The sequence below is a fragment of the Acinetobacter sp. V116_7 genome (genome assembly GCF_056735735.1).
In genome coordinates, this window is the sequence record NZ_JBWZIF010000028.1 from 692,060 (window position 1) to 749,730 (window position 57,671).

Below are 57,671 nucleotides of genomic sequence, written 5' to 3' on the forward strand. Positions count from 1 at the left end.
CCAAAACAGACCGAAGAAGCAGCATACCACATTGGGCACCATGCGGCTAACCGCGCTGCTTTGTTGCTACTCCCGTTAAATTTAGAAAACTCAGATAAGTATGACATTGCCACAGGCAAATCAATACCAACACTAATTCCCATAATAAATCGGGCTAAAATCAAAACCCAGACATTCGGTGCAAAGCCTGCGACAATTGCCGCAATGACAAACAGCACCATGTCCGCCATAAAGACTCGATAACGGCCGATTTTATCTGTCAGCCAACCCCCAATCAGGTTACCCACAATGGTTCCGCAGACAATTGCTGAAGCCACCACACCAGTCATCACAGGGCTTAAAGAAAACTCTGAGATGACTTGCTCAATACCAAAGGACAGCGTTGTTAAATCATAGGCATCAATAAACACCCCAATTAGTGCCAACCAAATAACTTTATTAGACTTACCCTTCCCTGCAAACTTGGAAATTAATTGTGAAACATCATCGGGAGATTTAATTTCATAACGATGGTTATGATCGAGTTCTTGTGTGCTCACTTAATAATTCCTGAATTTTAATAACAGAAACAAAATAATGATTATTCACATAATACAAAAACAAATTAATCTGATGTTTTAATCTAAATTATAGAATTATCTTTTCATTATTAACTCAGCAATAAAACCGATATAAAAATACAAAATAAAAGCTGGTATTTAACCAGCTATTTATTTAAAGGTTTTCCAAAATATTAACTCGCCTCAGCAAGTTTTAACTCTTTTAGATTACGATATTTTGCACCGCGGTGATTTTCAGGCAAATATGGCCCAGCACCAAATAATTTTTCTCTTAATGTTCCTTGTGCATAAGAGGTTTGATATACCCCACGTTTTTGCAACTCTGGCACAATAAACTCAACTACATCGGCAAAGGTTTGATGAGCCAAAATATAGGCAAGGTTAAAGCCATCGACATCGGTATCTTCAACCCATTGCTGTAAAGCATCCGAAACTGTTTCTGCCGAACCCACTAACACAGGTCCATTACCACCTAAACTGTTCCAATTTGCAATTTCTTCAATGGTCCAAACACGTTCTGGGTCTGCATTTACATAAGAATCTAATAAAGATTGAATCGCGTTGGTTTGAATATATTCAACTTTATCGGTCGGTTGATATTGTGAAAAATCGACACCAGACCAGCCAGACAGTAATGTTAATGCCCCATCGTAGCTTCCATAGCTTTGATATTCTTTAAACTTAGCTTGTGCTTTTGCATCGGTTTCATCAGTGACAATCGACAAAAGTGCATAAATTTTGACAGAGTACGGGTCGCGACCTTCTTGAGCCAATTTTTGACGAATGCCCTGTACCACTTTTTTAGTGGCAATTTTAGACGGCGCTGCTATGAATACGCACTCGGCATTTTGACTTGCAAACTTCTGCCCGCGTGAAGATGCGCCTGCTTGGTAAAGTACTGGTGTTCGCTGCGGTGATGGTTCACAAATATGGATACCCGGTACAGTAAAGTATTTACCCTCGTGCTGAATTGGATGCACTTTTTTATGGTCAGCAAAGATACCACTTTTACGATCACGAAGTACCGAACCTTCTTCCCAAGAACCTTCCCAAAGTTTGTAAAGGACTTCTAAATATTCATCAGCAATATCATAACGATTATCATGATTAACCTGAGTTTTTAATCCTAAGTTTTTCGAACCACTTTCCAAATAAGATGTCACGATATTCCATCCAACTCGTCCTTTGGTTAAATGGTCTAGCGTACTAATACGTCTAGCAAAAGGATAAGGATGTTCAAAGGAAATAGAAGTCGTGACACCAAAACCCAAGTGCTTTGTGACTGCTGCCATCGCAGGCACGATCTGTAGCGGATCATTGACTGGAACTTGTACTGCACCTGTTAAGGCATGTTCAGCACTTTGATGATAAACGTCATAAATACCAAGCACATCTGCAATAAAAATACCGTCAAAAAAACCACGCTCAAGAATTTGTGCTAAATCTGTCCAATATTCTAAATCTTTATATTCAACAGATCGATCTTGAGGATGTCGCCATAATCCAGGAGATTGATGGGCAATACAATTCATTTCAAAAGCATTAAAACTAATTTTCTTAGTCATAAAATATCAACCAGCATTTTATTTAATTTTTATACTAAAGCAATTTTTAGGGTTTCTTTATAATATAAACCCCAAACAAAATATAATTTTATTCTAATAGTTTTTTATAATTTATTTCTAAAAAAAATAAATAATATTAAGCCACTAAAAATAGCAGCTTAATATCTAAAACTATAATTTATTGTTTATCAACATTCCCTATACGCCATTGATACGGAGGTAATGTGCCGTTTACACTAAAATCACCGATAATTCGATTTTTAAATACTCTCGGATTATGTGAAGATAAAGTTCTTACATTACGCCAGTATCGATCTAGACCTAAATCTTTGTCTGTTGCAGAAGCACCTAAAGCATCAAATAAAATCGTAGAAGCATTTAAAATCAGATCGGTAATGACCGTTTGAGACTGCGCACTTTCAAGTTCGGCAAGCGCATTTTGCTCTTCTTCAAGCTGCTCATTATTTTGAAATGCAGCCAAATAAGCACGTTGTAAGCTTTGTGCGACTTTTTCAACAATCGCCCCTGCACTGTAAGCCGCGCCACGGATTTGGCCTACTACTTGTAAAATTTGCGGATCCTGTTTTACAAATTGAGCATTTGCATGCGTGTAGTTTCGGGTCCGTTTAGCAACAGCTTGAGAAACATCATAGGTTGCAGCACGCCCTAGACCTGTAATGATTGCCAGTTGAACAAGTTGATAGTAAGCCGCTGAATATTTAAAACGGTCATCGTCAGGTAAAATTTCAGCTTCATCGACCAATACGTCATGGAAATATGCTGTACCGCTTGCGGTGAGTTGCTGACCAAAGCCATTCCAATCATCAACAATTTCAACACCTTCATCTTCTCGGCGGACAACGACTGAACCAGATTCACCTTTTAAATCTGTTACACCAACGTCAACCCAGTCTGCATATAGGCTACCTGTGGTGTAATATTTTTTACCTTTAACGCGAATTTTACCGTCAGCATCTCGATATAAATGTGTTTCGAACTGATCAATTGACTCTTTCCCACCTTCAGACCATGCACTACCGACTGTTTCCCCATTTGCAATTCGGCTAAGCCAACGCTGTTGAAACGCTTTGTCTTTACTTACTAAGACATCTTCAGTGAAACCAAAATGCACACGCAAAGCTTGCGGTAAGTTTGAATCGGCTTCTGCAAGTTCAACGAGCAATGCAAATAGTTCAGGAATAGTTGCATCAAAGCCACCATGATCTTTTGGAAGTCTTAAGCGCGTAAAACCAACATCTTTGAGCCATTGAAGTTGTTCATAGGGCAAAATATGCTGCTGCTCACGAATTAAAGCCCCTTCTTTAATACGGGCAAAAGTTGGTCTGAAATTTTTTGCCAATTCATCATAACGTTCTGAAGGCCCTTCACCCCACACCCGAGAAATAATTGAGGCCTGACTAAGTGCTGCATGCGTTAGTGAACCGAGATGATGCTCAAAATTTAAATTTGTCATGTAAGTAAAACCAATATTGCTTTGCTTTTACCATAAAATATTTATTTCACATGAAAACGATTATTTTTTTATAACTGTATTCATTCTTTATATAAGAACCTAAACACAAAGATAAAAAGCTCATCTATCAAGTCCTAGGATAGCTCTTTTTGTCTAATGCTCTGCTGGCTTTGCAGAAGTGTTTGTATATATTCTGAATAGACAGATAATTTTTCGAAAATATGCTCTGAATAGAACATATCATCAATTAAATGTGTCATTTGCCCAGCAGTAAAGGTGTCGCATAAACCAACCAGCGCTGCGTTCATTTGAGCAAACTTCGCGCATAATTTTACATAAGTTTCATCTTTATTTTTGAATAATAATTTCCGCATTTCTAAGCCATTGAGGTTTTTTAAGTCATCATCTTTTGTGGTTTTAATCCAATAAATTTTGACCTTTAAAAATTGCTCCAGTGCTTTTAAATGCTCGACATCTACGTTTAAACTCGTAATTAAAAAAACTGTTGAGAGATCACTTCGGCACAGTGCCTTGATTAAGCTTAAATAAATAAACTCAACTTCATTAAGCTCTGCAAGTTCCAAATCTATATAAATTTTTAGACTTTCTAAAACGTCATCTACTTTAAAGAGTACTTTCTTTTCAGCTTGGTAATATTTATTAAGAATAGAAAGCACAGGCGCAGTTGCAGGCGTTGTATAAATAGCGGCCTTGTTTAAGTTAGCAAAAATAAATGGTGAAAATAGATAGGCAACATTACTTTGCTGTGCCTCAATATGAGATTGAATTAAATATACAGTTTCAGATTTAGAAAAGTCTCTGAGTACTTTCGCTCTTAATAAAGTAGCTTCAAAATTAACGTAGGTTTGCTCTAACTGAGCCAATATAGATACAGGAATAGGCTGATTTTTAATAATTTTATGCAGGACATTGAGTTGAGAAGTAATAAACATTTTTTAACATCCAAGCTATTTTAGAAGAGCTACACTTAATCAGGTCTTTAATAACCTACGTAACAACCAGACCTCACGCAAAACAACAAAGGAATAAAAGAGAAGAAACTATTCTGCGCTTATTACCCAAAGTCGCATTTACTCTGTTTTGGAAAGTGATTTTGGCCATTCGTAAATCTTGTTCATTTATTTTGGACTTTTGAAGAATGGATACATAGCTACAGATATTTGAAAAAAAACTATAGCACACCTCATGAGTGCTTCAGACTGTTATAGTTTTATAAAAAATTTCTGTATCTACATATACAAAAATAGTAAGTGCATGATTAAGGAAACTTCTTAAGGTAGGTAGTTTTCATGAGACGATCTATTGCATATTGCCAGATATTTCATCAATGTTTCAATGCAACATGCATTTTTACAAATGCAACATCAAGCATAAACTTTGTTAACAGACTGAGAACAATCAATCAGTCTATTCTCTTGAAATATCAAGCAATTATATTGCTTAACCCTGTTGGCATTTTACTTGCTAAGAACATTTATCACAGAAGTAAGTTTAATCGCCAAAATACTTTGTTGCCTGAAAATAAGTATTTAACTCATTTAACCATCATCAGCTAGTTCACAGGGGGAAAGTTTATGAGCCTCGGTCTAACCGCTCTAGAATTAGCGCGAATACAATTTGCTTTTACAGTATCCTTCCATATTATTTTTCCGGCCACTTCCATCGGTCTTGCCTGCTTTTTAGCAGTGTTAGAGTGGAAATGGTTAAGAACCCAAAACCCGATTTATAAAGATCTATTTAAGTACTGGATTAAGATCTTTGCCGTTGCCTTTGGTATGGGTGTAGTCTCGGGCGTGGTCATGAGTTACCAGTTCGGTACGAACTGGAGTGAATTTTCACGCGTTGCCGGAAGTATTACTGGTCCTTTACTTACCTATGAAGTCTTGAGTGCCTTCTTCTTAGAAGCAGGTTTCTTAGGCATTATGTTATTTGGTTGGGGACGTGTCGGTCCTCGAGCCCATTTCTTCGCAACACTTATGGTGGCCATCGGAACATGTATTTCCATGTTCTGGATTTTATCTTCGAATAGCTGGATGCAGACACCTCAAGGCTTTGCCATCGAAAATGGCATTATTGTGCCAAAAGACTGGTTTGCAATTGTCTTTAATCCATCCTTCCCTTACCGCTTTGCCCACATGGGTGCTGCCGCCTTCTTAGTTTCATCATTATTGGTCGTCGGAACATCTGCATGGCATTTAGTAAAAGGCCGTCGTGATGAATTGGTGAAAAAATCGTTCTCGATGGGTCTCTGGATGGTGCTTGTGACTTCATGTTTGCAAGTGGTGATTGGCGATAACCATGGTTTAAACACCCGTGAACATCAACCAGCCAAACTTGCCGCAATGGAAGGTCACTGGGAAACCAATCACAATGAGTCGATGCCATTATTGCTATTTGCAATTCCAGATATGAAAGAAGAACGTAATCACTTCGAAGTGGGTGTTCCTTATTTGGGTAGCTTAATTTTAACGCATAGCTTAGATGGCCAAGTGACAGGCTTAAAAGATTTCGCACCTGAAGATCGTCCAAATTCAACGATTGTTTTCTGGAGCTTCCGTGTGATGGTGGGTCTTGGTGTACTCATGGTCACTTTGTCACTCATTGCACTTTGGTTACGTAAGCGTGAAAAACTCTATGAAACTTCGTGGTTCCATAAATTTGCATTGGTGATGGGACCATCTGGTTATGTCGCTATGCTTGCAGGTTGGGTAACTACTGAGGTTGGCCGTCAGCCGTGGGTTGTATACGGCATTATGCGAACTAAAGATGGACTTTCACATACGGTTTCCGCAGATCAGGTCGGACTGAGCCTGTTTATTTTTGTGGTGGTCTATACCATCGTTTTTGGTAGCGGTATTTACTACACCTTAAAACTGATTAATAAAGGTCCATCATTCATTGATTCACCAAATGTTGAAACTGGTGGCGTAGGACACTTTAAAACACCAATGCGTCCACTTAGTGCAGTCGATGAAAATATTGACAGCAAACAAAACTCTGGGGAGAACCGTCATGATTGATCTTTCTTTAATATGGGTCGGTATTATCGGTTTAGGTGTCATGATTTATGTGGTCATGGATGGCTTCGACTTAGGAATCGGGATTATGTTCCCCTTCATTAAGAACAGCCAAGAACGTGACGTGATGATGAATACTGTGGCCCCTGTCTGGGATGGTAATGAAACGTGGATGGTGCTCGGCGGCGCTGGTCTATATGCTGCATTCCCACTGGTTTATTCAACAGTTTTATCAGCACTCTATTTACCGATCATTTTCATGGTGATTGCCCTGATTTTCCGTGGCGTGGCGTTTGAATTCCGCTTTAAAGCTCATCGCACCAAACACCTTTGGGATTTAGCCTTTATTTGGGGTTCAGTTTTAACCAGCTTTCTCCAAGGGATTATTCTGGGTGCCTATATCCAAGGGATTAAAACTGAAAATGGTATTTATGCTGGTGGTCCATTTGACTGGTTATCACCATTTACGATCTTTACAGGTATTGGCGTAGTTGCGATGTATGCAACTTTGGGTTGTGGCTGGCTGATTTTAAAAACTGAAAAAGGCTTACAGCAACGTATGTATGAGCTTATGCCAAAGCTGATTATTGCATTGCTTATTATTTTTGGTGGCGTAAGTTTATATACACCTCTGACTCATCCTGAAATTGCAGATCGCTGGTTCTCTTTACCAAATCTGTTCTATTTTAGCCCTGTGCCTATTTTGGTCTTATTGTTTGTTGGTCTGATTTTATCAGCGTGTAAAAAGCAGGATCATGACCTTAAGCCATTTGCATATACATTGGCCCTCGTTTTCCTTGCATTTACTGGTTTTGTAATTAGTTTATGGCCTTATATTATTCCGCCATCAGTCACCATCTGGCAGGCCGCAGCACCACATTCAAGCCAAATGTTTGCTTTGGTCGGTGCACTTATTTTGATTCCAATCATTATTGCTTACACCATTGTGTCTTACTGGGTATTTAGAGACAAAGTCCGTGTAGGTGATGAAGGCTATCATTAAGTATGGAGGGTTTTATGAAAAAGTCATCTGTTAAACTCAATCAAACCCAATGGTTTATTCTGCTATGGCTCGGTGGTTTTTTAGCCTTAGCTGTGATTGCTGGATTGTTTAAAGTTATCTTGATTTATGCAGCCCCTTACTTAAAGTAATTCCAATTTTCTAAACAAATGCCGTTTGTAGATTCTGCAAACGGCATTTATTATTGATTCAGTGCATCTTTTTTTATTTCGTGCAGCTCATACATGTATAAATCAGAACAACTCGCTCATAGCATTCGCCAACTCATTGAAAGTGGCACTTTAAGTGCGCATGAAAAATTACCTTCATTAAGAGATCAGGTACAACGCTCTGGCTTTAGTTTAATGACCGTAATGAATGCTTATCAGGAGCTTGAGTCACAAGGTCTGATCTATTCAAAAGTAAAATCTGGGTACTTTGTTGCCGAGCAAATTGCACTAAAGCCACTCGAGCAATATTCAGTTGTTTCACTGAACTCTAAAATTGAAATTAATTCATTAGTTTTTAAATATCTTAAATCAATCCAACACGAGTCCGTCGTACCTTTTGGTTCAGCTTTTCCAGACAGTCAGCTTTTAACAGCCCCCAAACTCATTCAAATTATGGGGCAACTTGCGCGCCAAAGACAAAGTTATGACCAGACCACGAGCCTACCGCCAGGGAATTTAGCCTTAAGAAAACTGATTGCTCAGCGCTACTGTATGCAAGGCATACAGACTGATCCAGATGACATTGTCATTACATCTGGAGGTTTAGATGCATTGAACCTTTCTCTACAAGCTGTTGCTCAACCTGGCGATTATATTTTATTACAGCAAACTGTGTTTTATGGGGCTTGGCAAGCCGCCGAGCGTTTAGGGCTTAAAGTGATTACCATTCCTGAACATCCTCAGCATGGTTTTGACTTAGAAGCTTTTGAACAGGTCATTCAAACATATCCAATCAAGGTGTGCTGGCTGATGTTGAATGCCCACAACCCGATTGGTTTTACAGTCAGTGATGACATTAAATATAAAATTGCTAAGTTGCTTCACGAACATCAAATCTATTTAATTGAAGATGATGTGTATGAAGAGCTTTTTTATGGTGGCCAAAAACCACTTTCAATGAAGTATTTTGACCAACAAAATCTGGTGCTTCACTGCTCTTCTTTTTCTAAAACATTAGGTGCAGGTTTTCGGGTTGGTTGGGTCTATGCGGGTAAATTTTCAGACCATATTCAACACTTACAACTCATGAGCACCATTTCAGTAAATGCTCTCATTCAAAATGCGCTAGTTGAATTTCTGTCTCATCATCATTATGAAAAACACTTACGTACGCTTAGGCTTTCACTTGAGCGTTATAAAAAGCAGTTTTATCATTATTTAAAACAACATTTACCTAACTCTTGTGAAGTGTATTACTACCCAAGTGGTTATTTTCTATGGGTCAAACTTCCTAGTACGCTGGACAGTATGCAAGTTTATGAAGAGTTGATTCATCAAGACATTGGTGTTGCGCCAAGCCCACTGTTTAGTGTTTTACCCGCACAGCAGCATTATTTGCGAATCAATTGCTCTTTTGAATGGAACACTAAAATTCAAAGCGCATTAGATCAAGTGATTAAAACCATTCAACAAAGAGTTGAAGCAAGTCTCTAAAGAAATGCTTCGACCTAAGCACAATTTTATAGACTTTATTTTGTGGTAACTTTATAGCTCAAATCTATTGGTTTTAGGGAAGCAGGTTCAAAGGATTAATATGGAAATTGATGAAGAACTCACCCTTAAAAAAATACAGATTTTTTTGGCTTTCATGCGCTGTGGAAATTTGTCTAAAACAGCCACAGAAATGCAACTGAGTAATGTCAGTGTTCATAAAGCCTTACACTCTTTAGAAAGCGCTTTACGTTGCCCTCTTTTTAAAAATGAAGGCCGTAACCTCATTCCTTTAAAAAGTGCTTATGTCTTTGAGGAACGGGCACAAAAAATCGTACAAGACATTTTTATCACCGTAAATAAAACCAGAGAAGCCGCTGGCTTTGCAGCCAAGGTTTTACATTTAGGGTCTCTTTATTCTTTGACGGTAAACACCATTCCAAATGTGATTAGCGGCCTTAAACTCAGACGTAGTGAGCTTGATATTCAACTGTTGCTGAGTTCAAATCAGGATTTGGTGAAAAAGCTTAAAGCAACTGAGCTTGATGCCATTATCGTGGCTTTAAATGAAACCACTCAAGATGATGACTTTGAAATTTTGCCGATGTTTTCAGACGACATTTTTTTGGCCGTCAATAAAGATTCAAAATATGCCGATTTTAAAGATATTGATTTAAGCCTTTTAAAAGAAGAAACTTTTTTAACTTTAACCAAGGGTTTTGCAACTCATAACGACAGCGACATTATTTTTAAAAAAGCAGGTTTTTCACCTAAAGTTGCTTTACAGGTCAATGATATTTTTACCTTAATTAGTATGGTCAGCTCAGGTGTCGGTTTTGCTCTATTACCCGGCCGTATTTCTGCAGTTTATGAAAGTTCAGTAAAACTTATTCCACTAAAACAGCAATATCACATGCAACAAGAAATCGGTCTCGTCTTTCTAAAGAGTAAAGAGCGCGACCCTAACTTACTTGCCCTGATTGCTGAATGTCGTATGTTTGCCTCTAATTTCAAAAATAAAAAAGACCGTTGTTAATAGCAACGGTCTTTTTGACTGAATATTAAATATTGATTAACCGACTAAAGCTTTAACAGCAAAGAACAAAACAGTCGGCCCCATTAAGCAGCCAAGACCTGTATGGAACGTTGCCGTGAGCGCACCGTAAGGCACTAAACGGCGATCTGTCGCTGCTAAACCAGCTGACACACCACTTACAGTTCCTGCTAAGCCACCAAAAATCATGGCAGAACGTGGATTGTCTAATCCCATAAATTTTGCGGTCAGCGGTGTTGAAACCATTACACAAATTGCTTTCACCAGCCCCGTTGCAATTGACAGCGCCATGACCTCAGAACTCGCACCAATGGCCGCACCTGTCACTGGCCCCACAATGTAGGTCACTGCACCTGCGCCAATTGTGGTAATACTTACTGCATCACGATAGCCAAAAATCCATGCAAACATACAACCGACAATAAATGGCAAAATGGTTCCGAGAAATAAAGAGAATGCGCCAATAAATCCGGCTTTTTTCGCCTCAGTCGCCTGGACCTCAAATGCAGTTGCGACAATGGTAAAGTCACGAAGCATTGCGCCGCCCATAAGCCCTACACCAGTGAAGAGTGCAAGATCGGTAATCCCTTTTTCACCACCTGTCATTTTTCCGCCAAACCATGCCAAGATTAAACCAATCACAATCGCAATTGCTGAAGCATGCACTCGTCCCTTGGTTAAATATTTAGATAGCTTGGTCGACAACCACATAATTAAAGCAATTAAGGCGAAAGCAGTAATTAAACCTAAATGGGTTAAGTCCTTTAATAATAATTCAACCATGAACTTTGCCTCCAATGCGGTTTAATGTGGTGTCTTCTTCCTTCGGTAAAGGGCTTGCCTTGTTGTAGCGGCTTAAGCCCGCAATGGTCAGTGTACAAACGATAACTGAAACTACCGCTGCAAAGAGTGCCATATGTCCACTTGATAATGCTGTAACCACATTTTGTTGTGCTGCCATGGCAACAACAACAGGAATATACATGGTGCCCCAGAATGAAACGCCTTTTTCGGTTTCAACTGTCATAACACCACGTTTTTCCATCCATAACCGTATACAAATGAGTAAAATCATGGCGATACCCACGCCACCAACATTGGACTTTACACCCAATAAAACACCCAACAAATCGCCGACAATAACACCCACCAAGGTGCAAAGTGCGAGTAAACCAACTCCATATATAATCATGACAATCCCTCATATCCTTGGATCATTTATGCTTTTGTAAAATCTGACTCAAAAAGAAAAACTATTTGCCTGTTCTTTTTGCATTGCCATCTGAATAGTGTCTATGCGTGTCCCTTGAAATGACAACACGGTTCCTTCTTTAAATGTTCGGCGTGCAAGTGTAGTAAGCACCGTTCCCGGCAAAGCTTCGATCTGCAATCTCACACCTCGCTCCCATGCAGCTTGGATGGTACTTTCCCAATCTACAGTTCGACTCATATTAAAAACCAAGTCATCACTAATCAGTTCTGGCCTGCTAAGCGTACGAGCCGTTGTACCACTTAAATAACGTATTTTAGGCTGCTTTAAAGTCACTCCCTCCATAGACGCTGCAAGTTGCGTTGCTTGCTGACTTAATAATTCACAGTGCGATGGCACCGATACATCTAATTTTTTTGCCACCACGCCTTGTTGCCTTGCCAAAACAGCAACTTGGTTCATGGCTTCAAAGCTTCCTGAAATAACGATCTGGTTATGTGCATTAATATTTGCGACAAACACCTCTGGCGTTATTTCATAAATCTGTTTGACCCATGTTTCAACAGCTGCACGGTCTGTACCAATCAGGGCTGTCATACCATAGCCCGTTGGATAGGCGTTTTGCATGAGTTCACCTCGATAGGCAACCAAACGAACAGCATCCTCAAAGGCTAAAACTTCTGCTACAACCGCAGCCGACCATGCACCAATTGATAGACCAGCCACATAATCAGGTGTTAAGTTTTCCTCAGTTAATAGTGCAGAACTCACCACACCTGAAATAAGTAAACAAAGCTGTACTGCACGTGTCGACTGCAATGCAGCCGGACTATCTAGCATTAAGACATTTTCTTTGAGTGCATCCGATGCACGCTCAAGGTATTCTTTAGCTAGAGCGGTTTGAGCTAAGTCGTGCAACATATTGCTTCGTTGCACACCTTGCCCCGGATATACCCAAATTGAAGCCATGATATCTATTCCCTAATTCCATGGGTTTCCTACTAAAACAGCACCATCAGGACGTTTCAATAGAACTTTTCCACTGTTCCCAGCCCATTCTTTTAACGCCAACCCACCTTGTGAAAGTTGTAGCTGTATATCCACATTCAGCCCTGCTTGCTGAAAATTTTCGAGTAGCTCAACTGCCTCCTTTTTGGCAAAAGGTTGTTCAGCTCGAATCAACAAATCAATGTCACTTTGCTCAGTTACTGTTTCAATGCCCGTTGCCAACTCAAACCCGAAACTTCCTGTATATCCCCAACATCCTGAAAAGTTTTTCATAATGCTGGAAATGGTCTGTAAACGTTCTGCCAAGTGCTCAAACTGTTGCGTATCTACGCGAGTCAGTGCTTCTGGCTTAAGCTGTTTGCTGATTGCTGATCGTGGCATTTGAGCTGCATATCGTTGATGACGAAATTGCCCTCTTACCCCCACAGCCACCTGATCTACAGGAGTAATTGCCCGTCGAACTACAACTGGATCACCTCGTAGTAGTACCTCTTTTACCCAATGCGGAGCATCATCGGCCAAGCAATCGACCGTCATACCCCACAGTAAATCATGGGCTTCGAGCTTAAGTTTCATGACCATTGCTCGCGCAATAATTCACGGACCTTTTTAGACATTTGACGGTTTTTGCCGTGAAGCCTTTGTTCCAATCCTCTAGATTGATCAGCATTAATTTCTTTAAATGCTTGAGCGATCACCTGTTTCGCTAACAAAAGATCATCGGTTGTCGGTTGTTCAGGGTTTTCAACAGATAACAGTTCAGATAACAAACCTAGAGTTGCATAACTTTCAATGTCATAAGCCATTGGAGGAATGCTTGATGCCAATTGCTCTAACTCATCAACCGATCGCAAGGTAACGCGTGCAGCAGATTCCTTACCCATCGCATGCACCATAACACCTGAATCTTTTAAGGCAATAATACGATTGGCTTGGTATCCATGCGCCAAGAAAGCTCCCGACATCGACTTACCTACCAATAAACTCACAATAGGATGGCCTGCCAATCTGGCTCTAGCATAGCTATCTACTGCACCTGCTAAAGCTTGATGAATACCTAATAATTCTTCACGGCGCCCATAGGCCTGACTCGGGACATCAACCAAACATAAAATGCCGCGTTTATTTTCAGTCTGAGCATCGGCTTGAATCACGTCATCAACTGCTTTTGCTAAATTCCAGCCTTCCAGCAGTCCAACTTCACCTTGTCTCGCGCGTGGGAACAGATTATTGCTGTCTTGGACAACTGTAATCACACGTACTGCTTGCTGATCGATCAGACCATCAGCCACCCAAACAGAAGCTGGAAAACCTTCAACTGTCTTAAAGTCCTGTGTAAATGCTTTAAACCAATGTGCACCACGAGTAGATGCTTTTAATGTATCAACGGCGATATTCATGCTTGCTCTCCTTGATACAAAGCTTGAACCTGTGCTGGGGTAATCTGCTCAGCAGTATCGACTTGTTGTAACTTCGCTAAATAGAATGAGTAGTTTGAACTACGATGCTGCTGAGGCACACCTTGAGTTAAATAATCGATGACTTGCTCACGAATTTTCTGGCGATCATCGTCAACATAAGCATCTGCCAAACCACTAGCGAAACGCTGATTACCACCCGTAATACTCCATATAAATGGACGATCTTTGGCGTTGTATTCTTGTACCCCAGCTTCCTGTTCAATTACTTGCGGGCCATTTAAGCCTAAACGTCCTTCTTGTGTCATTACAATATAGCTACATAGACCAGCCGCAATTGACATGCCACCAAAGCACCCTACACTGCCTGCGACCACAGCAATCACGGGTTGATACTGCCGTAAGTTCACAATTGCAGCCTGAATTTCAGCAATGGCTGCCAAACCCAGATTTGCTTCTTGTAAGCGAACACCGCCCGTTTCTAGTAGTAAAATTGCCGCTGTTGGAATCCCTTTCATATTGTCTTCAACTGCAAGTTCTAAGGTACCTGCAATTTTGGCACCACCCACCTCGCCTAAACTTCCACCTTGAAATAAACCTTCAATTGAAATTAAAACCACTGGGCATTTTTGAATAGATCCTTTTGCAATCACCACACCATCATCAGCTTGCGGGACAATATTTTGCTGAGCCAACCAAGGCGACATAACACGTGCAAATGGGTCGAGCAACTCTCGAAAAGTCCCTTCATCTAATAGCGCTTTGGCACGCTCTCTTGCGCTGAGTTCAATAAAATCTTTTTTATTTAACAAACTCTGAATATCAGTCATGAGTTATCTCCTCCAATGCTTGTTCCAGACGTAAGCGAACGACACCGGGAGTTGCACCAAAGTCATGAATATCAATATTGACCGCTGGCGGTATTTGCGCAGTAAAAATCCGTTCAAAAAGATTGTGCCAACGTGCTGCACTGCCATCTACCGAAGTCACTACCTGAATAGAGGTTTTTCCTTTTTCACCGGGTTCCATCAAAATTTCTAAATCACCCGAGCCGACACATCCTACCAACGCTTTTTTTACAGGTGGCTCTGTGGCCACAAATTCAAAATGAAGTGTTTCCATAATCAAAATCCCTTTTTATTTTTCACAGATGACTGCTCAACACGATCTATAAACAATGTTGCTGCCAACAAATCTGCTGCACCACCAGCAGAAGCCTTCATCCGAAGCAGGTCAATCTCTAAAAGATGCAAAGCACGTCGACCTTCCAAGCTTGAGCTGCCACCCAAATCAAGTACTTGCTGAGCACCTTGTTGCATATGCTTTAAGCCCGATGTTCCCGAGCGATAAAGCACACAGGTATCGGTCAAATCAGTCATCATGGCAAGTAAGGCATCTAAACGCGCGAACTCTTCTTTCATTGGTTTACTACGACTTTGGTAAAGCTGTTTTAAGCCAAAATTCACAATAGTTGGAAAACCTTGTTGAGCCTGTTCTTTAGCACCTAAGATGCCTAATTTCTTTTGTACTTGTTGACCATGACTTAAAGCCTGCTTTGGAATAAAACGATCTTCAAGCTGAGCAATCTGGCCTGCTAACTGGCATAGTTCAACAGCCGATAAGTACTGTTGATTGGTACGTGCTAATGCTGCTGCCGTAACCATTAAACCCAAGGCCCAAATTGCACCGCGGTGTGTGTTAACACCATCTGTTGCCAACATCATGGTCTTTTCACCTTGGCGGCCAATTTCTCCAATGTCTTCACGTAAAGCCAAACAGACTTTTCCATGATGCTTTGCAGCTTGAGCCATCGCTTCAAACATGGGTCCTAAACTTTTTGCAGAGCGCTCCATTAATTCCAAAGTCAGGTCATTATGTGCACCACTGCCACGGCGATCTACCAAGGCTGGTTTAGGCGTCAGATTAACTTCATCAATTAACGCTTCGACTGCTAAACTTGCCAAAATCTGACTATCGCTAAGTGTTTGATATTGAACTTGTGCCATCATTACCAACTCCTGAATTTTGCAGGTGGTTGGTATAAACCATCTGACCATGTCACCAAGTCGGCAATATTTTTTGCAGCTAAAAGCTCACGTGTTGCATCGGTGCGGCGAATACCTAAATCTTCAGGGAATACCACCAAGCCTTCGCTTCTTAAACGTGCTGTTGTTTTAGGGTCTTGAGTTAAACCAATATTGGTCACACCTGCCACCGCAGCAATCATGGCTTGACGTTCTTCTTGGCTGCTTGCTTTATATAGATAAGCAATGCCTTCTTCGGTGAGTAAATGGGTCACATCATCACCATAAATCATGATCGGGGCTAAAGGTAAACCAGCCGTTTTAGCAACATCAATCGCATCAAGACGCTCTACAAAAGTCGGCTTACCGCCCTCTTGGAAAGTTTCCACCATTTGCACAACGAGTTTTTTACCACGTGCCAAATAGGTTTCAGTTTCATTGGCGCCTTGCAAACGCATATCTAGCCATGCTGGCGTATCGTGACGACGGCCACGCGGATCATGCCCCATATTTGGTGCACCACCGAAACCAGCCAAACGTCCTTTGGTGACAGTCGAAGAATGGCCCATGCCATCAACTTGCAAAGTTGCGCCAATAAATAGATCAACGGCGTACTGACCCGCGAGCTGACACATCATGCGGTTAGAACGTAGCGCACCATCACGACCCGTAAAGAACACATCAGGACGAGCTGCAACATATTTTTCCATACCGAGTTCGGTACCAAAGCAATGCACGCTTTCAACCCAGCCTGTTTCAATCGCTGGAATTAAGGTTGGGTGCGGATTCAGTGTCCAGTTTCGGCAAATTTTTCCTTTTAAACCTAAAGATTCACCATAGGTCGGTAAAATCAATTCAATTGCTGCCGTATTAAAACCAATACCATGGTTTAACGATTGCACATTATGCTTTTCATAAATTCCGCGAATTGCCATCATCGCCATAAGCACATGAACAGGTTTGATGTGTTTTGGGTCGCGGGTAAATAACGGTTCAATATAAAAAGGCTGGTCTGCCACAACCACATAATCAACCCAAGAAGCAGGAATATCGACACGTGGTAAATCAGTTACGTCATCGACCAATTCATTAACCTGAACAATCACAATACCATCACTAAAAGCCGCAGGTTCAATAAGTGCAGGAGAATCTTCAGTACTTGGACCTGTATAGATATTCCCTTGGCGGTCTGCCATAAAACCGGCCGAAAGCACCACATTTGGAATAAGATCGATTACAAGGCGTGAATATAGTTCGATATAAGTATGGATAGCACCAATTTCTAATAATCCATCTTCAATTAACTGACTAATACGCAAACTTTGTGGGCCAGCAAAAGAGAAATCGAGTTTACGTGCAATACGTTTTTCAAATAGATCAAGATGTTCCGAACGTCCAACGCTAGGCATAATCATATGTAAATCATGCAAAACATCTGGATTGGTTTGTGCCAAAGATCTAGATAAGAAATCTGCTTGCTTTTGGTTATTCCCTTCGAGTACGACTCTGTCACCTGGTGTAATCAGCGTTTCTAAGACTTTAATAATATCTTGAGTTGGAATGACTACACCATCGGTATATTGGTTTGCCATCTCCAGTTTTAGCTGTTTAGCATGACGACGCTTTGTCCATAATCGTTCTTTATTCTGAACTGATCCTTCCATGTGCTTACCTATAGATCTCAGTTTTGTTCTGAGTCTATAAAAACGTTTTATGGAATTTTGATCAATCAACCTACATCAGTGGTTATTAACCTCAGGTTAATGATTTATTTTAAGGTGTCTGAAAAAGAATTTGAGAGAATAGACATATTAAATGTCTTAAATAAATAGACTTATTTAGAAAAATTGGGGCTTCAATTGTTTTGTATCAAACTATCAGATGATAGAATATTAAGTCTGATTATTAAGCTGCAATTACTTGATAAAAAATAGTTTATGCCAAAGAAATATTGTTATAACTACCACCAAGAACACCTCAACATTTTCAAGCTGAGCTGTTGATACTTTCTTCTTATATAAAAACTCAGCACCCAAACTCATCGATTAACACATATAATTAAAGGCTCTCATGCTTCAAAATACGATGCATCGCCAAGTTCTTATTTTGGCAAGTTCTCAGTCACTTTACCAAACCGTATCGATCATGGTCATGACGATTGGTGGTTTGGCTGGGGCAAATATTTCTAATACACTGATACTTGCAACTTTACCAATCGCATCTATGTTTTTGGGTACAGCCTTAATGATGTTCCCTGCATCAATGTTGATGGCACATGTGGGACGGCGTAAGGGTTTTCTTTTCGGCGCTTTTTTAGGTGTAATTGGCGGTATTATTGCCGCCATTGGTATCTTTTATAGTTCACTTATTCTCTTAGCGTTAGGCACGTTATGTGTCGGAGCCTACCAATCCTTTGCTCAGTTTTATCGTTTTGCTGCCAGTGAAGTAGCAGATGATGCATTGCGTTCACGTGCCATTTCTTGGGTTATGGCAGGTGGAGTTGTTGCAGCACTGATTGGCCCGACTTTGGCGCGCTTTGGTGGACCTTTATTTCAACATTTAGAATATATCGGTTCATTTTTAATTATTAGCATCATTTCACTTTTGGCAATGGGCATTTTATCTAGCCTACATATTGCCAATACAGTTGAGCAAAAGTCTGACTTTTCTGCTGGTCGCCCATGGCAAAAGATTGTTTTTCAGCCTACCTATTTAGTTGCTTTGTTTGGTGCCGTAACAGGCTACGGCATCATGATTTTAGGTATGACTGCAACACCCATAGCCATGCGACATTCACATCATGAACTTGGAACGATTACAACCGTCATTCAGCTTCATGTGCTTGGTATGTTCCTACCTTCATTCTTTACTGGACATTTAATCGCCCGATTTGGTGTGCTTAAAATCATGTTTGCCGGCCTTATATTATTTGCTAGTTATATTGGTTTTTCCCTCTCGGGTATTCAGTTCGCATCGTTTGCAATCTCACTCATTTTATTAGGTGTCGGATGGAACTTTTTATTTATTGGTAGCACGTCTTTGCTTACCGGAACGTATACAGCGGCTGAAAAAGCCAAAGCCCAAGCCATTAACGACATGACGGTTTTTGTTGTCGGCTTAATTTGTTCTTTTAGCGCAGGTGCTTTACTCGATTTATTTGGCTGGAAAGCAATGAATATCGCTTTAGTACCGTGGTTGGTTATTGCAGGGGTTTCTCTTTTCTGGTTAAGCCAAAAAAGAGAAAAGCAGCTTATTTAAATCATTCCTAACGCGGTTTATTCAACATCCATTCCAGATTTTGGTGAACCGCAGGCCATTCATGTTTTAAAATGCTGTAAACATGAGTATCCCGCAAAATATCACCTTTCACAATTTGATGGCTTCTCAGCACACCATCGAGCTTTGCTCCTAAACGTACAATTGCGGCTTGGCTTTGCACATTTAAAGAAGATGTTCGTAACTCAACCGCAATACAGTTTAAAGTCTCAAATGCGTGGGCCAGCAATAGCTTTTTACACTCGGTATTTACAGGCGAACGCTGTGCAGATTTTCTGTACCACGTCGAACCAATTTCTACACGGCGATGAGCTTCTTCAATATGCATGAGAGTTGTCATACCCAGCGCTCGCCCCGTTTTTCGGTCTTCAATATAAAAGGGCAACATAGAGCCGGCTTTTTGCAAATCAAGACGTCTTTCAATTTCAGCAGCCATTTGTTCAGGTCTTGGCACACGGGTATACCAAAGATTATAGAGTTCCCCATCACAAACAGCCTCTGCCAGTGATTCAGCTTGAGTTAAGTCTAAGGGCTTTAAAATAACGTGCTCACCTACCAACTCAACAGATTTAGTAAAAGACATCTTTGTCTCCTCAATTGATATTAAAGTTTTATATTTTCAAAATTATTTATTTAACTCAGCCACACTATACATAGCGTCTGCTATGGTTTGATGACCAGATTTCGATAGGCCATCTGCCGCGCCCAAAATGTCTCGACGTTCTTTGTTTTGCCCAAGTTTTGATTTGCCTCGTAGCTTGGTAATTTCAATCTCAATACCTACAATGGCTTTTAACATCGGTTCAAGATAGTCCTTTGGCGCATCGGACATTTTCCATGGTTCAGGTTGAGATGCTTCGTGGGTACGGGTTAAACGAGCTACAACACCACGGACATAACGTTCATCATCTCGAATGGTTACTTTGCCATAAGCATGCACAACCCTATAGTTCCATGTCGGTACTTGTCTGTGCTGTTCATGTTTGGATGGGTACCAGTTTGGTGAAATATAAGCATCGCCTGCTTGAAACACGACCAACACCTCATCTCCATTTTTAATATCCTGCCAGACTGGATTAACTCTAGACACATGCGCACGTAGTACACCCAATTCCCCTTCATTTGCCTGTAATTCGAATGGAAGATGGTTTGCATCTAAGCCATTACTTCCATGAGTAAAAAGCACACCAAATGGATATTCGGTAATAAGAGAATGCAATACATCCAAACGGTTTTCTGCATAATCATCGGGGATATACATGGCTAAAACCTCACTGTAAATATCAGGGTTATTTATATTTTGTGTTGTAAATTTTCTGGTTTTTGTGGTTTATTAAAAAGAACCACTTTGTATTTTTTTAAGTAGACCAGAATTATGGCAAGAATGGCAAAAGTTGTTGAACTTCCGTCGATTGCAAAGATTAATAAAAGCCAAGGAAAGATAAGTGCTCAACTGACCCAAGCTTTGCGTGAAGCTGTACAAAGTGGTGATTTACAGCCTGGCGATCCGTTGCCTTCTTCACGAGAACTGGCTCAAACACTTGGAGTCGCTCGCGGAACGATTATCGAAGCTTATGATCAGCTTTTAGCTGAAGGTGTGTTTGACTCTCAAGCAAGAACTGGCACCTATGTGTCTCATGCTTTAACTAAAAAAACTACGCCGCAACATTCTCAAAAAGAAACCACACCCAGCTCAATACCGTTGACCAAATCGGCACGTTCTTATGCCCAAGTGCTTAAGGAGTTTAAACCACTTCCTCATGCCCCTTTTGCAGTGTCTGTCCCAATTGCCCGCACCCAACCAAGCGACATCTGGCGCAAGTTTGGCAATAAATTTAGATCACGAGGTGCAGGTGCTCCTTCGGGTTATGGTGAACCTCAAGGGGTGCTATCACTAAGAATTGCTATAGCAGACTATGTGCGCCGATCACGCTCTGTCCACTGCGAACCTGACCAAATTGTGATTACTCCCGGTATTCAGCAATCACTTTATATTTGCAGCCAGATTTTATTTGAAGTAAAGGATGAAGTTTGGATTGAAGATCCAGCTTATCGTGGCACCACAGCCATTTTTGAACATGCTGTACAAAACATTCGGATGGTGCGTGTTCCTGTCGATGAAGAAGGTATTCAGGTTGAAACCGGAATTAGACTTTCGAAAAATGCACGTGCTGCCTTCGTGACACCGTCTCACCAATATCCACTTGGCATGCCGATGAGCCTAGCAAGACGTACTGCTTTATTGGCTTGGGCAAAACAGCAAAATGCATGGATCATTGAAGATGACTACGACAGCGAACTCCGTTATAACGGTCAACCCTTCCCATCTTTACAAGGTATGGCGCCCGACCAAGTCATTTATCTTGGGACTTTCAGCAAAGTCCTATTTCCATCACTTAGACTTGGCTATGCAGTATTGCCTAAAGAATTAGTGGCACCTTTTTGTGGACTCAGAGTCTTAATTGATCGGCACCCACCTGCTGCCGACCAGTATGTTTTAGCTGCTTTTATTCAAGAAGGCTATTTAGAGCGGCATATTCGACGGACTCGAAATGTCTATGCAGAAGTTCGAGAATACATTATTGGTTTGATTGGAAAATACATACCTCGAGAACTGGCTTGGTTACAGCCAGGCGATCAAGGCATGCATATGGTGTTATGGCTTGCTCATCATATTAATGACATTGACGTTGCAAGCTCAGCAGTCGATGCAGGCATTGCGATTAAAGCAATTTCACCGACATTTTCAAAAGAACAACAACGTCCGGGGTTAATTGTTGGCTTAGGCGATTTTGAACCTGAACTGATGAGACAAGCCATCAAAAAACTATCAAAGATTATTCAACAACATGACAAGCCGACTTAGACATGGCCTACAACAGCAACCATAGATGAATCGCAAATGGCCCAATCAATACCATTAAAATACCTGCAATGACCATGGTCAAACTGGCAATTACACCTTCTTCACTATTGCGCTGTTGTGCTCTAACTGTACCAAAACCGTGGGCTGCATTTCCGAAAGCTGCCCCATTTGCTACATTAGAACGGATTTTAGTAATCGCTAAAATTGCATCGCCGCAAATCATACCAACCAAACCAGTAATGACCGTAAATAATGAAACCAATGCTGCCGAACCATGAATATCTTCCGCTAAAATCATGGCAAATGGTGTTGAAATAGAACGTGCCATTAAACTGTTGGTCACTTCTGGGCTAAAGTGGAACCACTGTGCCATTTCATAGGCTGACATCACACCTACACTCATCCCCACAATAATCGCAATCGAAAGGACTCCAAGGTTTTTACGAATCGTTTCCCGATAGCGATAAATCGGTACAGCGAAAGCTACCGTTGCAGGCCCTAATAAATTAACAATCCACTGCGTATCTTCAGCATAAGTTTGATAGGAAATTCCAAAAATCGTCATCAAAATAATGGTGAGTACAGGCACGCTAATCGCGGGTGACAACCAAAGTTTTGGATTTTTCTGATAGATTTTTTTTGCCACAACATAGGCGACCAAAGTCCAGATCAGGCAAAGAATTGACCAAATATTCATGTCATTTGCTCTTTAGATATGCTTATGTTGAAGACGTTTTCGAGCCTGTAAATAAGCTTTCAAACGATTGTAATAGTGAATCGTCAGGCACGTACTGAGCATGACCGAAATGGTCCCAACCGCAATGCTCAAGACAATTTGCCAGCCTTCGGTCATAAACAAAGTTTTATACTGAACTACGGCGACTACAACGGGCACGAAAAAAAGTAACAGTTCACCTAAAACAACGGTTGCTCCCATTGCCACCTGATCCATTTTGATAATTTTAAAGAACAGGCATAAAAGCAATAAAAACATACCTAAAATGCCTGCCGATACAGGCACACCGAGTTTTTGATGTAAGAGATATCCGACCCACCAAAATCCAGCCAAAATCAAAATTTGTTTAACTAAAACTAAAAGTGAAGGTTGTGTGGGTGTGCCAGAAGCAGATTCAGTATTCATTTTGCGAAATTAAATGGTTAACTACACAATTATGCTATCTTGGTTAAAGCTGCTAAATATGAATTATTCATGCTAATATTATTCTAAAATGGAATAATTTATTCTTTATTATGCTTTCTCTAAAATCACTACAGTGCTTCGTTACGCTGGTAAAAACTAAAAGTTTTACCCGTACTGCTGAAGAGTTGTATCTGACTCAACCCACTATTAGTAAAATATTACAGCAGCTTGAAGAGCAGCTTCAGGTACAGCTTTTGGTTAAACCTGATCATGGCCGTAAAAGACAAATCGAGTTAACTGAAATTGGAGAGCGCATTTATCAACATGCGATTGAGCTTCTTCAGGCAGAACAGAACATCTTTCTTGAAATTGAAAACTACCAACAATTAAAAACAGGAACTTTAAAACTTGGCGTTCCGCCTTTAGGCTCGCAGCTTTTAACAACTGCCCTGTTTGATTATCATCAGCAATTACCAGATATTGAATTGGCTTTTATGGAAGTGGGTTCACGTGGTATTGAACAAGCTTTGCTTAACAATGAACTAGACGTTGGCGTTTTATTGCAGCCTTTTGATGAGCAAATCTTTAATAGCATTGAGCTATGTAACTACCCTTTAATGGTTCTTTTACGTCGGGATGCGAGTTGGGCAACCCGCAAAAAAATAAATCTAGAAGAGCTACAACACCAATCATTTTTGATGTTTCCAGAAAATTTCTCTTTAAACAGTATTATTCTCGATGCCTGTAAGCAGCATGGTTTTTACCCAACCATTGCTTGCCGTACCAGCCAATGGCACCTCTTGGCAGATATGGTGCTACAACGTATGGGGATTGCACTTCTCCCGCAGTATTATACCGACATGCTTGACACGACTTTATTTGCAGCAGTGCCACTCGAGAAACCAAATATTCAGTGGCATTTAGTGATGGCTTGGAAAAAGAATCTTCCTGTCTCACCAGCAGTACAGGCGTGGCTGAACATTGTTCGTCAACATTTTCAGCATATTAAGCCCTGACGTTGAACACAGAAATGGCTTAATTCAAAAACCGATAAAGCTTTTCCACAAAAAAGCTACCCAATCTTGGATCAGCTCACTTAGACTAGATCCGATTGTTTTATGACATGGACAATAACAATGAATAATGAACATTTTAAGCTGTACACAGATTCACAATTTCTAAGCCCCTATGCGTTTACTGTTTTTGTAGGGCTACACGAAAAACAAATTCCATTTGAAATAGCGACCATCAACTTAGGCCAGCAAGGCCAGTTTGAAAAATCTTATGTAGCAAAGTCATTAACTGCCAAAGTGCCTGTACTTGAGCATAACGATTTTGTCTTATCAGAATCTTCTGCCATTTTGGAATATTTAGAAGAGCTTTATCCAAACACAGCTATTTATCCAAAAGATATTCAAGCACGCGCAAGAGCAAGACAAATTCAGGCATGGCTCCGATCCGACTTAGTGGCACTAAGAACTGAGCGTCCAACCGACGTTATTTTTATTCAGCCCAAGTCCACTCCACTTTCAGAAGAAGGCAAAAAAGCAGCCGAGAAACTTTTCTTTGTTGCAGAAAAACTTCTTGCGTCTGATGCCGAATTTCTTTTTGGTTCATGGAGCATTGTAGATGCTGAATTGGCACTGATGTTGCAACGCCTTATTCAAAATGGTGATGCTGTACCAGAGCGCCTAAAAAATTATGCATTAGAGCAATGGCAACGTCCGACCGTACAAAAATGGCTTGCCTTGCGACATAACTAAATCCTTATATTTACACCAAACATGAGATAAAAAATGAGCGATTCAAACTATATTCCTCCACAAGTTTGGCAATGGACTGGAGAGAAAACCGATTTAAACCAACCTACCTCAGGCGCACGTTACGAGCATACACTTCCAGTAGGAAAACATCCGCTCCAGCTCTATTCTTTAGCAACGCCTAATGGTCAAAAAGTCACTATTTTATTAGAAGAGCTTTTAGCTCTAGGACACCAAGATGCTGAATATGATGCATGGCTGATTAAAATCGGTGAAGGACAGCAATTTGGTAGTGGCTTTGTAGAAATTAATCCAAACTCTAAAATTCCAGCATTGGTTGACCATAGCCAAAACCCACCATTAAGAGTGTTTGAATCTGGCTCAATTTTGCTTTACTTGGCTGAAAAGTTTAAAGCTTTTATTCCAACTGATATTGCTGCACGTACTGAATGTCTCAATTGGTTATTCTGGCAAATGGGCAGCGCGCCTTACCTAGGTGGCGGTTTTGGGCATTTTTATGCTTATGCACCCGTTAAAATTGAATATGCGGTTAACCGCTTCGCCTTGGAAACAAAACGATTGCTTGACGTGTTAGATCAGCATTTAGCAAAGCATGAATATTTAGCAGGTTCTGAATATAGCATCGCTGATATTGCAGCATTCCCTTGGTATGGTGGTCTTGTTAAAAACTGGGTGTATAACGGCGCGGAGTTTTTAGGGGTTGACCAATATAAAAATGTTCAACGTTGGGCAGATGCGATTTTAGCGCGCCCTGCGGTTCAACGCGGGCGTATGGTCAACCGTACTTTTGGTGATTTAGCTACCCAGTTGCATGAACGCCATGATGCCAGCGATTTTGAGACCAAGACTCAAGATAAATTGCAGAATCAGTCTTAAAAAAATCATTCAGTTTTTGACTTACCCGCAAGATATTTCATTTTTGCGGGTATTCAAAGTTGGCAAAATAACCCGTATATAACTCACTCAGCCAAGCGACAAAAACGCGTACGCGTGGCGAGAGCTGCCGATGCTGCGGATATAAAGCAGAAACTGACATCTTCGGGATTTCCCACTCAGATAAAACCTCAACCAGTTGTCCGTCTTTTAACTCATTTGCCACATGATAGCGCGGGACCTGAATTAAACCTGCCCCACGTAAAGCAGATAATACATAGTTTTCAGCATCATTTACCGCGATCCAGCTTTTCAAAAAATAATCTTGTTTTTTGCCATTCACCATCAATTCAAATGGATAATTTCGCCCGCCTGATGTCGAAAAGAAATTAACACAATAATGTAATAACAAATCTTCTGGTTGCTGAGGTGTTCCATGTTTATTTAGATAGTCAGGACTTGCACAAATGACTTGTGGCATATCGACCAAATGCCTAGCAATTAAAGTGGAATCATCCAAACGCCCCGCTCTCACCACACAGTCTATCCCTTCCCTAATCAGATCAACTAAACGATCGCCTGTACTAATTACGAGTTCAATGTCGGGATATAACTCGTGAAATTGGTCGATATTGGGTAAAACAATTTTAGTCGCATGTGCACCTGATAAATCAACACGTAATAAACCACGGGGCTGTGCAATTACATTACGTAAGGACGATTCGGCATCATCGAGCTCCGATAATATTTGTGTACAACGCTCATAAAATGCTTGTCCATCTAGTGATGGTCTTACATGCCGAGTCGTCCGCTCTAGCAAACGACACTGTAAATTATTCTCTAACTCTTTAATGGCGTTACTTGCTGTAGCGCGTGGGATATTTAGCTGATCGGCTGCCTGACTAAAACTACCCAACTCTACGATGCGGGTAAAAAGTTGCAATGTATCAAATTTATCCATAGTGCTCGCTTTTAACCCTATCTATTATTAATTAATATGGAATTATCTTATCCAATTATGAAGATTTATCCCATATTTCTATATTATTAAAATAAGCCATACCTACTCAAACAGGCAATCTAAAAATGAATATTTCAAGAAAAACAGCTCTGGTTACTGGCGCATCACGTGGTATTGGCCGTGCTATTGCAGAACGTTTAGCTCAAGATGGTTTTTATGTGATTGTTAACTATGCGGGCAATAAAGTGCATGCTCAAGCAACTGTAGATCATATTATTGAGCAAAGGGGTCAAGCCTCTGCTATTCAAGCAGACGTTGCAAATGAACATGAAGTAAGCCGTTTATTTCAAGAAGCTAAAGCCATTAACGGTCAATTAGACGTTGTGGTTCATAGTGCTGGCATTATGCCTATGGCAAAAATTACACCTGAAGGTGTACCAGATTTCGATAAAGTAATTCATACCAATTTACGTGGTGCTTTTTTAATATTGGCGCATGCGGCCGAAACAGTTCCAGATGGTGGCCGAATTATTACGCTTTCAACCAGTGTAATTGCTAAATCTTTTCCGGCATATGGTCCCTATATTGCATCAAAAGCAGGTGTAGAAGGCTTAGTACATGTATTAGCAAATGAGTTACGCGGCCGAAATATTACTGTAAACGCCGTTGCGCCCGGCCCGACAGGTACTGACCTTTTTTACAATGGAAAAACCGAAGAGCAAGTAGCAGCAATTGCAAAACTCGCTCCTTTGGAAAGAATCGGAACACCTGAAGAAATTGCCAGTGTAGTTGCCATGCTAGCTGGCCCAGATGGGCGGTGGGTAAATTCACAAGTCATTCGAGTAAATGGTGGATTTGCTTAATGTTTAAAACCATATGGATTATTTTAACCCATATGGTTTTTACCAAACGTTAAAATCCATTAAACATATTATTAGAAGAACTTTATAAGATTAATTAATACTGTTTTATATAAAATATTTAGCTTGCTTATTTATTAAAAAAATATATATAAATAGATATTACTTATTTTTGCTTATATTTAAAAACGCGTAAATTGAACAATAACAATCTGAATCGAAGATAAGGAATTATTTAAATGAATGCCAAATTAAATACAGAAAACCCATCTGGTTTTATCTCTTCGAGTTCTAATACATCTTTGTCAAAAGACACTATTCTTAGTAAAGCACAGCAATACGCACAGGACCATGAACTTAATTTTAGTGGCAGTTTATCACCTACTGATGCATGGCAACTCGTACAACAAGGCGAAGCTGTTTTAGTTGATGTGCGTACCAATGAAGAACGTAAATTTGTAGGTTATGTTCCTGAAAGTGTTCATGTCGCTTGGGCAACAGGCACATCGTTTAACCGTAATCCACGCTTTTTAAAAGAACTCGAATCAAAAGTTGGCAAAGACAAAACTATTCTTTTGTTATGCCGTAGTGGCAACCGTTCAGCACAAGCTGCCGAGGCCGCATTTAATGCTGGTTTTGAGCATATTTATAACGTTCTTGAAGGCTTCGAAGGCGATCTAAATGATCAGCAACAGCGTAATCAGAAAAATGGCTGGCGCATCCATCAACTTCCTTGGCAACAAGACTAATATTTTAATCAATTTTCAGTGAATCAAGGAAAGCTTGTGACTCAATGGAACATTAATGCGGTTGTACAAGGTTTACAACAAGCAAGGCATGACTGGCGTCAGCAGCAACACAGGACCAAAGAATTTGGGGGCCGTGAACTTCCATCTAAAGAAGCGTTAAAAGCCATTTTAGATGACCTGTGCGGAATTTTATTTCCAATGCGTTTAGGCCCTGCTGACTTACGTCAAGAAACTGAAGATTCTTATATTGCCTATACTTTAAATCGGGTACTCACAGCGTTACATGCTCAAGTACAACTGGCTTTAAATTATGAAGCAAAACGTCATTTGAGTCATTCGAACACAGTCCAACAGCCAGACGAACTTGCTCAAAATATTGTGCAGGATTTTGCCAACACCTTGCCCTCTATACGACGTCTTTTAGACGGCGATGTGCGTGCTGCTTATGAAGGCGATCCGGCGGCGCACAGTGTGGATGAGGTATTACTTTGCTATCCGGGCATATTTGCGATTATTCATCATCGAATAGCGCATCAACTCTATGCCCAAGTGCCTTTATTGTCTCGCATTATTTCCGAGTTGGCGCATTCTGCAACTGGTATTGATATTCATCCGGGTGCAAAAATCGGTAAAGGATTCTTCATCGATCATGGTACAGGTGTGGTGATTGGTGAAACTAGCGTTATTGGAGAGCGTGTTCGTATTTATCAGGCCGTAACACTGGGGGCAAAACGATTTGAAACGAATGATGATGGTGGTTTGAAAAAAGACTATACACGCCATCCAATTGTTGAAGATGACGTGGTGATCTATGCAGGTGCCACTATTTTAGGCCGTATTACGATTGGTAGAGGGTCTATTATTGGGGGAAATGTCTGGCTTACACATAGTATTCCCGCAGGAAGCCAGATTTTACAGTCACCACTGGAGTCTTATCAAAAAAATCCAGAATTTAAATAAATCGTATTCACAATTTTATATATAAGAGTTTTAACCAATATATTAAAAACATGAATTTGGTATATATAAATCAGTTTATTACTTATTTATATTAAATTTTCATAAACATATGCTTATTCATAATAAGTGAACTGTGTTCATTTATTTATACCTTATTCATATTTTGAAAATCGAATATTTAATTCTAATCTGTTAACACGATAATTTAAAAATTTAACATTTTATAACCAAGCCACTGTAATAAGGAAAAATGATTCATGGCGAAAAATACTGACAAAGCACAACTTGCGCTGGGGGACCACGCAGCCCGTCAACTGGCCAATGCAACCAAAACTGCTCCCCAACTTTCTACAATTACTCCCAGATGGCTGACTCACTTACTTCAATGGCTTCCTGTTGAAGCAGGTATCTACCGCTTAAACCGTGTAAATAATACTGATGATATTCAAGTCGCTTGCACACAACGTGATGAAGCAACTTTACCTCAAACTTTTGTTGATTATGACCCAGAACCACGCGAATACTTTTTAAATGGTGTATCTACTGTTTTAGATGTACATACACGTGTTGCTGACCTTTACAGCAGCCCACACGACCAAATTAAAGAACAGCTCCGTTTAACGATTGAAACCATTAAAGAACGTCAAGAAAGTGAGCTTATCAATAACCCTGAATACGGTTTACTGGCAAGTGTGACAGATGACCAACGTATTTCGACTTTAAATGGCCCACCTACTCCAGATGATCTTGATGATTTGTTACGTAAAGTCTGGAAAGAACCAGGATTTTTCCTAGCACACCCTGATGCGATTGCAGCATTTGGACGTGAATGTACACGCCGTGGTGTACCGCCTCCAACGGTTAGCTTATTTGGTTCGCAATTCATTACATGGCGCGGTATTCCACTCATTCCATCAAATAAAATTCCTGTAGAAGATGGCAAAACTAAAATCTTGCTGCTTCGTGTTGGTGAAAAGCGTCAAGGGATTGTTGGTTTATTCCAACCAGGTCTTGCTGGTGAACAGTCACCAGGGCTTTCAGTACGCTTTATGGGAATCAACCGTAACGCGATTGCGTCGTATCTAATCTCATTATATTGCTCACTTGCAGTACTCACTGATGATGCGTTGGCAGTATTAGATGATGTGGAGGTGGACAAATATCATGACTACCCAGTTAACTACAAGTAATCTGCAAGGTAGTCCAACGGAGCCTGAAGTGACTGGTGTTAATCCACCAGCCAACTTCCCTGATGAGTCCACCATTGCTCGACTTGCTAATGAGTTTTTTTCAGCATTACCAAGCTCAAGCAGTTCAGCTTCTCCATCGGGCCTAAACTTGGACTTACCTGTTGGAGCGCCACCACACCCACCACAACCGGGTGAACCATTTTCTGCACTCAGTGGTCGTGCGCCCAATATCGCCTTTCAGAAAAGTCTTAATCCGGAATATCCTGAGCATATTCCAAATTTGCCAGACTACCCTGAACGCCGAATTGTAGCGTCTGCGCCTGTGGTTGGTGGAGCTAATTTGCCGCGCCCACCATTTGAGCCACATTTGCCACAAGCTGCTCATAGTGAACCCAATGTGCCACGCATTGAACCAAACTTACCCACTGGTGCAGGTGAATCACCTTATTATTTTTTAAATGATTTTTCTGCTCCCAATGCAGCAGAACCGTCTGTTAAAGGTGTTGAAGATAATTATTCGGTTGCACAGTCTTTTCAATTGCCACATGGTGACCAGCTGAAATCATTGCTGACGGAAGATCGTTTTGCAACAAACACGCCTCCCCAAAGTTCGGCAAGCTCTGGATTTTATTTTTTAGACTTGCCTCAAAGTGGACAAAGTTATAGTCACTATCAACCATCGCAACCCACTTTTGTAGCAAGTAGTGCTCAACCACTCGATGTACATGCTATACGTCGCGACTTCCCAATTTTACAGGAACGCGTCAATGGTCGCCCTCTGGTCTGGTTGGATAATGCTGCGACCACACAAAAACCGCAGCGAGTGATTGATCGGATTGCTTATTTTTATCAGCATGAAAACTCAAATATTCACCGTGCTGCACATGAGTTAGCGGCTCGTGCAACCGATGCCTATGAGCATGCAAGAAATGTAGTTGCCCGATTTATTGGTGCACCCTCTTCTAAAGAAATTATTTTTGTTCGAGGAACAACCGAAGGCATTAACCTGATTGCAAAAACATGGGGTGAGCAAAATATTGGTGAAGGTGATGAAATTATTGTTTCTCACTTAGAACACCATGCCAATATTGTGCCTTGGTATCAACTCACTAAAAAAACTGGAGCGAAATTACGAGTCATTCCTGTGGATGACACGGGCCAGATTATTTTAGAAGAGTTGCCAAAACTGATTAATGAGCGCACTAAACTGCTGTCGATTACTCAAGTTTCGAATGCTTTAGGAACAGTCACACCTGTTGCTGAAGTCATTAAAATTGCGCATGCCAAAGGTGTACGTGTTTTAGTTGATGGTGCTCAATCTGTTTCGCACATCCCTACCGATGTACAAGCTCTCGATTCAGACTTTTTTGTGTTTTCTGGACATAAAGTGTTTGGTCCAACGGGCATTGGCGCGGTCTATGCAAAACCAGAGTTGCTAGAAAGCATGCCTGTTTGGGAAGGCGGCGGTAACATGATTCAGGATGTGACCTTCGAACAAGTAGTTTACCAACCTGCACCAAACAAGTTTGAAGCTGGAACTGGAAACATTGCCGATGCTGTTGGTTTAGGTGCTGCGCTTGAATATGTCGAGAGTCTAGGCATTCATAACATTGCTCGCTATGAACATGATCTGCTCGAATATGGTCAAAATGCACTGAGCAGTGTGTCAGGTTTACGTTTGATCGGAACGGCACATCATAAAGCTAGTGTCATGTCATTTACCCTACAAGGCTATTCAACTGAACAAGTCGGTAAAGCTTTAAATCAACATGGTATTGCCGTACGTTCTGGGCACCACTGTGCACAGCCAATTTTACGTCGTTTTGGTGTAGAACAGACGGTGCGTCCGTCTTTGGCTTTTTATAATACGACTGAAGAAATTGATTTATTGGTGTCGGTGTTACATCAACTGACGCGTAATAGGCGTAGCAATTAAATCTATTTCTAGACTAGAAGAGACTGCTTTTGAGCGGTCTTTTTTATGGATTATTTATTGAAGCTACTTTAGCTCAAAAGTTATATATGAAGTAACAAGTCAAAGTAGCTATCACGGCGGAGTCTTATTATTTGAAATTTGATTTCTGGATTAGCCTTTAGCTCGAGCTGAGAGTCATCTACAGCCTGCCCATAATTTATAAAAATAATGTTTTTGCAACATTTCCTGATAGATGAAAACAGTGAACAGGTTCTGTAGATGAAAAAGTTTTTTGGTTACTTTTTCCAAAAAAAGTAACAGAATTAGCTACTTTCTTCCGATGTATAAAAGGTAAGACTCCGTCGCGACAATCCATAAACTAACTTAAACAAACAATCCCCAAATCAATCTCAATGCAATCCCAATTAATAAAACTCCCATCACCCGCTCAAAATAAACCCCGAACTCCAAAAATCTTTTACGTACAATAGGCTGAGCAAACAGTACGCTTACCACCATAAACCAGATGGCATTAACCATACACATCCAGACCCCATAAAAAACCTGAACTTTCATTGGTGTGGCCGTACTTACAATTGTCGTAAAAATTGCCAGAAAAAAGATGGTGGCTTTTGGGTTTAACGCATTGGTGAGAAAACCCATTGTAAACGCTTTAAATAAACTCGGCGTGTCACTGTCTGCTTGGCCATTAATCTCAATATTGGTATTCGGCTGGCTACGTAAACACTGCCATCCTAAATACACTAAGTAAGCTGCCCCTGCTGTTCTGATAAGTGACATGAGGCATTCACTTTGTTGAATTAAAAAACCAATACCAACCAGTGTATAAAAAACATGTACTGAAATTCCGACACCAATACCAATTGCGGTTAGACATCCAATTAAGTAGCCATAACGTACACTTTGTCTTACCGTAATCACAAAATCTGGACCTGGTAAAATCACCGCCATAAAGTGAATAAGAACTAGCGTTAAAAACTCATGTCCATACAACTGCCACATAACAATTTAGTTTCCTGAAAATCACCTAAAAGATTGTATTGCGATTTTTTAAACGCGATAATCCAATCAAAATCCAAATAACTTTTGCCTCATGAGCACAAATCAAAGTCTGATTCTGTTAAATGAAATGGCGACTTTCGTTAAGGTTGTCGAGTCGGAAAGTTTTTCTGAAACTGCCCGCCAGCTTGGTACAACACCTTCTGCTGTTAGTCGTGCAATTGCTCGTTTAGAACGTGCTTTAGGCACTCGCTTACTCTATCGGACTACACGGAAACTTCGTTTAAGTGAAAGTGGACAACAGGTTTATCAACGCTGTTTAGATATGGTGAATGCGGCACAAGCAGTCATGGAAAGTTCCGGCCAATTCCATGTCGAGCCAGAAGGTATTATTCGTATGAGTGTTCCGAAAGCTGTGGGACATTTTATGATTCATCCGCATTTACCTGAATTTTTAGAACGCTACCCTAAAATTGATATTCAAATGCTTTTAGAAGATCGCTATGTAGATCTCATTGATGATGGAGTTGATTTAGCGCTTCGGATTACAGAGCAACCACCGGGTGGGTTGATGGGGCGAAAGCTGATTGATATTGATCACTTGGTTTGTGCCACACCTGAATATTTGGCCAAGCATGGTACACCGAACCATCCTCATGATTTAAAGCAGCATGAATGTATTTACTTAGGTGAACAAGCCAGTGACTCAAAATGGAAATTTCAACAAGGAAATAAATCGATCAATGTTGCCGTGCGTGGCCGCTATGCAGCGAACCATACGGGTGTGCGTTTGAGTGCCGCATTACAGCATTTTGGTATTGCGAGCTTGCCATACTTTGTTGCACGCCATGCGCTACAACAAGGTACCTTAGTTCAGGTTTTACCAGATTGGTATTTTAAAACCTATTACAGTGGTGGGCTGTGGTTACTATACCCACCGACACGGCATGTCCCACCTAAATTGAGTGTGTTAATTCAATATTTGGCTGATAAATTAGCAGCAGAGCCAACTTTATTTAAGTTAAAGTAATATATAGTCAAGGAATTAGCACGATGGAATCCTACCTTTTACCTCTAAAGCAAGCAGCTAATACTGTTACTTTTTTTGAAAAAAGTAACCAAAAAACTTTCTCATCTACAGAACCTGACCACTGTTTCCATCTATAAAAAAATATTACAAAAACATTATCTTTATAAATTATGGGCAGGCTGTAGATGAATCTTAGCTCGAGTAAATACTATCTAGAGTTCTAATCTTTAGAGGTTATTAGCACGATTACTCAACCAATAGATCTTTTGGATTAATCGTATCGCCATAGACTGGTTTTAACGTTTTTTCATAAGCCTGATGAATCACGCCTTCTTTCGCCAGTTTCTCTAAATCTTGGTTCAACCAGTCCAGCAACTCTTTATCACCTTTTTTCACTGCTGGTGCAATTAAGTCCTGCTCACCTAAATTGGTAATGCCAACGGTGTAGTTTGGATTTTCTTTAGCCCAAGCTAAAACCAGCAAGTTATCATGTGCAAGCGCAGCACCACGACCATCTTTTAAAGCATCAAAAGTTTCAGTGTTTTGTTCATACTTTTGTAGTTTAATTTCAGGATGAGTCTTGGTGAAGAATGAATCAGCCGTTGTACCTTTATTTACCAACAAAGTTTTGTCTTTCAGTTGAGCCACATCAGTAATCGGATGACTTTTTGGAGAAACCACACCTAGTGCCACTTTTAAATAAGGTTTAGCAAAATCGACCACTTCTTTACGTTCTGGTGTAACAGTAAAGTTGGCAAAAATAATATCTACTTTATTGGCTTTTAAATATTCGACACGGTTAGCCGCTTCAGTTAAAACAAACTCAACTTTGTTTTCATCGCCCAGCAAATCTTTCGCAACATGCTTGGCAATTTCTACATCAAAACCCTGATTTTTACCTTGAGCATCTAAATATCCAAACGGCGGTTTATCACTAAATACACCAATTCGTACCACGCCATTCTTTTTGATCTGTTCAATACTCGACACAGTTTGTGTGGTATCGGCCGTTTTTTCAGTAGACTGAGTTCCTTTGTCACATGCAACTAAACCCAAACTCAGTAAAGACGCAGCTAAAATATGCTTCACGTTTTGAAATGTTAATGTTGTCATTATTTCACCCTATCGTTCTTGTAAAAGTCTTATTTAAAATCGCAGCGCCTACTTTCAGACACTGCTCTAGCGATATCGAAAATTATTGGCCTACATCTAAAAACACATTCGGATTGACCGAGTCACCGTAAATTGGTTTCAAGGTTTCATCATAAATTTTATTAATTTCACCACTTGTTCTTAGCTGCTTAATTTCAGTATTAAGCCAATTCAATAATTGGGTATTGCCCTTTTTAACTGCTGGTGCAATAAACTCTTGATCACCAATAGACTGAATACCTGCCACATAACTTGGGTTCTTCGCGGCCCACGCTAATGCATAAGTACTATCTTGTGAAATTGCATCACCACGACCATCAGTTAAGGCTTTAAAGGCATCCGAGTTTCTTTCAAACTTGAGTAAATTCACTTTTGGATAATGCTTGGTAAAGTAGGTATCTGAACTTGTGCCTTTATTTACAATTAAAGTCTTACCTTCTAATTGGGCAATATCTGTAATCGGCTTGGCTTTAGGCGAGACAATACCAAAAGCACCTTTTAAATAAGGTTCAGCAAAATCGACAACCTCCTTACGTTCTGGCGTTACTGTAAATGTAGCGAATACAACATCGGCACGATTTGATTTTAAAAACTCCACCCGATTTGAAGCTTCAGTCACAATAAACTCAACTTTCTTTTCATCACCGAGCAAGTCTTTAGTCACCCGTTTTGCTAAAGCCACATCAAAGCCCTGATTATTACCTGCACTATCTACATAACCAAATGGCGGATCATCAGCAAAAACGGCAACTCGTAGAACTCCATTTTTTTTGACTTGCTCTAAAGAATGGTCTTCTTGAGTATTGCTTGCCTGTTCAGTTGATGGCGTTTTACTACACGCAGTTAATAACACCCCAGCAACAGCAAGACTGCTTAATATTTTTATTGAATTACGTTTAAACATTCACTTCCTCATGATTCAAATAATAAAAATTTAGTACGACAAAATATTTAAGAAGGCTTTCGCTCGTTCTGTTTTTGGCTGTTCAAAAAATTCTTCTGGTGAAGCCTGTTCAATAATCTTGCCCTTATCCATAAAAATAATGCGGTCGGCAACCTTGCGTGCAAAGGACATCTCATGTGTCACAATCAGCATCGTCATTCCTTCATTCGCCAATTTAAGGACTACATCAAGCACCTCTCTGACCATTTCCGGATCAAGCGCAGCAGTAATTTCATCAAGTAAAATGACTTTAGGTTGCATGACCAATGAACGCACAATAGCGATACGCTGCTTTTGTCCACCTGAAAGCTGTCGCGGATAATCGAGTTTTCGCTCAAATAGTCCCACTCGCTTTAACAACTCATCTGCTACTTGTTCAGCTTCATCACGGTGACGTTTTTGTACTTTAAGTGGTCCAAGCAAAATGTTGTCAATGACATTCATATGCCCAAACAGCTCATAGTTTTGAAAAACCATGCCAATTTTTTGACGAGCATTCGTCCAGTCCACATCTTTACCGAGCACACCTGAACCGGTTAAACGGATTTCACCACCCTGAATCGGTTCTAAGCCATTAATACAGCGCAATAAGGTACTTTTACCGCAGCCCGATGGACCTAAAATAACAACCACCTCTCCTTGTTCTACATCTAGATCAATCCCCTGTAAAATATGACTTTGTGCAAATGATTTCTGTAATTGTTGTATCGATAACAAAGGCATAATTACTCCCAGACCTTTTCTAAATGTGCCGCCAAACGCGATAAGGGATAGCAAATCAGAAAATACAAAATAAAAATAAAGCCATAAATCCAAAGAGAAGCGCTCGGCACGGTCAACAGCGAATTTTCAATAATTTGCTGGCCAACTTTAATCACCTCGACCACACCAATCAGGACTGCCAAAGAGCTGGTTTTCACCATTCGAGTAAATAAATTAATCGCGCCTGGTGTTACTCGTTTTAAACTTTGCGGAAAAATGACATAGATCAAAGCTTGAACATGGGTAAGTCCGAGCGCATAGGCTGAATCGCGTTGATGCTGATCAATCGAGGTAATGGCTGCACGAACCAAATCGCCCATTTCTGCCGTACCCCATAAAACAAATACAACTACGCATACCCACATTGCGGAAAACTGCCAGTTAAACCATGTTGCAAAGCCGAAATAAAACACGAACAGCAAAACTAAAATTGGAATGATTCGAATGGCTTCTAAATACAGGCGGCACAATGCTTTAACGACTATGTTTTTAGACGTCATAATGACGCCGAAAACTGTGCCGAAAATTGCAGAGAAAAACACTGAAATAAATGCAATTTTTGCAGTTGCCCAAAGTCCCCACATTAAACGTTCGAGGTGACTCGCTTGAAATAGATAATCAAGTTCCATGGCTCACCTTCCGACTTCTGTGCTCCAGATAGCTGGTTAAAATAGACACGGGCAATAAAATAATGAGATAAGCCATGATGAGTAAGAACAAAGCTTCTGTGGTTTTATAGTCCATGCCAATTAAGTCTTTGGTGACAAAAAGCAATTCAACGACAGCAATTGCACTGACCACAGAACTTTCTTTAATTAGAAATAGACAATTTGCCCCTATTGCCGGAATTGAAATAGCCAGTGCTTGTGGGAAAATGACATATCTAAAAATTTGAATCGGTTGTAGACCAATACTTTTTGCAGAGTCAATCTGCCCTTTTGCAACAGACTGCAAACCTGCTCGGAAGGCTTCAGCCATATAGCTTCCACCCAAAAAGGTCAATCCGATCACACCACAGGCAAAACCATCGATTTTTATACCCAGCTTTGGCAAACCGTAATACAAAAAGAACAGTTGAATTAATAAAGGGGTATTTCGAGATAACTCAATATAGAACTGGGCAATTCTATTTAGCACCCGCACGCGATATGTGATTAAAATGCTGCAAATTAGCCCTACAATAATTGCCAGAATAATGCTGATAATTGAAATCTTCAGCGTGGTCAAAGTTGCAGAGAAAAATTGCGGCAACACACTATGGATATACTGCCAGTTCAAGGAAAATTCCAAAAAATAATATTAAAACGTTATAAATATTTAGCTTTCATCAGCTATTAAATATTTGTGCAACGAGTTTATTTTTTTCCCAATTGGTCTAAAACTATTTTTATTAGATAAGCTTTTCTATAAGTTTGATAAATTCGATCTGACAATCGAAAACCTTCGAATCAGTTGAATACAACCGCTCAAAACATATTCACTAAAACAAAAATGAATAATAAAACCAATAAAAAATCGGACACCAAGGCCCGATTTTTATTAAATAATTTTTTAATCTATTGTTTACTTTCTCAGTACATCACCAATACTTGGGTCTTTATCAAAAACCGATTTAGCATATGGGCAAAGCGGAATTACTTTTACGTCTTTTTCACGAACAAAAGCCACCAAAGCGTCAAGTAATTGGCGACCTACGCCTTGTCCACGATAATTTTCATTCACATCTGTGGCATCAATAATTAGCATGCTTTCGCCTGCCCATGTATAAGTCATTTCACCTGCAACGGTTTCACCATCAAGTAAGCTAAAGCTGCCGTGTTTTGTATCATCTTTTTGTTGAATATTCACAATGAATTCCTCGTATTACGACTCATATTTATTTAGAAATGACTTTGTATAATCTTTATCTATAAGAACAAATCTAAGTGTAAAAAAATAGCCTGTTTTTAGCAGCGAGTCTGTATGCTTTTTAAATACAATTCATGCATAAAACTCATAATTCTATTCGTAATTCTGCGTCTAATGCTCTCAAATCATTACTGTTAAGCTCTGCGACCAGATTTTATTCATTTATGAAAATTCAATGGTTTTGAGATTGGAACTTTTATGTCTTCTTTTCATCAAATTGAGCAAAGCCCATATGAACATTCAACACCAGCCTGGGGTGCTGTCTTTGTAATGTCGCTCTGCTGCGCAGTATTAATTGCATCTGAGTTCATGCCCGTAAGTTTACTCACCCCCATCTCTTTAGATTTAAATATGAGTGAAGGCCAAGTGGGTCAAGCAATCGCAATTTCTGGTATTTTTGCTGTGATGACCAGCCTGTCTATTAGTCGTGTATTTAAGGCATGGGATCGACGTCATATCATTTTATTACTCACCCTACTGATGATTGTCTCTGGCATAGTCATTACATCTGCCCATTCTGCGGCTTTGTTTATGTTGGGTCGTGCAATCTTAGGCGTAGTTATTGGTGGTTTTTGGGCAATGTCGACATCAATTGTCATGCGACTCGTTCCTCCGCTTTCAGTACCTAAAGCACTCGGTTTATTAAATGGCGGAAATGCTCTAGCCACCACAATTGCAGCACCATTAGGAAGTTTTTTGGGTTCAATTATTGGCTGGCGTGGTGCTTTTTTCTGTATTGTTCCTATCGCGATTGTTGCACTTATTTGGCAATTTAAAAGTATGCCCTCTCTTCCAGCAATATTGTCAGTTGAGAAATCTAAAAATCCATTTGGTTTACTAAAACGCCCAATTGTACTTTATGGGATGACCGGAATTTTATTACTCTTTATGGGCCAATTTGCGCTATTTACCTATCTACGCCCATTTCTAGAAACCGTTACTCATGTCGATGCGACAATGCTATCCATTTTATTATTAATATTGGGTTTAGCAGGTTTAGTGGGTACATTTGTAATTAGTTTAATCCTCCACCAACATGTTTATCGTTATCTGATTCTTATTCCATTCATCATGGCATTGATTGCTGGAGCTTTTGTATTTGGTGGTGAGCATTTATGGTTTGTTGCCATATTGATGGGTTTCTGGGGCTTTATTGGAACGTCGGCACCTGTTGCATGGAATACATGGCTTGCCCAAACACTACATCAAGATGCTGAAATTGGCGGTGGTTTGATGGTTGCGATTATTCAATTTGCAATTACTCTAGGTGCAACTATAGGTGGATTGTTATATGACTCACATGGTTATAGCGCCACGTTCTATATGAGCGCAACTGTTTTGCTATTAGGTGCGATTACTGCTTTTCTTACATGGAGAAATGCTACTCACGTAGCACATCGATAACTAATCGTAGTGCAGGTGAAAGTTGTCTTCGATGTGGATAGTACAAATGGTATCCGGGAAACTGGATACTGTACTCTGCTAAAACTTGAATCAGCGTCCCTTCTTTTAGATCCTCTCGAATCAAATCTTCGGGAATATAAGCAAGTCCAAATCCAGCTCTAACCGCCTCGACGATATCGTAGCTTTCATTAAATATCCATTGCCCCTGAATTTTGATTTTTGTCTCTTGACCATCTTTCACAAATTCCCACGCATACACGCTGCCTTGGGTGGTTAAACGATAGCCAATACATTGATGATTGATTAAATCTTTAGGAGTATTAGGAATTCCATATTGTTCAAAATATGCTGGTGTTGCTATTACCGCCATTTTGACATCTGGACTAATACGTACTGCAATCATGCCATCAGCTACGCGGCTTCCGAAACGAACGCCTGCATCAAAGCGCTCTGCCACAATATCGACCATCCCACTATTGGCAGTTAGTTCAACTTGCACATCTGGGTAATCACCCGCAATCTTTTTAAGTTTTGGAATCAGCACTTCCCGTATCGCATGGCTACTAGCATTAATCCGAACCGTACCAGCGGGTTGGTCTCGAAATGAAGTTAAAAGGGATAATTCATTATCGATTTGGTCAAAACTAGCACTAATCGTTTGTTTCAACCTTTCGCCTGCTGCTGTAGGTGAAACACTACGTGTAGTTCTGGTCAGGAGTAACATTCCCAAACGTTCTTCTAAACCCCGAATCGTATGGCTTAGCGCAGATTGTGAAATTCCCATTTTCCCTGCGGCTTTAGTAAAACTACCCTCTCTTGCCACCATTAAAAAAGCATAAAGATCATTATAGTTTTCTTTATTTATCATCTGCTTTATCTCTTATTGGGGAGTCAACCTCATTATAAAGGATAAAACTATTCATGAATATTACTCATAAGTCCATGTTTGTTTTTTAGACTAATTATTAAAAAGAAGATTCGTTAAAATCTATATCAAGCAGTAAATATGAAGATTTAATTAAACTGAGGCGATTATTATGAGTCATTTTATTATTGTAAAAAATTAATAAATTCCACTCATATCTTTACGTTAAAGAATAAATAGCTTCATTGCTTTTATGTGCTTTTTCTTAAAGAAGCGAGGTGAATTGATATGGCTAGTTATAAGTTTTTTAAAGGCTTAGTCAGCCTATGTGTTTTGTTCTCAGTGACTTCCGCTTCTTATGCAATAAAGCCTCAAGGTAAAAATCAACAAAGGGGATCGATGATGAAAATCCGTATTGATATAGATGGAACACAGCAACCGCTATTTGCCACATTAGCCATGTCACCTACTGTTGAAGATTTTGCCAAACAGCTTCCTTTGACATTAATACTTAAAGATTATGACTCCACTGAAAAAATAGCTGATCTACCCACCAAGCTAACTACACAAAACGCGCCTCATGGATATGCCGGAAAAGCAGGTGATCTTACCTATTATGCTCCTTGGGGTAATCTAGCTTTTTTCTATAAAGATTCTCATGTTGGTTATGCCAATGGCCTCATTTTTCTTGGAAAACTAGATGCTATTCCCCAAGCATTCAAGCAAAAACAACCCATCAAAATTTCAATTTCACAAATCAAATAAGCATGCACCTACTCACCCATTCACATTGTTTAAATTGAGGTATTTATGAGTACATCTCCCTTATTTAAAAAGCTTAAAACCCATACGGCGGCTGCAATTTGTGCAGCAACTATTGGTCTATTTTCTTCAACTTCAGCTATGGCGGCCGATATGTCTAATGGTGCGAATAACTTTTATCAAAGTCAGCAAGTGACTATTCAAAAAGTGACTTTTAAAAATCAATACAATATGGATATTGTTGGCAATCTAGTTATTCCCAAAAATTTGAATAAAAAGACCAAAGCCTCTGCAATTATAATTGGCCACCCTATGGGGGCTGTAAAAGAACAAAGCTCTATGCTTTATGCACAAAAACTGGCTGAACAAGGTTTTGTGACCTTAGCAATTGATCAATCATTTTGGGGTGAAAGCGCGGGCCAACCAAGAAATGTGGTGGCACCAGACATTTATGCAGAAGCGTTTAGTGCCGCTGTAGATTATTTGGGAACACAATCTTTCATTGATCCTAATAATATTGGTGTATTAGGTATTTGTGGAAGCGGGAGTTTTGTCATTAGTGCAGCAAAAATTGATCCGCGTTTAAAAGCTATTGCCACTGTAAGTATGTACGACATGGGTGCAGCAAACCGCAATGGCTTACGTCACTCACAAACCCTAGAACAAAGAAAACAAATTATTGCAGAAGCCGCTGCACAGCGTTATGTTGAGTTTAAAGGTGGTGAAACAAAATATACCAGCGGAACTACGCATGAGCTAACAGCAGATACAAACCCTATTCAACGTGAATTTTACGACTTTTATCGTACTCCACGCGGAGAATATACGCCTAAAGGTTCATCGAGAGAGCTTACAACCCACCCAACGCTCACCAGTAATGTCAAATTTTTAAACTTCTACCCATTTAACGACATTGAAACGATTTCACCACGTCCGATGTTGTTTATTACAGGTGATCAAGCTCATTCAAAGGAGTTTAGTGAAGAAGCTTATAAACTCGCAGGCCAACCTAAAGAACTTTACTACGTTAAGGGTGCTGGACATGTCGATTTATATGATCGGGTCGATCTCATTCCATTTAATAAATTAACCAGTTTCTTTAAACAGAACTTGAAGTAATACAGTTGATAGAGGCTCAATACGGGCCTCTAGCTTTTTAATTAACTTTAATGAAACTCTTGTACCAGACTATTAATGTGCGCCACAGCAGCAGTTCGATTTTCAACGCAAAGTTTTTCAAAAATATGCTCTAAATGCTTGTTCACCGTCCGCGGGCTAAGCTCCAATATTTCTGCAATATCTTTATTGGTTTTCCCTAACAACAACCAGTGCATGACTTCTGCCTCACGTTGAGTCAACTGTGGGCAATATTTCAAAATATCATTCATGTCCAAAGCTGGTGTAGAAGTCTTAATCTGTATCAGATAATTTTTTGCCACACTTGGTTCAGTTTGCCACGGCGTAAGCAATAAAAGCTGTAATTGCTGAGATGGCGTTGAATAAGAACAGCTTGTTAATTTTTTAGGGTCTTTTTCATGCTCTAAGTCTGAAAACCAAGCTTTTAAGCCTGCTTCAAAGCCCTCTAACTCAGGTAAATATTGATTCAGTAAATCACTGGCTTTTTGAGTTTTCCAAACAATTTTACCTTGAACATCTAGCGCAAGAATGGCTGTTTCAGTTGCATCAATGACCTGTTTTTGTTGTTGCAATAGTTTGGCATGTGCCAAATGTGTTTTTACTCTTGCTAATACTTCTTCAATATTCAGAGGCTTGGTTACATAGTCCACCCCACCGACCTGAAAACCACGCACAATATGCTCTGTCTCAGACAAACCTGTCATAAAAATAACGGGAATAAACTGTGTAATTGGACTCGCTTTAAGCTGTATACAACTTTCAAAACCATCCATATGTGGCATATTGCCATCAAGCAAAATCATATCTGGTAAGCATCGGTGTGCAATTTCAATTGCACTCAACCCATCGGTTGTGACAAGCACGCGATAACCTGCCTGATCCAGACTTTCATGTAACAAGCCTAAATTTTCTGGTACATCATCCACAATCAGAATAACAGCCTGCTCGTTTGGCGAAGCTTGCTGAAAAGAAACATGTTGCGTACTCATTGCTTATCCTGAATTAATCGTTGCGCGTGTTTTAAATCAAACTTTTGAATAGCGTGTTCAAGCTGTTCCCATAACTCATCATGCTCTGGAAAATTTTGACGGCACTGCATTAAAGTCTGTTGAATTCCACGAATGTACCCCTGCCCAATTAAATCATTTAATTGCTGCAAGCTTTGCGGTAAATCAAGCAGATCATTATTTTCTGGTTGTGTAATTGATGTATGAACAGTGGCTTGCTCTTGCTTAAACACTTTTACATCCAATGCTTGAACTTCATTATTTTGAAGGTTTGCATCTGATTTGGAATCAATCCATATCAAACCTAACTTATCTCCAATTTTACTGAGCAACAAATTCAGATCGATTGGTTTTAACATAAAGTCTTCACTTAAGACCGCATCTTGTGGATTGACTTCACGCTCGCCTGCATTGGCCGAAATAATTAAGATCGGTACATTGGTAATATTATTCTGACGTAACAAACGCGCAGTTTCCCACCCGCCCATCAAAGGCATATTTAAATCCATCAAAATCAGGTTCGGCTGAAAAATAGGTACACGTCTTAAACAATCAATGCCCGACTCGGCTTCTTCAATCATAAATCCCAAAGGTTTGAGAAAATTAGCGACTAAACCTCGGTCCACCGCTTCATTATCGACAACCAAAATTCGTTTTCGTTCGCCTTGATAACCTGTGATTTGGTTGGAATAAACATTAGAAATTGGATGAACCACTTCTTTTGAAGGTAAGTAAAACTTAATCTTAAACTGTGACCCATCATTGAGCTGACTAGTCACAGATAGCTGTCCGCCGAGTAAATCAACCAATAGTTTTACAATCGGAAGACCGAGTCCTGTTCCGGTAAATCCGCCTTGCACTACATTACTGCCCCGTTCAAACGGGTTAAAAATTCGTTCTAAATCTGCTTCGGCAATACCACAGCCCGTATCTCTAATTTCAAAATAAGCCGTTTGAAAACGATACTCGACTTTCAAAGTAATTGTACCGCTCGTCGTAAACTTTAAAGCATTGCCCAGTAAATTGATGAGCACTTGCTCTAGGCGTTTTTTGTCGGTACGGACATAGTGCGGTAGGTTCTCTCCAATTTCATAAATAAACTGTAAATTCTTCTGTTCAAACTGTGGCTGAAACATTTGAATAATCTGTTCAATAAAATTGGGGAAATGAACATCCACTACGTTTAAAGAAATCTTGCCTGTTTCAATACGTGCTAAATCTAGTAAACCATCAATGAGTGAAGTCAAATGCTGCCCACTACGGCTAATCACACCGAGTGCCATTTTGCCTTGTTCTGAAAGCTGCTCTTGTTTTTGAAGTAATTGGCTATAGCCCAAAATGCTATTTAGAGGTGTTCGTAGTTCGTGGCTAATGCCAATGACATAACGGCTTTTTGCATCATTTGCTCGCTCTGCTGAAATTCTGGCATCTTGCAGGTCTTTTGAAGTGACTTCATGGGCAGCAATTTCATCAATCAATAATGCTGTTTGCTGATGCGTTTCGATTTCGGCATTACGACGACTTTCATCGTTTAGTACCAACCACCATGCAGCAACACTCATCAATAAAAATAATATCGTGTAAATTTTGACAAATAGCGTAAATAGCTGAGGAACGGCTGCCGCATTAATGGTTTCTAAGTAGGTCTTTTCTTGGATATAAACCAGACTTAAACTCACTGCCAAAACAATAGAAAGACCTAAAGTCAGTAATAAATACAAACTGACCCTGCTATTTAAACGGCTAGCCCAACGTTCAGGTAAATACTGCCAAATGGCTTTTTTGAGTTGTACTGACCAACGTGCATCGGGTTTACATAAGTCGTGACAGCGTGCTTCAAGTGAACAGCATAGAGAACAAATCGTACCGTTATAGGCTGGACAGCCCGCCATATCTGCAAGTTCATAGTCCCGTTCACACACGACACAATTTGCAACCGATGTCGCCTGAATTTTTTCAGGCTGGCGTGCGATGTAATATTTGCCTTTGGTTAAGTAAGCAATAATAGGAACACATAACACCGCACTTCCTAGAGCAATGAAACTCGCCAATCCTTTTGCCATGAGTCCAAAAAAGCCCAAATAACTCAGCATCGATAACACTGAGGCAATCAGTAAGGCACCCACACCTACGGGGTTAATGTCATATAAATAAGCACGGCGAAATTCAATTCCCTTTGGGCTTAAACCTAAAGGTTTACAGATAATTAAATCGGCAACAACCGCGCCAATCCATGCCAAAGCGATATTGCTATATAGCCCCAAAATGCGTTCAACCGCATGGCTAATGCCCATTTCCATCAAAACAATGGCAATAAAAACGTTAAAAAGAAGCCAGACAATTCGCCCCGGATGGCTATGAGTTAAGCGCGCAAAAAAGTTGGACCATGCCAATGAGCCAGCGTAGGCATTGGTCATATTAATTTTAATTTGTGCCAAGCAAACCAGTGCTAGAGTCAAGATTAAAGCAAGCTGAGGATTTGGAATAAACTGTTGATAGGCAACCCAATATAGATAAGTCGGATTGTCTAGTTCAGAGACAGGAATAAACAGCTGAAAAGCCAATACCATCAGCAGCATGCCCATCAAAACTTTTAGAAAACCGAAAATAATCCAAGATGGCCCCCCTAAAAAAACAGCAAAACGCCATGCAGTTCTGTTCTTTTCTTGTTGCGGTAAAAAACGTAAATAGTCGGCCTGCTCACCAATTTGGATCACAAATGAAAAAATAAGAGTGCAAGCCGCACCAAAGTAATACAGGTTAAAGTCGGTTGAATTTGAAACCGCACCAACAAAATGCAGACTACTACTTAAAATTTGTGGTTGTTTCCAAAGTACAAAAAACCACGGTAATAACAGCAACAAAAGCCAGATTGGTTGTGTGATCGCCTGAACTTTATTAATAAAACCAATACCTTTAACCACTAGAGGCAAAATCACTAAGGCAGAAATTAAGTAACCAATAACTTGCGGGATACCTAAAGCCAGCTCAAGTGCCATCGCCATAATTGCGGCTTCAAACGCAAGCAAAATAAAGGTAAAGCTGGCATAAATCAGAGAGGTAATGGTCGAGCCAATGTAGCCAAAACCTGCACCACGAGTAAGCAAATCGACATCTACATTATATTTTGCAGCGTAATAACTAATCGGCCAACTGGTTAAAAATATGATGGTACATACCACAATTGCTGCCCATACTGCATTGCTAAAGCCGTACTGCCAAAGCATGGTCGCCCCAATGGCTTCCATAGCCAAAAAGCTGACTGTCGAAATTGCGGTATTGGTAACAGTCCAAGGTGACCATTTACGTACAGAGGTAGGTGCATAGCGGAGCGCATAATCTTCGATACTTTCATCGGCCACCCAAATATTATATTCACGGCGTGTTTTGATCACACGTTGTGGCGCTTGTTGGGGGCGTGAAGAATCTGGCATAACACTCATGTTTTGGATGGGGCTGCATTAAACCCAGCAATCCTTATGCCAAAAGTCATTTATCATGGCGATTTTCTCTAATACGCACATATACGCAAAATAACGTATTTTCAATTTTTCCCAAAAATCACACACTCAAAAACATCAAAAAACAATGATCAATATTTGTGTTGATTGACCGAAAATGATTGGGAGGTTGATGTTATGAGTGTATCTGAACATCCAAATCTGGACACTGTGCAAGGTACAGATTCACAAAAAGCAGTGAATGAAACCTTAGAAGATTATACTTTACGTTATGCTCCACACAGCTTTCGGCGCTGGAGTCCCAAAGTTGTCGCTATTACTGCACTTGGTGGTATTGCCTATCTTGCTGACTTTTCTATTGGTGCCAGTATTGGTATGTCTTACGGAACAACCAATGCTGTTTTCTCCATTTTATTTGCAGCGATTATTATCTTCTTAACCGGCATTCCTTTAGCCTACTACGCAGCGCGCTATAACATCGACCTTGACTTGATTACCCGCGGCGCAGGTTTCGGTTACATCGGTTCGGTTCTTACCAGTATCATTTTCGCCAGTTTCACATTTATTTTCTTTGCCCTTGAAGGTTCAATCATGGCGCAAGGGTTATTGCTCGGTTTAGGCATTCCGCTTTGGGCAGGTTACCTCATCTCAACCATTATGGTCATACCGCTGGTGATTTACGGTATGAAAGCCTTGAGTAAATTACAAGTTTGGACTACCCCACTTTGGCTCATTCTGATGATTGGTCCTGTGGCCTACCTGATTTATCAAGAACCTACTTTAGTCAGCCAATTTGCTACTTTTACAGGTAAAGAAGGTTTTGCAACCGTAGACATGGCCGCGATCATGTTAGGTGCTGGTATTTGTTTATCGTTAATCATGCAAATTGGTGAGCAAATTGATTACTTACGCTTCATGCCTGCGAAAACAAAAGAAAATAGCAAAGCATGGTGGGCAGCAGTTATTTCAGCAGGTCCAGGTTGGGTGATTTTAGGAGCGATCAAACAAATTATTGGGGCATTTTTAGGGTTCTATTTACTCACTAAAATACCGGGCGTAAACAGTACTGAACCTGTTCAACAGTTTAATGCAGCGTTTCATGACATGCTTCCGGGCTGGGCTGCTTTAACACTCGCAGTGATTTTGGTGGTTATTTCTCAAATTAAAATTAATGTGACCAATGCTTACTCTGGTTCCCTTGCATGGACAAGCGCCTACACACGTATTAGCAAACATTATCCGGGTCGTATTGTCTTTGTGATGGTGAACTTGGCAATTGCGCTTGCTTTAATGGAAGGCAACATGTTTGCGGTACTGGGTAAAATCTTAGGGTTCTATTCAAACTTTGCCATTGCATGGGTTGTGGTTGTTGCAACAGACATTTCAATCAACAAATATGTTTTAAAACTTTCACCGAAAGAACCGGAATATCGCCGTGACATGCTCTACAACGTAAACCCTGTCGGTATGGTTGCATTCCTTGTATCAGCAGGCTTATCAATTGCAGCATTCTTCGGCTTACTTGGTAGTTTCTTGGCGCCTTACTCACCGCTTATCGCACTTGTACTTGCCTTTGTATTAACACCAATCATGGGCTTATTAACCAAAGGAAAATACTACATCAAATCACATGATGACGGCATTAAAGAACCACGTTACGATGCTGAAGGTACACCTGTAGCAACGGTTTACCACTGCCGCGTATGTGAGCAAGGTTATGAGCGTCCAGATATTATGTTCTCTCATAAACATAACGGCACGATCTGTTCTTTGTGTAAAACACTCGATGCTTAAATATTCTTAAAACTAAAAAAGAAGCTTTAAAGCTTCTTTTTACGCCTGATGATTTTTAGCCAATCGGAAATAAACGTTCAGGCACTACATCTTTCATCACAATGGTTGAGATGAGTCGTTGCACACTGGGAATAGCAGATAATTTTTCATCATACAAACGCTGAAAAGCCGGTAAATCTTTAGCGACCACATGTAGCAAATAATCTGGCTCACCAAACAAACGCTGCGCTTGAATAATTTGCGGGATGTCTATCACGGCATTTTCAAACTTCTCGACTGCCTGTTTATCACCTTCTTTAAGCGTAATAAAAACAATCGCTGAAAATTCAAATCCCACTAAGTTTGGGTCGAGTTCTGCCCGATAGCCTTTGATGGCTCCCGACTCTTCTAAAGCCTTCACTCGTCTATGACAAGGTGAAATGCTCAAACCTACTTTTTCTGCCAACTCAGTGATAGATAATCGGCCATTTAATTGCAATTCAGCAAGAATCTTTTTATCCGTGCGATCCATTTAGAAAAATTTACCCCAAATGAGTGTGATATGAGCAAACATTTAAAAGCACATTCTAAATACATGAGCATATTATTTTCAACAAGCTCGAATAAATAGGGATTTTTTCTAAACCACGAGCGAAACCTTTGGAAAATAGTTTGCCGAGATAAGCATATGGCTTTTAACATTTTTATTGCATTTTGGAGTGTCTCCATTCTTTTTATTATTACGCCAGGGGCAGACTGGGCCTATGCCATTTCGGCAGGGATTAAAGGCAAAGTCGTCGTACCCGCTGTTGCAGGTATGCTATTTGGCCACTTTATTACGATTTTATTGGTAGCAGCTGGTGTCGGTCTACTTGTAGCAAATAATCCAACTGCACTCATGATCCTAACAATTGCAGGTTCTGCTTATTTGTTATGGATGGGAATAAACTTATTACTTACCCCTCCTACTCCGAACGAGTCAGGTTCTGAAAAAGCGCAGTCATGGTTGAGCTGGGCAACCAAAGGTGTATATGTAAGTGGGTTAAACCCGAAAGTTTTTTTGCTCTTTTTAGCGCTGCTTCCTCAATTTATTGACACTACTGCTTCTTGGTCTGTGACAACACAAATTCTTGCCTTTGGTGTTGTACACATGATTAGCTGCGCAATTATTTACTTAATGGTGGGTTATGGTTCAGAGGCTATTTTGAAAACCAGACCACAAGCAGCAAAGTTAGTCGGCCGTTTTTCGGGTGGTTTAATGGTCGTTATCGCAACGTGCTTATTGATTGGGCAAATTTAAAAGTCATTCAGCAAAAAGTTACTGGCCTCGATTTCAAGTCAGTAACTTAAATAATAAATATAAGAAAAAAATTATCTCATTCGTTTGAGGTTATACGTCACGACTCCCCAAATAACCAGTTCTTGCCCCTCTTCAATATAAATATTCTGATAATCAGGATTTTCTGCTTTTAGCCAAACTTTAGGTGGATGAAATTGACTATCAATCATTAAGCGCTTCACAGTGAAATCATTGTCGATGAGTGCAATCACAATATCACCCGATTTAGCGGAAATACTACGGTCCACAATAAGCGGATCATTAATATCAATTCCAGCATCTAGCATGGATAAAGAATTGGCTTTGACAATAAACGTGGCATTTTCATTTCTAATTAAATATTCATTTAAATCGAGTGCTTGCTCAATATCATCTTGTGCAGGTGAAGGAAAACCTGCCGCAACACGTTCTGTTGCTAAAGGAATGTGGTAAATTTTATCGTTATTCGGGTGAACCTGTTGAACATTAAGTTTTGAGTTAAAGTCGGTTAAATTATTGGTTTTGACATTATTCAGTAACCAATTTTTGATAAAGTTAACTTGAGACTCGGGAACACGAATGACTTTGGTGGGTTCATTGAACTGTGCTTTACGTCCGGCATTTTCTCGTACACCGCCATGCTCGAACTCTTTCTTCTTTGGCATATTGCCTCCCTTTTCACTGTTCAAATCCTACACAAACAATGTAACTTGAAAAAGTTACATTTTCAAGTTGACGAAATATTTTTTTTGCATAACAATAAATCTCATGATCAGATTTTAATCCATTTTGCTTTTAACAGGGATGTTTTAATCAAAATGGCAATTTGAAGAAAATCAAAACCTATTTCGAGATAGTCATTATTGCTGACTGTTTTTTGATTTTTATCAAATGAGATTCTGAACACTTAACATTCTGGTTAAATTCAGTTTTTTGGTATGGAGACATGCGAAATGAAAAATCAACGTGATGCGGTTTTAGGTTATGCAAATGAGCAACATGCTTACTATATCCGCCTGATTGAAAATGATGCGGTTTTAGGTGAAAGCTACGGATTATTCTGTGAAAATCCTGATAGCGAAGCAGCCGAAAGTATTATGACGACGCTGTTTTTAAAAAAATCTTTTTGGTTAAACGGTTCTGAATACATTGATATTGTAAAAGGACTACAACTGCTCCCACAGTAAAGTAAATAAATTAAAAAACGAAGGAGGCAAAAGCCTCCTTCGTTTTTAAAACATTATGCTTAAGACGTAAAACGTCCAGAGGCATCACGTTTTTGATTACGAGAGTTTTGTCCACGACCGTCATAATCGTCGTCATCACGGCTGCGGCCACGGCCTCGACCACCTGAGCGGCTACCGCGATCGTCATCATCATCGTCATCACGGCTACGACCGCGACCTCGGCCACCTGAACGGCTACCGCGATCGTCATCATCATCGTCGTCACGGCTGCGGCCACGGCCTCGACCACCTGAACGGCTACCGCGATCGTCATCATCATCGTCGTCACGGCTGCGACCGCGTCCTCGGCCACCTGAACGGCCACGATCGTCATCATCGTCGTCATCACGACTGCGGCCACGGCCTCGACCACCTGAACGGCTACCGCGATCGTCATCATCGTCGTCGTCACGGCTGCGGCCGCGTCCTCGGCCACCTGAACGGCTGCCGCGATCGTCATCATCATCGTCATCACGGCTGCGACCTCGGCCTCGGCCGCCTGAACGGCTACCGCGATCGTCATCATCGTCGTCATCACGGCTACGGCCACGTCCTTGGCCGCCTGAACGGCTACCGCGATCGTCATCATCGTCGTCGTCATCACGGCTACGACCTCGGCCTCGGCCGCCTGAGCGGCTGCCGCGATCGTCATCATCATCGTCGTCATCACGGCTGCGGCCACGTCCTCTGCCACCTGAATGGCTACCGCGATCGTCATCATCATCGTCATCACGGCTGCGGCCACGTCCTCTGCCACCTGAACGGCTACCGCGATCATCGTCATCGTCGTCATCATCGCGACTACGACTGCGACCACCATTTTTATGGCTTAAGGCACCCGCTTCACGAGCTTCCTCAGATGTAAATTCATGTGCATTACCGCTTGCATGCGCAGCTCGACCAGCTTCACGAGCTTCTTCAGAGGTAAATTCATGCGCATTACCACTGGCATGGGCTGCTCGCCCACCTTTGCTGGCTATTTCTCTAACTCTTTCAGGATCCATACTTGCAAATCCACGATTTGAAGTACCTGTACTATTGTTATCATCATCTTCATATCTAGTATTAGCCATAGTTATATCTTCCTATATTTAATTATAGTCACTACCGCTTTTGATTAACGGATTTAATAAAGATAGAAGATCTATAATATTTTCCTACCGATGCACTGTATCAATCAATTTAAATGTATATAAAATGAAAGATTAAAAATTCTATAACTTTATTATTTAAATAAAGTTTTATACATTCTAATTTTTCTCACATTTTACTTTTTAAATAATTAGCTCACTTATTATTACTTAACTGCACATTACAATATATTTTTACAAACAGATTTAAAATATCTATACAAACAACAAAACAGCTTAACTATAAACAAAAATTAAAATAATGAAACATACTTACTTAAACAAACACAGAGTAAAACACTTATTTTCAATAAAAAACAATAATATATATCATTACATTTTCAAAAGAAAATTACTTGAGAGATTAATATGAATATTTAAAACTAGTTTTATTAAGGCAATTTGAGTAGTTTAGCCATGCAATTAAAAGATCAAGAGTCAACACTACAATACATTCATATTTCTATCCCAGAAATTTTACTTGGGCATATTAAGTCTAAGAATTCATGGCAAAATTATGACCAAGAATGGAGCTATAGATTAGATCCTCCGCATGCGAGCCATCCCTTCCAAAGAGATTTACATATTATTAAGTCAAAGAATATAGAGCAAGAAGACATAAAATTATTGCTTGACAATATCATTATTAAAAATAATAAAGAGACACAAAATATTGAAGGTGCTAAAAAAATTATTAAAGAAATTTTAGACTTATCCAACAATATACCTATTGAAAACTGGTTAGAAGATACAGGCAATAGATCTATTATTGAAAGTATGATTGATAAGAACAAAATCAAATTAATGGATATTATTTAACTTTTAAATATAAAATATTTTTTTACATCCTTACAAATAAAATAACAAAGACAACTTATTAAAAAATTCATTTTACTCATATTTACGTAGTAACAGCGCACTATTTATAAATTAGATATTTAACCGAGGTATTTGAAGTATGGAAAACTCAACAAATCAGTATCCAACATCCGCACCTGCACAAGTTCAATCTCATCAACCAGGCGATCAGGAAAAAATGCATCCTGAACCTGAGATTATAAAAAGCTCTCATAAAGGTAGCGATAAGTTAAAAGATAAAGTTGCCGTTATTAGTGGTGGCGATAGTGGTATAGGTCGTTCTGTCGCAGTATTGTTTGCCCGTGAAGGTGCGGATATTGCCATCCTTTATCTTGAAGAAGATAAGGATGCCGAAATCACTAAACAACTTGTTGAAAGAGAAGGACAACATTGCCTTTTATTAAAAGGTGATATTTCTGACCCAGATGTTGCAAAACTCGATATTGATAAAGTTCTACAACATTATGGAAAAATTAATATTTTAGTGAATAATGCTGGCGTGCAATATCAACAAAAGGAAATTGAAAGTATTAGTAATGAGCAATTAGAAAAGACATTTAAAACTAATATTTTTCCAATGTTTTATCTTACTAAAGAAGCTATTCCTTATATGGAAGAAGGCGACAGTATTATTAATACGACTAGTATTACCAGCTATCAAGGCCATGATGAGCTTATTGATTATGCAAGTACCAAAGGTGCGATTACGACTTTCACACGTAGCTTATCAAACAATTTAATGAAGCAGAAAAAAGGAATTCGGGTGAATGGTGTTGCACCAGGTCCGATCTGGACTCCATTAATCCCAAGCAGTTTCGATGCAGAAACGGTTAAGGAATTTGGTAAAGACACACCAATGGGAAGAATGGGACAACCAAGTGAAGTTGCACCTGCTTATCTTTTCCTTGCCTCAGATGATGCAAGTTATATTACAGGTCAGGTGATTCATGTAAACGGTGGTCAAATCGTAAATGGTTAATCCCTAAGATATAAAAAAGCCCTGAAAGATAAATCTTTCAGGGCTTTTTTGTTTATTAAGCTGGTACTTGAGCGGCTATTTGTTCTCGTGTCCAAACACGATGAGCCATAATCAGTTTTTTGAATTTTTCAGCAATAGGCTGAAATTCATCTTCAACTAAAGTACCTTCATCGGCAACTAAACCTAGCGGTTCAAGCAAATCAGATTTATTACCTAAAAACGCAATTGGTTTTAAATGCTTATAAGCTTCGAGTACATAGTGACGCGCTACGCCATCTTTCAGCACGGCATTTAAGTTATCGCCATCAGGAATAATTACCGCATCATAAGCAATTGAAGGTTCAGCCATTTGCATACCATCAGCCACAATAATGTTGTCTTTATGGTCTTTTACTGGAGCCAAGCTCGGCGCTAGTAAATGAACAACTGCACCTTCTTTAATCGCCCAATTTTTAATAGCTTCAAGTGTATCTGACTTGACAAGGTTATGAATAAGTACAGCAACTTTTCGGCCTTGAATATCCTCTGGTGGGAAAGCCAAGAAAGATAATTTAGCCGATTTTTCAACTGCGGTTTTCTTATAATCTAGAGTCAAATCAGGAACTTCAATTCCTAAGTTAGCACCTACTTGTCGAGCTAAGTCGAGATCAATATTTGCCAAAATTTGTTGAACTTGGCGCTCACGAATGTGTTTTCTTTGCACTTTACTTAATTCAAAAGTATAGGCATCGACCACATGCTTTTGCTCATGAGGCGCAAGGCTCTTGTAGTAAAGGCGCGGTTGTGAAAAATGATCGGAGAAGGTTTCACTTCTTTGACGAAGTTTATGCCCGCTAATTTGTTCAGGATAGCTTTCAAAACCACCATTTGAAGCGGCGGGTGGCGTTTCTGCTGGCCAATCATTATCAATTGAGTTTGGTTGATAGGAAGCCTGCCCTTTGTGAATCGTATGTTGGTGGATACCATCACGTTGATTGTTATGGAATGGACACACTGGTTTATTGATCGGAATTTGATGGAAGTTTGGTCCACCTAAACGACTTAACTGTGTATCGGTGTACGAAAATAGGCGTGCTTGTAAAAGTGGGTCATTTGTAAAATCAATGCCTGGTACGATGTGTCCCGGACAGAAAGCCACCTGCTCTGTTTCTGCAAAGAAATTATCTACATTTCTATTTAAAACAAATCGGCCGATTGGAGTCACTGGAACCAACTCTTCAGGAATAATTTTGGTTGGGTCTAATAAATCGAAGTCAAAGTTCATTTCATCTTCTTCTTCGACAATTTGTACGCCCAATTCCCATTCAGGATAAACCCCATTCTCAATCGCTTCATAAAGATCTCGACGATGGAAATCTGGATCTTTACCTGCAAGCTTTTGAGCCTCATCCCACACTAAAGCACTTAAACCTTGTTTAGGGGTCCAGTGGAATTTCACAAAATGTGATTTCCCTTGGGCATTAATAAGACGGAATGTATGAACACCAAAACCTTGAATTGAACGTAGATTACGTGGGATAGCACGGTCCGACATTGCCCAAATTACTGCATGAGCTGACTCAGGAACTAAAGACACAAAATCCCAGAAAGTATCATGGGCAGTTGCTCCTGTTGGCATTTCTGTATCTGGTTCAGGTTTTACCGCATGAACGAAGTCTGGAAATTTAATACCGTCTTGCACAAAAAAAACTGGTGCATTATTGCCGACTAAATCGAAATTACCTTCTTGGGTATAAAACTTAATCGCAAAACCACGAATATCACGAACGGTGTCAGCAGAGCCACGTGGTCCCTGCACTGTTGAGAAACGTACAAAAATTGGTGTCTGAATGCTTGGATCAGTTAAAAATCCCGCTTTTGTTAAGCGCTCATTTCCTTCATAAGCTTGAAAGTAACCGTGCGCACCTACACCGCGTGCATGCACAATACGTTCTGGAATACGCTCATGGTCAAAATGGGTAATTTTCTCTCTTAAAATAAAGTCTTCTAATAGCGTCGAACCACGAATGCCCGCTCTTAAGCTATTCTCATTATCCGCTATTTTAACACCTTGGTTTGTGGTTAATGCTTCATTGGTTGCATCGTCTCTGACTGAGTCTAATTGTTCAGTTTTTTGGGTAGTATTGGCTTTATTTGCAGCGTCAGCACCAGCCATTTCACTTGTTTTATTTGTTGATTTAACATTATCAGTCATGTTCATTACCTATGTTTTTAAAGTTAAACGTGGGGTGAATTAAAAAACTTCAAGAGTTAGTTTTGTTAAAGGAACTTAAATATGGAAAAAGGAGTTCGACGTATTTACGAGTGCTCCAAAGTCCAATGCTTTTATGGTGTGAATCGGGGGCCAAAAAT

General features: G+C 40.1%; 58 protein-coding genes (2 of these 58 running past the window's edge). 25 read left to right on the forward strand and 33 right to left on the reverse strand.

The annotated features are described in order from the left end of the window. The 4 genes from AC1PJP_RS17250 to AC1PJP_RS17265 form a co-directional block, all read right to left on the reverse strand. Positions 1–539, reverse strand: partial view of an MFS transporter gene (locus tag AC1PJP_RS17250; protein ID WP_013198172.1) — the 5' end (the start) only. The gene continues 928 nt to the left of window position 1, outside the view; the window shows 539 of its 1,467 coding nt (coding positions 1–539); it begins with the start codon at positions 537–539; the stop codon falls past the left edge of the window. Between the two features lie 194 nt (positions 540–733). Then, on the reverse strand, positions 734–2,125 hold the full coding sequence (locus tag AC1PJP_RS17255; RefSeq protein ID WP_479767842.1) for an LLM class flavin-dependent oxidoreductase: 1,392 nt from the start codon (positions 2,123–2,125) through the stop codon (positions 734–736). A 178-nt stretch (positions 2,126–2,303) separates the two neighbouring features. Then, positions 2,304–3,599: an acyl-CoA dehydrogenase family protein gene (locus tag AC1PJP_RS17260; RefSeq protein WP_479767843.1), complete on the reverse strand. Its 1,296-nt coding sequence runs from the start codon at positions 3,597–3,599 to the stop codon at positions 2,304–2,306. A gap of 134 nt (positions 3,600–3,733) precedes the next feature. After that, on the reverse strand, positions 3,734–4,552 hold the full coding sequence (locus AC1PJP_RS17265) for a hypothetical protein (RefSeq protein ID WP_199987203.1): 819 nt from the start codon (positions 4,550–4,552) through the stop codon (positions 3,734–3,736). A 642-nt stretch (positions 4,553–5,194) separates the two neighbouring features. Here AC1PJP_RS17265 and AC1PJP_RS17270 point away from each other — a divergent pair. The 5 genes from AC1PJP_RS17270 to AC1PJP_RS17290 all read left to right on the forward strand — a co-directional run bounded on the left by AC1PJP_RS17270 (position 5,195) and on the right by AC1PJP_RS17290 (position 10,334). Then, positions 5,195–6,640 carry a cytochrome ubiquinol oxidase subunit I gene (locus tag AC1PJP_RS17270; protein ID WP_479767845.1) on the forward strand — a complete coding sequence of 482 codons (1,446 nt, stop codon included), beginning with the start codon at positions 5,195–5,197 and terminating at the stop codon, positions 6,638–6,640. Continuing rightward, positions 6,633–7,640 (forward strand): cytochrome d ubiquinol oxidase subunit II, encoded by a 1,008-nt coding sequence (gene cydB / locus AC1PJP_RS17275; RefSeq protein WP_060466432.1) that lies wholly within the window; start codon positions 6,633–6,635, stop codon positions 7,638–7,640. The genes AC1PJP_RS17270 and cydB overlap by 8 nt, the downstream gene beginning before the upstream one ends. A 14-nt stretch (positions 7,641–7,654) precedes the next feature. Further along, entirely contained in the window at positions 7,655–7,789 is a 135-nt protein-coding gene (locus AC1PJP_RS17280; protein WP_000749813.1) for a hypothetical protein, read from the forward strand. 93 nt (positions 7,790–7,882) lie between these two features. Beyond that, positions 7,883–9,301 (forward strand): aminotransferase-like domain-containing protein, encoded by a 1,419-nt coding sequence (locus tag AC1PJP_RS17285; protein ID WP_479767848.1) that lies wholly within the window; start codon positions 7,883–7,885, stop codon positions 9,299–9,301. A gap of 100 nt (positions 9,302–9,401) precedes the next feature. Next, positions 9,402–10,334: a LysR family transcriptional regulator gene (locus AC1PJP_RS17290; RefSeq protein WP_005132240.1), complete on the forward strand. Its 933-nt coding sequence runs from the start codon at positions 9,402–9,404 to the stop codon at positions 10,332–10,334. 36 nt (positions 10,335–10,370) lie between these two features. Here AC1PJP_RS17290 and madM read toward each other — a convergent pair whose 3' ends face one another. Genes madM through mdcA form a run of 9 tightly spaced genes read right to left on the reverse strand, consistent with a single transcriptional unit; the run spans position 10,371 to position 17,676 of the window. Further along, entirely contained in the window at positions 10,371–11,135 is a 765-nt protein-coding gene (gene madM, locus AC1PJP_RS17295; protein WP_005132241.1) for a malonate transporter subunit MadM, read from the reverse strand. Beyond that, positions 11,128–11,544, reverse strand: coding sequence for a malonate transporter subunit MadL (gene madL, locus AC1PJP_RS17300; RefSeq protein WP_005132242.1), 417 nt, complete (start codon positions 11,542–11,544; stop codon positions 11,128–11,130). Before madL ends, madM begins: the two co-directional genes overlap by 8 nt. Before the next feature lie 48 nt (positions 11,545–11,592). Then, a complete protein-coding gene (gene mdcH, locus AC1PJP_RS17305; protein WP_416662377.1) occupies positions 11,593–12,531 on the reverse strand; it encodes a malonate decarboxylase subunit epsilon in 939 nt (312 codons plus the stop codon). Positions 12,532–12,543: 12 nt separating this feature from the next. Then, positions 12,544–13,152, reverse strand: a complete 609-nt coding sequence (locus tag AC1PJP_RS17310) for a malonate decarboxylase holo-ACP synthase (RefSeq protein WP_416662379.1) — start codon at positions 13,150–13,152, stop codon at positions 12,544–12,546. Further along, complete coding sequence (gene mdcE / locus AC1PJP_RS17315) at positions 13,143–13,970, reverse strand: biotin-independent malonate decarboxylase subunit gamma (protein WP_198307699.1); 828 nt, start codon at positions 13,968–13,970, stop codon at positions 13,143–13,145. The genes AC1PJP_RS17310 and mdcE overlap by 10 nt, the downstream gene beginning before the upstream one ends. Then, on the reverse strand, positions 13,967–14,818 hold the full coding sequence (locus AC1PJP_RS17320; RefSeq protein WP_252059746.1) for a biotin-independent malonate decarboxylase subunit beta: 852 nt from the start codon (positions 14,816–14,818) through the stop codon (positions 13,967–13,969). Before AC1PJP_RS17320 ends, mdcE begins: the two co-directional genes overlap by 4 nt. Continuing rightward, on the reverse strand, positions 14,811–15,110 hold the full coding sequence (locus AC1PJP_RS17325; protein WP_005304371.1) for a malonate decarboxylase subunit delta: 300 nt from the start codon (positions 15,108–15,110) through the stop codon (positions 14,811–14,813). Before AC1PJP_RS17325 ends, AC1PJP_RS17320 begins: the two co-directional genes overlap by 8 nt. 2 nt (positions 15,111–15,112) lie before the next feature. After that, complete coding sequence (locus tag AC1PJP_RS17330) at positions 15,113–15,997, reverse strand: triphosphoribosyl-dephospho-CoA synthase (protein ID WP_416662381.1); 885 nt, start codon at positions 15,995–15,997, stop codon at positions 15,113–15,115. Continuing rightward, positions 15,997–17,676, reverse strand: coding sequence for a malonate decarboxylase subunit alpha (gene mdcA / locus AC1PJP_RS17335; RefSeq protein WP_479767851.1), 1,680 nt, complete (start codon positions 17,674–17,676; stop codon positions 15,997–15,999). The genes AC1PJP_RS17330 and mdcA overlap by 1 nt, the downstream gene beginning before the upstream one ends. Positions 17,677–18,082: 406 nt before the next feature. Between mdcA and AC1PJP_RS17340 the strand changes: the two genes are divergently transcribed. Beyond that, entirely contained in the window at positions 18,083–19,270 is a 1,188-nt protein-coding gene (locus AC1PJP_RS17340) for an MFS transporter (RefSeq protein ID WP_479767853.1), read from the forward strand. Positions 19,271–19,277: 7 nt separating this feature from the next. On the opposite strand, the gene AC1PJP_RS17345 is transcribed toward AC1PJP_RS17340, so the two are convergent. Then, positions 19,278–19,871 carry a GNAT family N-acetyltransferase gene (locus tag AC1PJP_RS17345; RefSeq protein ID WP_437119385.1) on the reverse strand — a complete coding sequence of 198 codons (594 nt, stop codon included), beginning with the start codon at positions 19,869–19,871 and terminating at the stop codon, positions 19,278–19,280. Positions 19,872–19,913: 42 nt separating this feature from the next. Further along, entirely contained in the window at positions 19,914–20,549 is a 636-nt protein-coding gene (locus tag AC1PJP_RS17350) for an FMN-binding negative transcriptional regulator (RefSeq protein WP_437119386.1), read from the reverse strand. A gap of 114 nt (positions 20,550–20,663) precedes the next feature. Between AC1PJP_RS17350 and pdxR the strand changes: the two genes are divergently transcribed. Then, positions 20,664–22,154 carry a MocR-like pyridoxine biosynthesis transcription factor PdxR gene (gene pdxR / locus AC1PJP_RS17355; RefSeq protein WP_479767855.1) on the forward strand — a complete coding sequence of 497 codons (1,491 nt, stop codon included), beginning with the start codon at positions 20,664–20,666 and terminating at the stop codon, positions 22,152–22,154. A 7-nt stretch (positions 22,155–22,161) separates the two neighbouring features. Here the strand turns inward: pdxR and AC1PJP_RS17360 are convergent, their stop codons facing one another. Together AC1PJP_RS17360 and AC1PJP_RS17365 are read right to left on the reverse strand one after the other, a co-directional pair. After that, on the reverse strand, positions 22,162–22,851 hold the full coding sequence (locus AC1PJP_RS17360) for an LrgB family protein (RefSeq protein WP_005304352.1): 690 nt from the start codon (positions 22,849–22,851) through the stop codon (positions 22,162–22,164). 12 nt (positions 22,852–22,863) lie between these two features. Beyond that, entirely contained in the window at positions 22,864–23,295 is a 432-nt protein-coding gene (locus AC1PJP_RS17365; RefSeq protein WP_479767857.1) for a CidA/LrgA family protein, read from the reverse strand. Between the two features lie 110 nt (positions 23,296–23,405). On the opposite strand from AC1PJP_RS17365, the gene AC1PJP_RS17370 reads away from it, so the two are divergent. From AC1PJP_RS17370 to yghU, 3 genes are all read left to right on the forward strand, one after another. Further along, the gene (locus AC1PJP_RS17370) at positions 23,406–24,311 is read left to right on the forward strand and encodes a LysR family transcriptional regulator (protein WP_479767859.1); all 906 of its coding nucleotides are present in this window, start codon (positions 23,406–23,408) and stop codon (positions 24,309–24,311) included. A gap of 120 nt (positions 24,312–24,431) precedes the next feature. After that, positions 24,432–25,058 carry a glutathione transferase gene (gene yfcF / locus AC1PJP_RS17375; RefSeq protein WP_479767861.1) on the forward strand — a complete coding sequence of 209 codons (627 nt, stop codon included), beginning with the start codon at positions 24,432–24,434 and terminating at the stop codon, positions 25,056–25,058. 33 nt (positions 25,059–25,091) lie between these two features. After that, on the forward strand, positions 25,092–25,952 hold the full coding sequence (gene yghU / locus AC1PJP_RS17380; RefSeq protein WP_304397358.1) for a glutathione-dependent disulfide-bond oxidoreductase: 861 nt from the start codon (positions 25,092–25,094) through the stop codon (positions 25,950–25,952). A gap of 37 nt (positions 25,953–25,989) precedes the next feature. Here the strand turns inward: yghU and AC1PJP_RS17385 are convergent, their stop codons facing one another. Beyond that, on the reverse strand, positions 25,990–26,910 hold the full coding sequence (locus tag AC1PJP_RS17385; protein ID WP_479767863.1) for a LysR family transcriptional regulator: 921 nt from the start codon (positions 26,908–26,910) through the stop codon (positions 25,990–25,992). Positions 26,911–27,035: 125 nt separating this feature from the next. Between AC1PJP_RS17385 and AC1PJP_RS17390 the strand changes: the two genes are divergently transcribed. The 5 genes from AC1PJP_RS17390 (at position 27,036) to AC1PJP_RS17410 (ending at position 32,605) form a co-directional block, all read left to right on the forward strand. Further along, complete coding sequence (locus AC1PJP_RS17390) at positions 27,036–27,773, forward strand: SDR family oxidoreductase (RefSeq protein ID WP_479767865.1); 738 nt, start codon at positions 27,036–27,038, stop codon at positions 27,771–27,773. A 236-nt stretch (positions 27,774–28,009) separates the two neighbouring features. Further along, positions 28,010–28,519, forward strand: coding sequence for a rhodanese-like domain-containing protein (locus AC1PJP_RS17395; protein ID WP_005304325.1), 510 nt, complete (start codon positions 28,010–28,012; stop codon positions 28,517–28,519). Positions 28,520–28,537: 18 nt separating this feature from the next. After that, on the forward strand, positions 28,538–29,479 hold the full coding sequence (gene epsC / locus AC1PJP_RS17400) for a serine O-acetyltransferase EpsC (protein WP_111853681.1): 942 nt from the start codon (positions 28,538–28,540) through the stop codon (positions 29,477–29,479). 257 nt (positions 29,480–29,736) lie between these two features. Continuing rightward, a complete protein-coding gene (locus tag AC1PJP_RS17405; protein WP_001107602.1) occupies positions 29,737–30,669 on the forward strand; it encodes a family 2A encapsulin nanocompartment shell protein in 933 nt (310 codons plus the stop codon). After that, a complete protein-coding gene (locus AC1PJP_RS17410) occupies positions 30,644–32,605 on the forward strand; it encodes a family 2A encapsulin nanocompartment cargo protein cysteine desulfurase (protein WP_479767867.1) in 1,962 nt (653 codons plus the stop codon). The genes AC1PJP_RS17405 and AC1PJP_RS17410 overlap by 26 nt, the downstream gene beginning before the upstream one ends. Before the next feature lie 363 nt (positions 32,606–32,968). Here AC1PJP_RS17410 and AC1PJP_RS17415 read toward each other — a convergent pair whose 3' ends face one another. Next, positions 32,969–33,607: a LysE family translocator gene (locus tag AC1PJP_RS17415; protein ID WP_479767869.1), complete on the reverse strand. Its 639-nt coding sequence runs from the start codon at positions 33,605–33,607 to the stop codon at positions 32,969–32,971. 91 nt (positions 33,608–33,698) lie between these two features. Between AC1PJP_RS17415 and AC1PJP_RS17420 the strand changes: the two genes are divergently transcribed. Continuing rightward, a complete protein-coding gene (locus AC1PJP_RS17420; RefSeq protein WP_479767871.1) occupies positions 33,699–34,634 on the forward strand; it encodes a LysR family transcriptional regulator in 936 nt (311 codons plus the stop codon). Positions 34,635–34,880: 246 nt separating this feature from the next. Here the strand turns inward: AC1PJP_RS17420 and AC1PJP_RS17425 are convergent, their stop codons facing one another. The 5 genes from AC1PJP_RS17425 to AC1PJP_RS17445 all read right to left on the reverse strand — a co-directional run bounded on the left by AC1PJP_RS17425 (position 34,881) and on the right by AC1PJP_RS17445 (position 38,769). Next, positions 34,881–35,747: a cysteine ABC transporter substrate-binding protein gene (locus AC1PJP_RS17425; RefSeq protein WP_000209985.1), complete on the reverse strand. Its 867-nt coding sequence runs from the start codon at positions 35,745–35,747 to the stop codon at positions 34,881–34,883. 82 nt (positions 35,748–35,829) lie between these two features. After that, a complete protein-coding gene (locus AC1PJP_RS17430) occupies positions 35,830–36,690 on the reverse strand; it encodes a transporter substrate-binding domain-containing protein (RefSeq protein WP_192454741.1) in 861 nt (286 codons plus the stop codon). Positions 36,691–36,720: 30 nt separating this feature from the next. Continuing rightward, a complete protein-coding gene (locus AC1PJP_RS17435; RefSeq protein WP_001130360.1) occupies positions 36,721–37,452 on the reverse strand; it encodes an amino acid ABC transporter ATP-binding protein in 732 nt (243 codons plus the stop codon). Between the two features lie 2 nt (positions 37,453–37,454). After that, positions 37,455–38,120, reverse strand: a complete 666-nt coding sequence (locus tag AC1PJP_RS17440; RefSeq protein WP_000418066.1) for an amino acid ABC transporter permease — start codon at positions 38,118–38,120, stop codon at positions 37,455–37,457. Beyond that, entirely contained in the window at positions 38,110–38,769 is a 660-nt protein-coding gene (locus tag AC1PJP_RS17445) for an amino acid ABC transporter permease (protein WP_002114214.1), read from the reverse strand. The genes AC1PJP_RS17440 and AC1PJP_RS17445 overlap by 11 nt, the downstream gene beginning before the upstream one ends. A 64-nt stretch (positions 38,770–38,833) precedes the next feature. Here AC1PJP_RS17445 and AC1PJP_RS17450 point away from each other — a divergent pair, with 64 nt between their 5' ends. Then, a complete protein-coding gene (locus AC1PJP_RS17450; protein ID WP_077168412.1) occupies positions 38,834–38,947 on the forward strand; it encodes a hypothetical protein in 114 nt (37 codons plus the stop codon). Between the two features lie 107 nt (positions 38,948–39,054). Here the strand turns inward: AC1PJP_RS17450 and AC1PJP_RS17455 are convergent, their stop codons facing one another. Then, positions 39,055–39,339, reverse strand: a complete 285-nt coding sequence (locus AC1PJP_RS17455; RefSeq protein ID WP_001025680.1) for a GNAT family N-acetyltransferase — start codon at positions 39,337–39,339, stop codon at positions 39,055–39,057. A gap of 258 nt (positions 39,340–39,597) precedes the next feature. Between AC1PJP_RS17455 and AC1PJP_RS17460 the strand changes: the two genes are divergently transcribed. Beyond that, positions 39,598–40,803, forward strand: a complete 1,206-nt coding sequence (locus AC1PJP_RS17460; protein ID WP_479760858.1) for an MFS transporter — start codon at positions 39,598–39,600, stop codon at positions 40,801–40,803. Here the strand turns inward: AC1PJP_RS17460 and AC1PJP_RS17465 are convergent. Then, positions 40,781–41,671, reverse strand: coding sequence for a LysR family transcriptional regulator (locus AC1PJP_RS17465; RefSeq protein ID WP_002048265.1), 891 nt, complete (start codon positions 41,669–41,671; stop codon positions 40,781–40,783). The genes AC1PJP_RS17460 and AC1PJP_RS17465 overlap by 23 nt on opposite strands. Before the next feature lie 285 nt (positions 41,672–41,956). Between AC1PJP_RS17465 and AC1PJP_RS17470 the strand changes: the two genes are divergently transcribed. Together AC1PJP_RS17470 and AC1PJP_RS17475 are read left to right on the forward strand one after the other, a co-directional pair. Beyond that, positions 41,957–42,433, forward strand: a complete 477-nt coding sequence (locus AC1PJP_RS17470; RefSeq protein WP_005304294.1) for a cyclophilin-like fold protein — start codon at positions 41,957–41,959, stop codon at positions 42,431–42,433. 45 nt (positions 42,434–42,478) lie between these two features. Continuing rightward, a complete protein-coding gene (locus AC1PJP_RS17475) occupies positions 42,479–43,549 on the forward strand; it encodes an alpha/beta hydrolase (protein WP_479767877.1) in 1,071 nt (356 codons plus the stop codon). 47 nt (positions 43,550–43,596) lie between these two features. Here AC1PJP_RS17475 and AC1PJP_RS17480 read toward each other — a convergent pair whose 3' ends face one another. Together AC1PJP_RS17480 and AC1PJP_RS17485 are read right to left on the reverse strand one after the other, a co-directional pair. Then, positions 43,597–44,556 (reverse strand): response regulator, encoded by a 960-nt coding sequence (locus AC1PJP_RS17480; protein ID WP_479767879.1) that lies wholly within the window; start codon positions 44,554–44,556, stop codon positions 43,597–43,599. Further along, entirely contained in the window at positions 44,553–48,017 is a 3,465-nt protein-coding gene (locus tag AC1PJP_RS17485; protein WP_479767881.1) for a hybrid sensor histidine kinase/response regulator, read from the reverse strand. Before AC1PJP_RS17485 ends, AC1PJP_RS17480 begins: the two co-directional genes overlap by 4 nt. Before the next feature lie 195 nt (positions 48,018–48,212). Here AC1PJP_RS17485 and AC1PJP_RS17490 point away from each other — a divergent pair, with 195 nt between their 5' ends. After that, positions 48,213–49,829 carry a purine-cytosine permease family protein gene (locus AC1PJP_RS17490; RefSeq protein WP_004702319.1) on the forward strand — a complete coding sequence of 539 codons (1,617 nt, stop codon included), beginning with the start codon at positions 48,213–48,215 and terminating at the stop codon, positions 49,827–49,829. A 55-nt stretch (positions 49,830–49,884) separates the two neighbouring features. Here the strand turns inward: AC1PJP_RS17490 and AC1PJP_RS17495 are convergent, their stop codons facing one another. Next, the gene (locus tag AC1PJP_RS17495) at positions 49,885–50,340 is read right to left on the reverse strand and encodes an Lrp/AsnC family transcriptional regulator (protein WP_000376211.1); all 456 of its coding nucleotides are present in this window, start codon (positions 50,338–50,340) and stop codon (positions 49,885–49,887) included. 156 nt (positions 50,341–50,496) lie between these two features. On the opposite strand from AC1PJP_RS17495, the gene AC1PJP_RS17500 reads away from it, so the two are divergent. Then, positions 50,497–51,108 carry a LysE family translocator gene (locus tag AC1PJP_RS17500; protein ID WP_479767884.1) on the forward strand — a complete coding sequence of 204 codons (612 nt, stop codon included), beginning with the start codon at positions 50,497–50,499 and terminating at the stop codon, positions 51,106–51,108. Positions 51,109–51,179: 71 nt separating this feature from the next. Here the strand turns inward: AC1PJP_RS17500 and AC1PJP_RS17505 are convergent, their stop codons facing one another. Then, positions 51,180–51,791, reverse strand: coding sequence for a LexA family protein (locus tag AC1PJP_RS17505; protein ID WP_032003407.1), 612 nt, complete (start codon positions 51,789–51,791; stop codon positions 51,180–51,182). A gap of 288 nt (positions 51,792–52,079) precedes the next feature. Between AC1PJP_RS17505 and AC1PJP_RS17510 the strand changes: the two genes are divergently transcribed. Next, positions 52,080–52,313 (forward strand): hypothetical protein, encoded by a 234-nt coding sequence (locus tag AC1PJP_RS17510; protein ID WP_004793031.1) that lies wholly within the window; start codon positions 52,080–52,082, stop codon positions 52,311–52,313. A gap of 59 nt (positions 52,314–52,372) precedes the next feature. Here the strand turns inward: AC1PJP_RS17510 and AC1PJP_RS17515 are convergent, their stop codons facing one another. Continuing rightward, on the reverse strand, positions 52,373–53,425 hold the full coding sequence (locus tag AC1PJP_RS17515) for a KGG domain-containing protein (protein WP_479767886.1): 1,053 nt from the start codon (positions 53,423–53,425) through the stop codon (positions 52,373–52,375). A 474-nt stretch (positions 53,426–53,899) separates the two neighbouring features. Between AC1PJP_RS17515 and AC1PJP_RS17520 the strand changes: the two genes are divergently transcribed. Next, entirely contained in the window at positions 53,900–54,301 is a 402-nt protein-coding gene (locus AC1PJP_RS17520) for a DUF6367 family protein (RefSeq protein WP_005304267.1), read from the forward strand. A 139-nt stretch (positions 54,302–54,440) separates the two neighbouring features. Then, positions 54,441–55,319 (forward strand): SDR family oxidoreductase, encoded by an 879-nt coding sequence (locus AC1PJP_RS17525; protein WP_013198212.1) that lies wholly within the window; start codon positions 54,441–54,443, stop codon positions 55,317–55,319. Between the two features lie 55 nt (positions 55,320–55,374). Here the strand turns inward: AC1PJP_RS17525 and katE are convergent, their stop codons facing one another. Both katE and AC1PJP_RS17535 read right to left on the reverse strand, forming a co-directional pair. Next, positions 55,375–57,519 (reverse strand): catalase HPII, encoded by a 2,145-nt coding sequence (gene katE, locus AC1PJP_RS17530; RefSeq protein WP_479767889.1) that lies wholly within the window; start codon positions 57,517–57,519, stop codon positions 55,375–55,377. A gap of 43 nt (positions 57,520–57,562) precedes the next feature. Next, positions 57,563–57,671, reverse strand: partial view of an iron-containing redox enzyme family protein gene (locus AC1PJP_RS17535; protein ID WP_416696691.1) — the end only. The gene runs 1,310 nt beyond the window's last position; only the last 109 of its 1,419 coding nucleotides appear in the window; its start codon lies off the right edge, out of view; its stop codon occupies positions 57,563–57,565.

Coding starts and splice junctions, on each gene's coding strand:
- AC1PJP_RS17255 (WP_479767842.1), bottom strand. CDS start 2,125: ATGACTAAGAAAATTAGTTTTAATGCTTTTGAAATGAATTGTATTGCC.
- AC1PJP_RS17260 (WP_479767843.1), bottom strand. CDS start 3,599: ATGACAAATTTAAATTTTGAGCATCATCTCGGTTCACTAACGCATGCA.
- AC1PJP_RS17265 (WP_199987203.1), bottom strand. CDS start 4,552: ATGTTTATTACTTCTCAACTCAATGTCCTGCATAAAATTATTAAAAAT.
- AC1PJP_RS17270 (WP_479767845.1), top strand. CDS start 5,195: ATGAGCCTCGGTCTAACCGCTCTAGAATTAGCGCGAATACAATTTGCT.
- cydB (WP_060466432.1), top strand. CDS start 6,633: ATGATTGATCTTTCTTTAATATGGGTCGGTATTATCGGTTTAGGTGTC.
- AC1PJP_RS17280 (WP_000749813.1), top strand. CDS start 7,655: ATGAAAAAGTCATCTGTTAAACTCAATCAAACCCAATGGTTTATTCTG.
- AC1PJP_RS17285 (WP_479767848.1), top strand. CDS start 7,883: ATGTATAAATCAGAACAACTCGCTCATAGCATTCGCCAACTCATTGAA.
- AC1PJP_RS17290 (WP_005132240.1), top strand. CDS start 9,402: ATGGAAATTGATGAAGAACTCACCCTTAAAAAAATACAGATTTTTTTG.
- madM (WP_005132241.1), bottom strand. CDS start 11,135: ATGGTTGAATTATTATTAAAGGACTTAACCCATTTAGGTTTAATTACT.
- madL (WP_005132242.1), bottom strand. CDS start 11,544: ATGATTATATATGGAGTTGGTTTACTCGCACTTTGCACCTTGGTGGGT.
- mdcH (WP_416662377.1), bottom strand. CDS start 12,531: ATGGCTTCAATTTGGGTATATCCGGGGCAAGGTGTGCAACGAAGCAAT.
- AC1PJP_RS17310 (WP_416662379.1), bottom strand. CDS start 13,152: ATGGTCATGAAACTTAAGCTCGAAGCCCATGATTTACTGTGGGGTATG.
- mdcE (WP_198307699.1), bottom strand. CDS start 13,970: ATGAATATCGCCGTTGATACATTAAAAGCATCTACTCGTGGTGCACAT.
- AC1PJP_RS17320 (WP_252059746.1), bottom strand. CDS start 14,818: ATGACTGATATTCAGAGTTTGTTAAATAAAAAAGATTTTATTGAACTC.
- AC1PJP_RS17325 (WP_005304371.1), bottom strand. CDS start 15,110: ATGGAAACACTTCATTTTGAATTTGTGGCCACAGAGCCACCTGTAAAA.
- AC1PJP_RS17330 (WP_416662381.1), bottom strand. CDS start 15,997: ATGATGGCACAAGTTCAATATCAAACACTTAGCGATAGTCAGATTTTG.
- mdcA (WP_479767851.1), bottom strand. CDS start 17,676: ATGGAAGGATCAGTTCAGAATAAAGAACGATTATGGACAAAGCGTCGT.
- AC1PJP_RS17340 (WP_479767853.1), top strand. CDS start 18,083: ATGCTTCAAAATACGATGCATCGCCAAGTTCTTATTTTGGCAAGTTCT.
- AC1PJP_RS17345 (WP_437119385.1), bottom strand. CDS start 19,871: ATGTCTTTTACTAAATCTGTTGAGTTGGTAGGTGAGCACGTTATTTTA.
- AC1PJP_RS17350 (WP_437119386.1), bottom strand. CDS start 20,549: ATGTATATCCCCGATGATTATGCAGAAAACCGTTTGGATGTATTGCAT.
- pdxR (WP_479767855.1), top strand. CDS start 20,664: ATGGCAAGAATGGCAAAAGTTGTTGAACTTCCGTCGATTGCAAAGATT.
- AC1PJP_RS17360 (WP_005304352.1), bottom strand. CDS start 22,851: ATGAATATTTGGTCAATTCTTTGCCTGATCTGGACTTTGGTCGCCTAT.
- AC1PJP_RS17365 (WP_479767857.1), bottom strand. CDS start 23,295: ATGAATACTGAATCTGCTTCTGGCACACCCACACAACCTTCACTTTTA.
- AC1PJP_RS17370 (WP_479767859.1), top strand. CDS start 23,406: ATGCTTTCTCTAAAATCACTACAGTGCTTCGTTACGCTGGTAAAAACT.
- yfcF (WP_479767861.1), top strand. CDS start 24,432: ATGAATAATGAACATTTTAAGCTGTACACAGATTCACAATTTCTAAGC.
- yghU (WP_304397358.1), top strand. CDS start 25,092: ATGAGCGATTCAAACTATATTCCTCCACAAGTTTGGCAATGGACTGGA.
- AC1PJP_RS17385 (WP_479767863.1), bottom strand. CDS start 26,910: ATGGATAAATTTGATACATTGCAACTTTTTACCCGCATCGTAGAGTTG.
- AC1PJP_RS17390 (WP_479767865.1), top strand. CDS start 27,036: ATGAATATTTCAAGAAAAACAGCTCTGGTTACTGGCGCATCACGTGGT.
- AC1PJP_RS17395 (WP_005304325.1), top strand. CDS start 28,010: ATGAATGCCAAATTAAATACAGAAAACCCATCTGGTTTTATCTCTTCG.
- AC1PJP_RS17405 (WP_001107602.1), top strand. CDS start 29,737: ATGGCGAAAAATACTGACAAAGCACAACTTGCGCTGGGGGACCACGCA.
- AC1PJP_RS17410 (WP_479767867.1), top strand. CDS start 30,644: ATGACTACCCAGTTAACTACAAGTAATCTGCAAGGTAGTCCAACGGAG.
- AC1PJP_RS17415 (WP_479767869.1), bottom strand. CDS start 33,607: ATGTGGCAGTTGTATGGACATGAGTTTTTAACGCTAGTTCTTATTCAC.
- AC1PJP_RS17420 (WP_479767871.1), top strand. CDS start 33,699: ATGAGCACAAATCAAAGTCTGATTCTGTTAAATGAAATGGCGACTTTC.
- AC1PJP_RS17425 (WP_000209985.1), bottom strand. CDS start 35,747: ATGACAACATTAACATTTCAAAACGTGAAGCATATTTTAGCTGCGTCT.
- AC1PJP_RS17430 (WP_192454741.1), bottom strand. CDS start 36,690: ATGTTTAAACGTAATTCAATAAAAATATTAAGCAGTCTTGCTGTTGCT.
- AC1PJP_RS17435 (WP_001130360.1), bottom strand. CDS start 37,452: ATGCCTTTGTTATCGATACAACAATTACAGAAATCATTTGCACAAAGT.
- AC1PJP_RS17440 (WP_000418066.1), bottom strand. CDS start 38,120: ATGGAACTTGATTATCTATTTCAAGCGAGTCACCTCGAACGTTTAATG.
- AC1PJP_RS17460 (WP_479760858.1), top strand. CDS start 39,598: ATGTCTTCTTTTCATCAAATTGAGCAAAGCCCATATGAACATTCAACA.
- AC1PJP_RS17465 (WP_002048265.1), bottom strand. CDS start 41,671: ATGATAAATAAAGAAAACTATAATGATCTTTATGCTTTTTTAATGGTG.
- AC1PJP_RS17470 (WP_005304294.1), top strand. CDS start 41,957: ATGGCTAGTTATAAGTTTTTTAAAGGCTTAGTCAGCCTATGTGTTTTG.
- AC1PJP_RS17475 (WP_479767877.1), top strand. CDS start 42,479: ATGAGTACATCTCCCTTATTTAAAAAGCTTAAAACCCATACGGCGGCT.
- AC1PJP_RS17480 (WP_479767879.1), bottom strand. CDS start 44,556: ATGAGTACGCAACATGTTTCTTTTCAGCAAGCTTCGCCAAACGAGCAG.
- AC1PJP_RS17485 (WP_479767881.1), bottom strand. CDS start 48,017: ATGAGTGTTATGCCAGATTCTTCACGCCCCCAACAAGCGCCACAACGT.
- AC1PJP_RS17490 (WP_004702319.1), top strand. CDS start 48,213: ATGAGTGTATCTGAACATCCAAATCTGGACACTGTGCAAGGTACAGAT.
- AC1PJP_RS17495 (WP_000376211.1), bottom strand. CDS start 50,340: ATGGATCGCACGGATAAAAAGATTCTTGCTGAATTGCAATTAAATGGC.
- AC1PJP_RS17500 (WP_479767884.1), top strand. CDS start 50,497: ATGGCTTTTAACATTTTTATTGCATTTTGGAGTGTCTCCATTCTTTTT.
- AC1PJP_RS17505 (WP_032003407.1), bottom strand. CDS start 51,791: ATGCCAAAGAAGAAAGAGTTCGAGCATGGCGGTGTACGAGAAAATGCC.
- AC1PJP_RS17510 (WP_004793031.1), top strand. CDS start 52,080: ATGAAAAATCAACGTGATGCGGTTTTAGGTTATGCAAATGAGCAACAT.
- AC1PJP_RS17515 (WP_479767886.1), bottom strand. CDS start 53,425: ATGGCTAATACTAGATATGAAGATGATGATAACAATAGTACAGGTACT.
- AC1PJP_RS17520 (WP_005304267.1), top strand. CDS start 53,900: ATGCAATTAAAAGATCAAGAGTCAACACTACAATACATTCATATTTCT.
- AC1PJP_RS17525 (WP_013198212.1), top strand. CDS start 54,441: ATGGAAAACTCAACAAATCAGTATCCAACATCCGCACCTGCACAAGTT.
- katE (WP_479767889.1), bottom strand. CDS start 57,519: ATGAACATGACTGATAATGTTAAATCAACAAATAAAACAAGTGAAATG.